Genomic DNA, 57,671 nt, shown 5'->3' with positions numbered 1-57,671 from the left:
ATACTGAAACGCCAATTACTGCCTATGTAACAGCTCAAGCTTTGTCTGCAGGTGCTTATATTGCTTTAAATGCCGATCAAATTGTCATGGCACCGGGTACGACAATGGGTTCTGCGGCTGTCATCGATGGAGCTGGGAATGCAGCTGAGGAAAAAACGCAGTCAATGTGGTTAGCGACGTTAGAAGCTGCTGCAGGGGATCGCGATCCTATCTATGCTAGAGCTATGGCAGATAGTAGTATCGATTTACCAGAGTATCGAGCAGGTGTAGGTGAACTTTTAACATTAACTTCAAGTGAAGCACTGGAAGTTGGTTATGCCGAGGCCATTGCAAGTGATCGAGATGAGTTATTAGCCTTTTTAGGGCTTGAAAATGCTATTCAAGAAGGGTTAGAGGTAAGTTTTGCAGAGCAAATTGCAAGATTTGTCACACATCCAGTAATTATTCCTATTTTACTTTCGATTGGTAGCTTGGGATTAGTACTTGAATTATATTCTCCTGGTTTCGGCATTCCGGGCATTATGGGGATTTCTGCATTATTATTATTTTTCTTTGGTCATTTGTTTGCAGGGTTTGCAGGGTTTGAAACATTAATTTTATTTGGCGCAGGAATAATATTAATTATTATTGAAGTGTTCTTCCCTGGCTTTGGAATTTTCGGTATACTAGGGGTTATTGCGATCATTGGTAGTATGGTTCTTGCTTCATATTCAACGGTTAATATCCTTTTATCAATTCTTATAGCCGTAGTTATTACTGTGATTGTTTCGATCATTTTCTTTAAATATTTTGGTTATAGGGGACCTTTAAAAAGAATGATTTTGACCGATGCCACAAAATCGGAACTGGGCTATGTCTCAAATGAAACTCGTAAAGAGTTAATCGGACGAGAAGGTATTGCAATGACGACATTAAGACCGTCTGGCACAGCGAATTTTGAAGGTGAAAGGCTTGACGTTGTTTCTGAAGGAGGGTATATTGAGCAAGGGAAGAAAGTAGTGATTGTTGCTACACAAGGATCAAGAATTGTTGTTCGTGAATTGAATGAATAACGATAATTAAAGGAGGAAATAAAAATGCCAGAAGAAATCTTTTTACTCATTATTGTAGGATTAATTGTTATCGGTTTTGCTGTATTATTTACATTTGTACCGGTAATGCTTTGGATTTCTGCATTAGCTGCAGGGGTTCGTGTTGGAATATTCCAATTAGTAGGGATGAGACTACGTCGAGTTATCCCAGCACGTGTTGTAAATCCGTTAATTAAAGCTGTAAAAGCAGGGCTTGAGTTAAGTACAAATCAGCTTGAGGGACATTACTTAGCAGGTGGTAACGTTGACCGAGTTGTTAATGCCCTTATTGCTGCACAACGAGCTAATATCGAACTTTCATTCGAACGTGCTGCTGCGATTGACCTTGCTGGTCGTGACGTGTTAGAAGCAGTTCAAATGAGTGTTAACCCGAAAGTTATTGAAACACCATTTATTGCCGGTGTGGCAATGGATGGAATTGAAGTAAAAGCAAAAGCGCGTATTACCGTTCGTGCTAATATTGATCGCCTTGTCGGTGGTGCTGGTGAAGATACAGTTATCGCTCGTGTTGGTGAAGGTATCGTATCAACGATCGGTTCTGCTGAGAACCATAAGAAAGTATTAGAAAATCCAGATTTAATTTCGCAAACTGTTCTTGCTAAAGGGTTAGATGCTGGAACTGCTTTTGAGATTTTATCGATTGATATTGCAGATATTGATATCGGGAAAAATATCGGGGCAGAACTTCAAACAGATCAAGCGGAAGCTGATAAGAAGATTGCCCAAGCGAAAGCCGAAGAGCGTCGTGCGATGGCTGTAGCGAAAGAACAAGAGATGAAAGCGAAAGTTGAAGAAATGCGTGCAAAAGTTGTTGAAGCAGAAGCAGAAGTACCTCTTGCAATGAGTGAAGCATTACGTTCTGGAAACATGGGTGTTATGGATTATATGAACATTCAAAACATCATGGCAGATACAGATATGAGAGATTCAATCGGTAAAGCTACTGATGATAACAAGAAGGATGGAAATAAATATTAATAATTTCCCTATGAAGAGGAGGCCGTAAAAAATGGAGGATCTCCTAAGAGCAATAACTTCCAACCCAATCTTGCTTTTCTTAATCATCGGTGCGATTTTAAGCTTTTTACAAAAAGGTAAAGAGGAACAAGCGAAAAGAGAAACGCAAAATCGTGGTGGCTCTACTGGTGAAGGAAAGCAAGTTGAAATTGATTGGCAAGAAATATTTCGCCAAGAAGAAAAGACCGAACCGAAGCCGAGTAGTCAAACTGATACTACGTATACTTATACTGAAGAACGAGCTACAGCTTCAATGGATGGTATTAATCGCAGTAATGAACTTTTAGAGAAATATGAAAAAGCAAAGCAAAATAAAAAAGCTGCGAAAAATATTGGTGCAAATTTAAAAGACTCACCGATATATAAGGATGACCTCACTGCTAGTCAAGAGGTGAAGTTAGACTTCTCCAATATATCTAAAGAAGAAGCTATTAAAGGTGTAGTATGGTCTGAAATATTGGGTAAGCCAAGGGCGAAAGGTTCTTACCGCCCTTCAATGAGTACAAGAAGAAGGCAAGGATAAGCGTGTGCTTAGCCTTGTCCAGACTGTAGACAAACGCTCGCATACGTTGTTGTTCACCCTTGAGGATATGCTCATTACCCTCTAAGGTAACTCCGCTAACCTCAAGGGTTCACGCCTCGTCTGACTAGCGTTTTCAATCAGTCTAAATTGACAAAAAAATAATATTTCTACAAGAAAAAGGTTAAGCATATGCTTAGCCTTTTTTTGTTGGTTAGTTGGTTAGATAGTTTGAAAGTCGAAAGTTGAAATTCGTAACCGAACTTTTACATTTTAGCTTGTGACGAGTTAATCGTAATGAACGTATTATATGAAAATGTCCGGCCGATTTCTCGAGTGAGCCTCTAAAACTCGTTAGAGGGTGCTCCTGCGGTTACTCGTCGCAAAGCTGCACGATGAATTCTCAAAGAAGTATTAGATGATGTGATTGAGGTCAGTAGCTTTACAGCGAAGCGAGAGAATTCGGCCGGCATTTATTTCTTAGCTGGTGCCGATATATCGTCATGAGCGTTTTGTATGAAAAAAGGCGGATGGTTTCGTGAACGAGCCTCTGAGATTCGTTAGAAGGTCACAGCAGTGAAGGAAATCATTCACCTTTTACATTTCAGATGGTGACGGTTACCGTCGTTTTGTATGGAAGTTCAGATTACATATTCAATAAAAAAAAGGTGATACCGATTCGTTTCTTAACATAAAAATGATATGAAAGGGGGTTCGTTACATTATGAGGAAGATAAATAAAATGGTTCGAAAATGGATGACTGATAAAATGGAACTTCCTGCCGATGTTACGATGGATCTTCCAAGAATTACGATGATTGGACAATTACATATTTATATCGAGAACCATCGCGGTGTTCTGAAATTTTCCAATCAAGAGTTAAGGCTTTTATTAGAGCAGGGTCAATTGTTAATTAAAGGAAATCATTTTGTCATAAAAACGATTTTACCTGAGGAATTACTGCTTGAAGGAGTTATTGACCAAGTGATTTACATAAATGAAGGAGAGCAGAAAAAACGCTAGGAGGGGAAACATGAAGAATTCATGGACAAACACATTTTCAGGGTTTACAAGGATTAAAGTGGTTGGAAAATATACAGAATTATTTTTAAATAGGTGTATTCATGAGAAAGTATCAATTTGGCACATTCGAAGAGTCGGTGAAGAAACGATTGTTTGCTACGTTGCCTTAGAGGATGTAAAAAGAATTCGTCCTATTGTTAAAGAGACAAAAGTAAAAGTTTATTTTATTGAACGAAAAGGTGTTCCTTTTTTATTTAAAAAAATGATTTCCCGTGCCGGATTTGTTGCAGGTATGGTCGCTTTTGTCGCTATTCTTTTTATATTATCTAATATGGTTTGGAATATTTCAATTGAGGGTGCCTCTCCTAAAATCGAACACGAATTAAAACAAGCAGTCGATGAATTAGGGATAAAACGAGGAAAGTTTCATTTTTTACTTCCGAGTGTAGAAGATATACAAATGAAAGTGTCTGAGAAAATTGATGAAGCGACATGGATTGGTGTAACATTAAATGGGACGACCTTCCACTTTAATGTCGTAGAACAAACCTTTCCAGAAAAACAAGAACCTATTTCACCGAGACACTTAGTATCTAAGAAAAAAGCAATTATCTATGATATTTTCGTGGAGCAAGGACAACCGAAAGTAACTCCTAATGATTTTGTTGAGAAAGGCGATATGCTTGTCAGCGGTTTTATTGGTAAAGAAGGTAAAATGGAGATTGCTCCTGCAAAAGGAAAAATCCTTGGTGAAATTTGGTACAAGTCAAACGTGTCCATTCCGCTTGTAACTGAATTTTCAACATTTACTGGAGAGAAAAAAACAAAGCATTCTTTTTCAATTTTCAATTTTTCTATTCCGTTCTGGGGCTTAGGGAAAATAGAATTTAATGAATATGAAACAAATGAAGAGCGTCACCGTTTAAATTTTCTGAACTGGAGCTTACCGATTGAATACCATCGAGAAGTTATATTAGAAAAGGAAACATTCGTCCGTGAATACAGCGAAGAAGAAGCAGTCGATACTGCTACATTAATGGCCAAGGAAGAATTAATGAAAAAATTAGATGAAGATGCAGTAATAAAAGGGGAAAATGTTTTGCACCAAACAAATGAGAATGGTAAAGTTACATTAATGATACACTACCAAGTAATAGAAGATATTGCAAAATCACAACCAATCATTCAAGGAGATTGAGGATATTGTCAGAAATACTTATTGATTTAAAACTAGAAAATGCAAACGAAGCGATGAGCTTATTTGGTCCAAACGATGTACACTTAAAAAGAATGGAAGAAAAATTATCAGTAACTATTGTAACTAGAGGAGAGAAAATTTTAGTTTCTGGGGAAGATGAAAAGATAACTCTCGTTCATGACGTTGTAGATACTCTTCTTAGCTTAATACGAAAAGGAACGCACATATCTGAGAGAGACGTGATCTATGCTGTTCAATTGGCAGAACGGGGTATGCTTGAACAATTACTTGAGCTTTATCAAGAAAAAATTACTGTTAATGTAAAAGGGAAACCGATATTAGTCAAAACGTTAGGACAACGACATTACGTATCAGCAATCCAAAAGCGGGATATTGTATTTGGAATTGGTCCAGCTGGTACTGGTAAAACGTATTTAGCTGTCGTTATGGCTGTGACCGCTTTAAAGGATGGCTTAATTAAACGGATCGTATTGACTAGGCCGGCTGTTGAAGCTGGAGAAAGTTTAGGCTTTTTACCTGGAGATCTTAAAGAAAAGGTTGACCCTTACTTAAGACCTCTATATGACGCTATGCACGATGTTCTTGGTGTAGAGCAAACTGAACGTCTTATGGAAAGGGGAACGATAGAAGTGGCTCCTCTAGCCTATATGAGGGGAAGAACTCTAGATGACTCATTTGTTATTTTAGATGAAGCTCAAAACACAACTTCAGAGCAAATAAAAATGTTTCTAACGAGATTAGGTTTCGGTTCGAAAATGGTTATTACAGGTGATTTAACTCAAATTGATTTACCGAAAGGAAAGAAATCTGGTTTGCGAACTGCTCTTGAAATATTAAAAGACGTTAATGGAATTGAGTTTATGTATTTGCAAGCGGCAGATGTTGTGCGCCATCCTTTAGTTCAAAAAGTAATTACTGCATATGACAATAGTGAAAATGAATAATAGTACTTAATTTTTTCTTAGTCCCTTTGTTTATCACGCATATTATAACAAGAGTAATCATCTTGTAACCTACTGGCGAAATTAATATTGTATAATAAATTGAGAATTAACATTTTAGTGTTAATTCTCGATTTATTACTGCAACTATGTGAAAATTTTATAAGTTTAATGAATTTCATCATTCAATATTATCGCAATTACGTATTGATATGGCTCAATTTAGGTAATTATGAAATTCACTCAGATAAGAAGAAATTAAGAGGTGAGAAACTTGGGGAAAAGTGCACCAATTGATCAACAAAAATGGTGGAAAAAATTAAAAGATCACCGTTACATAAGGGTTATTTTGTTTGTGATTTTAGGAATTATTATGTACTTATCTATGTTCAGTAACATTTACCCTGAAACGCTTAATGTAAATCCAGGATCTTTTGCTGAACAAGATATTCGTGCTCCTATTACTGTTGAAGATAAAGAAGCTACATTACAGAAGAAAAACCTTGCAGAAGGGGCGGTAACTCCTCAGTATACAAATAGTAAAGCTATTGCACAAAAACAAGTGCAAAAAATTAACGATATTTTTAAAATTATCGCCCAAATTAATGAAGAGGCCGAAAAGGATTTTAACGAAAGGTTAGATGAAATCCAAAATGAGGATTTTGATAGTGAAGAAGAGCAAGAGTTAAAAATAAGCGAAGTTGAAAAAATTCCACTCGATGAAAAGTTAGCTAATTTAAAACTTATCATTTCTAATCAAACAAGTGAGGATTTGTCTGATGAAACATTAACTACTTTACTTGAAGTGGACGAGCATGAGCTAGAAATTGCAAGAGAAACTACAACCAACGTCATTCATAATGTCATGAGTGAAGAAATTCGAATTGATGATGTTGATGAAGCCAAAGATTTAGTCGAAACGAAAATCAATATCTCTACAGTGACTCCAAAGTTACACCGTGCCATGGTAGAAATGGCTAGGTTTGGTATAACTGTGAATTATATTTATGATGATGAAGCGACGGAACTTGCTAGAAAAGATGCAATCGAAGCTGTTGAACCTGTGATGATTCGAGAAGGGCAATTAATCGTAGAAACAGGAGAGATCATTACGACGACTGTTTACAGTCAACTAGCTCTTTTAGGGCTATTGGATGATCAGTGGAATGTTTTTCCTTTTGTCGGGTTAGCAATTCTCGTTATATTACTAGTTTTAATGTTAGCTTATTATTTAAGTGATGCCAAAACATCTCTACAAAAAAATAATAGCCATTTACTCATGTACGTATTGATTTTTTTAGTTTCTGTAATTTTAATGAAGGTCACTAGTTTAACTTATAATTTGAATTTTCAAGGAATTACTCTTATCGTTCCTATTGCAGTAGGTTCAATGCTAATTACAATGTTAATTCATCAACGTGTAGCCCTCTTTACTAGTATGGTTTTTTCAATTATTGCTAGTATTATATTTAATGCTGAATCGATGGGGGTTGTAAACTATACATTAGGTATATATGTTTTCTTTAGTTCAGTTGCAGGAGTATTTTTCTTAGGTAAATCAAATCGGGTATCACGAATTTTACAAGCTGGATTATTTGTAGCAGTTATTAATATCATGACAATTGTGGCATTACTAATGTTAAGGAATGTCCAATACGGTTGGTTAGAAATTGGCTCGCATATAGGGTTTGCATTTCTTTCAGGGTTTTTAGCAGCAGTTTTAACGCTAGGGTTGTTACCGTTTTTTGAGGCTGGCTTTGGTATATTATCTACAATGAAATTAATCGAACTCTCTAATCCAAATCATCCTTTGTTAAGAAAGATATTAATTGAGACACCAGGGACATATCACCATAGCGTGATTGTCGCTAATTTGGCTGAGTCAGCATGTGAGGCGATCGGAGCAAATGGATTATTAGCACGAGTCGGATCTTACTATCACGATCTCGGGAAAACGAAGCGACCACATTTCTTTATAGAGAACCAGATGAAAATGGAAAATCCACATGATAAGTTGTCACCACAACTAAGTAAAACGATTATCATTTCTCACCCTTACGATGGAGCGGAAATGTTAAAAAATCATAAGATGCCAAAGGAAATTATAGATATTGCTGAACAACATCATGGAACAAGTTTATTAAAGTTTTTTTACCATAAAGCTAACCAAGAAGTAGAACAAACGATCCCAGAGGAAGAGTTCCGGTATCCAGGACCGAAGGCGCAAAGCTCTGAGTCAGCAATTGTTGGGATTTGTGATTGTGTTGAAGCTGCAGTACGTTCGATGGCGAAACCAACACCTGAAAAAATTGAATCTTTAGTTAAAAAAATTATTACCGACCGTCTTGAGGATGGTCAGTTTGATGAATGTGATTTAACATTAAAGCAGCTAAATACAGTCGCTACGTCTATTTGTGAGACGCTTAAAGGTACGTTCCATTCTAGGATTGAATATCCGGAAGATGTAAAAGAGAAGGGTGAGGGCAAAAGTGATCATTGATATTGATATTCATGATGAAACAGGTAATGTGACGGGAGAACAAATGAGCTTAGTAGAAAATCTTTTAAATGAAGCAGCTAAAATAGAGGATGTAACTAATGGTTCTGAAGTATCAATTACTTTTGTAGATGATGAACAAATTAAAGAAATTAATCGCGACTACCGTAATAAAGATGCTGCAACGGATGTTATTTCCTTTGCATTAAATGACGATGATACAGATATGCTGATCGAAGGGGCACCTAATCTTTTAGGGGATATTATCGTTTCATATCCGAAGACGATCGAACAAGCGAAGGAATACGGTCATTCAGTTGAAAGGGAGTTAGGATTTCTCGTAGTACATGGATTTCTTCATCTTTTAGGCTATGATCATCTAAATGAAAGCGATGAAAAAGTGATGTTTAAAAGACAAGAGGATATTTTAGAGGCCTATGGACTTCAAAAATAGTTATGATAAAGTTTGGAAGAGGTTTGTTTGGAGTTTTCGATATGCAGCTTCAGGTTTAAAACAAGCAATAACTCATGAACAAAATTTGAAAATTCATCTTCTAATAGCATTTGTAGTAATCACTTTGTCGTTTGTTTTACAAATTTCACTATATGAACGGTTAATCTTATTACTCGTTATTGGTGTTGTGATCGCTTTAGAAGTAGTTAACACTGCTATTGAAAGGGTAGTAGACCTCGTAACAAAAGAGTTTCACCCGATGGCGCAGGTTGCTAAGGATGTTTCCGCTGGTGCTGTGTTGATCTTTAGTATATTTGCTGTAGTCATCGGCATATTAATCTTTTATGAGCCGATGGTTAGTTGGCTTGTTGGTTAGTTGGAAAGGAAAGCCCTGCAACTTTTTCAACATACTCCTTTGACTAAATAGTCATAATAAATAATGAGAGGGGACACTTCTCATGTGGTGGAAAGCGTTTCAAAAAAATATCATTGTTGGTTTTATTACACTATTACCTGCAATTGTTACTCTTTATGTCGTACAATTTTTGTTTTCGGTGATCGATCGCTTTTTAGGACAATTTTTAACAGACATTTTAAAAGCGTTAAGAATTTTGAAGGTCGATGAGAGAACAATTTATTTTTTAGGTGTGTACACTCCCTTTTCGGAACGAATTTTAGGCATTGGGTTTATTTTAACGATCGTAATTATTTCTGTTATCGGTTCGATGAGGAGGAAAGGAAAAAAACAATATCTTTTCGATAATGTTGATTATTTTTTTCGAAAAATTCCTTTTGTCAGTTATATATACTCGTCGGTGGAGCAAATGATTAATGCCTTTACTCAAGAACGTTCTTCTTTTAAAAAAGTAGTCATGATAGAATACCCTCGAAAAGGTGTATATACTCTCGGTTTTTTAACTGGAGAATCGAAGGGGGAAGTACAAAGAAGAACTGAAAAAGATTGTATTAACGTTTTTTTGCCAACAACACCTAATCCTACTTCTGGATGGCTTGTTTTAGTTCCAGAAAAAGAGGTAATTGTTTTAAATATGACGGTGGAGCAAGGGTTGAAATTTATCATATCAGGTGGTGTCGTGGTCCCCCCAGATAAAGCGGCATTTCTTCAAGATGAGCACGGAAAAACGGTAGAACATAATTTAGAAAGTAATCAAATAGTTATAAATGTAAACAAACGAAAGGACGATTAACTAATGGAAATCAATCGTTTAGTAGAAGAAGCGAAAAAAGCTAGGGAGTTGGCCTATGTTCCTTATTCAAAATTTAAAGTAGGTGCAGCTTTACTTAGTAAAGATGGAAAAGTTTATCATGGTTGCAATATAGAGAACGCAGCTTATAGTATGTGTAACTGCGCAGAGCGCACAGCGCTTTTTAAGGCGTATTCTGAAGGTGATAAAGAATTTGATGTATTATGTGTTGTCGCCGACACGAAACGCCCAGTGCCTCCTTGTGGCGCATGTAGGCAAGTGATTGCTGAACTTTGTTCACAAGATATGAAAGTAGTTTTAACAAATTTACAAGGCGACGTTGAAGAAACAACAGTAGAGAAGTTGTTGCCAGGCGCTTTTTCACCGGAGGATTTAAATGACTAAGACAAGCTATAAATCGGGATTTGTATCCATTATTGGAAGACCAAACGTCGGAAAGTCGACATTATTAAACAATGTCATCGGACAAAAAATTGCAATTATGAGTGATAAACCACAAACAACAAGGAATAAAGTTCAAGGTGTTTACACCGATAACGATTCACAAATTGTTTTTATTGATACACCCGGAATACATAAACCGAAGCATAAATTAGGCGATTTTATGATGAAAGTTGCTTATCAAACGTTTAAGGAAGTTGACTTAATATTATTTGTTGTAGATGCAAAAGAAGGTTTTGGTGGTGGAGACCAAGCCATTATCGAACAGTTAAAAACGGTTCGAACACCAGTCTTTTTAGTGATTAATAAAATAGATTTAATTCACCCGGACGAGCTATTTGGGTTTATTGACCAATATCGAGTTAAATTAGATTTTGCAGAAATCATTCCTATCTCTGCTCTTCAAGGAAATAATGTCGGTACTCTTAAAGAACAAATTGTTGAGTATTTAGAAGAAGGTCCACAATATTATCCAGCAGACCAAGTGACTGATCACCCTGAACGTTTCATCGTTTCAGAACTTATTCGTGAAAAAGTATTACATTTGACAAGGGAAGAAATTCCGCATTCTATTGCTGTAGGGATAGAACAAATGAAAGAACGAGAAGGTAGTAACACTGTTTATATAGGTGCGACAATAGTCGTAGAAAGAAGTTCACAAAAAGGAATAATCATCGGCAAACAAGGTGCAATGCTTAAAGAAATCGGTAAACGAGCGCGAGGGGATATTGAAGCGCTACTCGGTTCAAAAATATTTCTAGAACTTTGGGTGAAGGTTCAAAAAGATTGGAGAAACAAAGGAGGATTTTTAAGGGATTTCGGCTTTAGTGAAGATGAATATTAATATTGTTAAAAAATGGCAAACGACGCTTATTTATGAGCGTTGTTTTTTATTTGTAAATTATTTAAAATAAATATAAGGCGCTTGTGTTGGCTTGTAAGAGTTTTCTTTTATTCATAAAAAAATTAGTAATATTTCCTTAACATGTTTTTTGCAAATAAGGTCATTCTAATTGTTATAGCGAGGTCTAGAATAGCTTTTAAATAAAACGGTGATTAATTAAAGTAAATCAAGTTTCTCGAAAAAGAAAGGTGGATTCTCTTATGTTAGATTTTTCCTGGAAGGTATTTTCGATGACAGGTAGCGTCGACACGTACTTAATTATGAAGGAAATTGAAAGAGACACTGTGGATGCAGGAGAGGAGTTAAGAGAGAAGCTAGATGAAGTAGACACTCCTACAAGTTGATCTTGTTTGCCATTAATTTAATGGCGCGGTGATAATAATGTTACAAAAGGTAGAGGGAATAGTTATTCGAACCACCGATTACGGAGAGTCGAATAAAATTTTAACATTGTATACACGGGAATTAGGTAAAATTGGTGTGATGGCTCGCGGGGCTAAACGTCCTAAGAGCCGTCTTTCTTCTATTTCACAGCTATTTACTCATGGCCAGTACGTCTTTCAAAAGACGTCAGGGCTAGGGGTGTTAAATCAAGGAGAAATTATTAGCTCATTTCGAGATTTAAGAGCTGATATATTTTTAACGGCCTATTCCGCTTATATTGTAGAGTTATTAGATAAATTAACAGAGCAAAACGAAAAAAATCCTTATCTATTTGAATTTCTTTATCAAACATTTCACTTCATAGATGAAGGTTATGATTACGAAATTTTAACAAGAATTTTTGAAATTAAAATGTTGAGAGTAGCAGGAGTTGGCCTACATGTAGATGGGTGTACCCATTGTGGAGCAAATGAAGGGGAGTTTTCGTTTTCTGTAAAAGAAGGTGGCTTTCTATGTCATTGCTGTTTACATGTTGACAATAAAACATTAAAAATTAGCGCTGCTACGGCGAAGTTGCTTCGATTATTTTATTATTTTGAGTTAAACCGCTTAGGGTCTATTTCAGTTAAACAAGAAACAAAAATTCAATTAAAACAAATTGTAGAAGAATATTATGACGAATATTCTGGCCTACATTTAAAAAGTAAACGGTTCTTAAATCAATTAGATAAGATGAACATTGATTAAATTTTTCATAAAAAATCTGAAGGTGCATCATCAACATCTAGAATGTAAATGCCGGCCGAACTCTTTCGCTTCGCTGTAAAATTCTAACGAATTTTAGAGGCTCACTCAAGAGTTCGGCCGAACATTTTCTATACAATATTTTCATGACGATGCAATGTCACACTTAACATGTAAAAACTTTGGGTTTTACTTTCCAACAAACCAACAAACCAACTATCCAACTTTTAGAAGGTAATTCGTATAAGATACAGGATCATTAAGTTGTATCTTACCGAGTTATCTTCTTTTTGTTTTTTGAAATAGAATTTATTGATCATTTAGTATATAATTATCGAAAAAGCATAACACATTTAGACAGGAGCATGCGCTTTTCTAAAAAGATAAGGACGTATATATATTTGTACTTGGAAAGCTGTCTAGCTTCAGCGCCTACGAGCTCGGTCACTTCAGTCCTTTTCGGAAGCCCAAAAGCGGCTTCTGTCAAAGGCCTTCCAGTGCCTTTCGCTCGTGACCAAGTCGCTTGCGCTTTTCTAATGTTATGGAGGCGGTGAGGAAAATAGAACTAAATAATAGGCAAGAACGAATACTTGAAATTGTAAAGGATAACGGTCCTATTACAGGAGAACAGATAGCAGAAAAGCTATCACTTACTAGGGCAACGTTAAGGCCAGATTTAGCAATTTTGACAATGGCAGGTTACTTAGATGCCCGCCCTAGAGTTGGTTATTTTTATACTGGAAAAAGCGGAAAACAGTTATTGGCCGAAAAAGTGATGAAATTAACGGTTAAACAATATCAATCGATCCCTGTAGTCGTGAAAGAGTCCTCGTCTGTTTACGATGCTATATGTACAATGTTCTTAGAAGACGTTGGGACATTGTTCGTCGTAGATGAGTCATCATCTCTTGTAGGGATATTATCAAGGAAGGACTTATTAAGGGCAAGCCTTGGAAAACAAGTCCTTGAAACAGTACCTGTTAATATAATTATGACAAGAATGCCTAATTTAACGATTTGTTATAAAGACGATTTAATTATTGATGTTGCAAAAAAACTGATCGAAAAGCAAATTGATGCTCTTCCGGTAGTCAAATCGAGTGACGGTACTAGTTATGAAGTGGTAGGTCGTATCACGAAAACAAACATAACTAAGGCACTTGTTGATCTTGCAAATGACGAATAATTTAGTAGGGCAAAAATATTAGTTTATTTAATCAATTACGTAATTTTTTATTCTCGCCACTAAGATCAATATATAGTTGCGTGATGTGGCTCATTTTTGGTAAATTATGAAAATTAATAAATTTAAAGTGGAGGTAGAAATGCAAGTAATTAATAACCACCCCATTGTTTATGTAGTTTCAGATTCTGTAGGGGAAACTGCAGAGTTAGTAGTAAAAGCTGCAGCAAGTCAATTTAATCACTCGAACATAGATATTCGACGAATTCCTTATGTAGAAGATGAGGAAACGATCGAAGAAGTTATTACGTTAGCTAAGGAAGTAAATGCAATTATTGCTTTCACTTTAGTAATTCCTGATAAAAAACAATATTTAATTGATCAAGCAAATAAGGCAGGAGTAACTACGGTTGATATAATTGGACCAATGATTGGTAAAATCCAAGATTTAACAAATAAACAACCACGTTACGAACCAGGACTTGTCCATAAATTAGATGAGGATTACTTTAGAAAAGTTGAAGCAATTGAATTTGCAGTTAAATATGATGATGGAAGAGACCCGAGAGGGATTATGAGAGCTGATGTTATATTAGTGGGCGTATCAAGAACATCGAAAACCCCGCTTTCTCAATATCTGGCCCATAAACGTTTGAAAGTTGCTAACGTCCCTTTAGTTCCTGAGGTTGAACCACCTGCAGAACTATTCAGTGTATCACCAAAGAAGTGTGTCGGTCTTACGATTAGTCCTGAAAAGTTAAACGATATAAGAGCTGAACGCCTAAAAGCTTTGGGCCTAAAAGCAGAAGCTACATATGCCAATGTTGAAAGAATAAAAGTTGAGCTTGAGTATGCTGAAAAGATCATGTCTAAAATAGGTTGCCCTGTTATTGATGTATCTAATAAAGCGGTAGAAGAAACTGCAAATCTGATTTGGAATATGTTTAGTGGTAAATAAACAAAAAATAGTTTATAAAAAAGGTATATTCTCTAGATTTATAAAAAAACTCACCAACCCGGTGAGTTTTTTTATGGCTAGAATTAAAAAAATAGCTTATAATGAAATATTGTGATCAAAAATTATGCATAATCTTGAACTAGAACAAATAAATTAAAAAAGTCAAGACTTATTCTATAGTTTTTGGTAATGATAGTAGATGAAGTATTATATAGATAAAAAACTGTTCATACATTTAATTAGTTTAAAAAGGTGGTAATTTCTACTTAAAACATTAAAAAGAAGGATTCCTATAGGAGATGTAGAATAATCAATTATGCGAAATGATGTTCTGACGGTTTATGTCGATGCTGATTCTTGTCCTGTAAAAGAAGAGATCGGTCATCTATGCAAAAAGTATAACAAAAAACTTGTCTTTGTTGCTTCCTACGCACATGAAATAAATCCGTCGTTAGGAGCAGAGTTAGTGACAGTAGACTCGCGAGCGGAAGAAGCAGATCTGTATATAGTTAACCATTGTCGTCGTGGTGATGTCGTTGTTACCCAAGATCATGGGTTAGCAGGTCTGCTGCTCCCTAAAGGGGTTAACGTAATTTCACCTCGGGGGAAAATTTTTCTTGAAGAGGATATGAATGAACTTTTGTTTACTAGACATTTAGGGAAAATTCAAAGAAGGGCAGGGATGAAAACGAAAGGCCCAAAAAAAATAAAGAATGAAGATATTTTGATGTTTTATGAGGAATTTGAAAAAATTTTGTCAAAACTAGAAGGAGTTTAGCAAAAAAACTCGAAATTATATACTCCAACCTTTTATACAATGATGAGTAAGAATGGTGTGAAAAAAATGGGAAATAGAATTTCTGAAGAAAAGGTCGAGAAAATAAGAAATTCTGTAGACATTGTAGATGTTATTGGTGAATACGTTCAATTAAAGAAGCAAGGCCGTAATTTAACAGGCTTATGTCCGTTTCATGGGGAAAAAACGCCAAGCTTTTCTGTATCACCAGATAAACAACTTTATCATTGTTTTGGTTGTGGCGCAGGTGGTAACGTTTTTTCGTTTGTTATGGCTATAGAAGGCTATGAGTTTTTAGAGTCAGTGAAACATTTAGCTGAGCGAACAAACATCGATCTACCGGAATTACAACAAAATGAAGCAGCAAAAATGTCGACCGAAAATAATACAATGATTTCTGGAAGTGAATTAGCTGCAAAGCTATATCACCATCTGTTAATGAATACAGAACAAGGGAAAGATGCCTTTCATTATTTAACAGAAAGAGGTTTTACAACAGAAATGATCAACACGTTTTCCCTTGGCTTTGCACCTAATGCGTGGGATACGTTAGCTCACTTTTTTGATAAACGTAAAGTTTCTTTAAACATAATGGAACAAATTGGTCTTCTTGCTAAACGTGATTTTGATGGCAAATTTTTTGACCGTTTTCGCGATCGAGTGATGTTTCCAATTTGGAACAAAGATGGAAAGGTGATTGGTTTTGGAGGAAGAGTTATCGGGAATGATCACCCTAAATACTTAAATAGTCCAGAATCGAAGATTTTTAATAAAAGTAAAATCTTATATGGCTTTCATATTGCAAGATCTGAAATGAGAAAAAATAATGAAGCGGTCCTTTTTGAAGGCTATGTAGATGTTATTACTGCATGGCAAGCTGGAGTTCGAAACGGGGTTGCGACATTAGGAACTGCGATTACAGATGAGCAAGCAAAGCTTATTAGAAGAAATGCAGAATCTGTTATTATTTGTTATGACTCAGATAATGCTGGTTTAAAAGCGACGTACCGAGCGATTGAAATATTAGAAGCTAATAATTGTAATGTGAAGGTTGCTAACCTCCCAGAAGGTTATGATCCTGATGATTATATACAAAAATACGGTTCAGAAAAGTTCCGTAAAGAAGTCATTAATGCTAATCAAACAACGATGGCATTTAAAATGAATTTTCTTAGAAAAGGGAAGAATCTTCAAAATGAAGCTGAAAGAATCGCATACATTGAAAATGTTCTTTCTGAAATAACTTCCCTCACTAACGCGATTGAAAGAGACCATTATTTAAGGCAGTTATCTCAAGAATTTTCTCTTTCTTTGAATGCACTAAAACAAGAGTTGTACCGCTTATACAAACAAAAAAAGCAAAACAACCCACAAAATGAACACCAAAGCGTACCAAGTGTAAGAAATAAGTTTGTCACAGAAAAGAAACTTTTACCTGCATTTCACAATGCGGAACGAATGCTTTTAGCCTATATGATGAAAGATATTAACATTGCTTGTACCGTTCAAGAAAAAATAGGTGGTAACTTTAATATTGATGAGTACCATGCGATTGTTGCCCATTTATATGCCTATTATGGAGAAGGGAATGAGCCGAATTCAAGTCAATTTATTCAAAGGCTTAATGATGAAAAATTAACAAGAATAGCCACTGAAGTAGCGATGATGACAATTAGTGAAGAATTGTCGGAGCAAGAGTTGAATGATTACATAAGGCAAATCACAAACTATCCTAAGGTCATCGAGATCGAGAATAAGGAAAGAGCGAGAAAAGAGGCTGAAAGTAAAGGTGATTATAAATCGGCGGCAAATATCGCCATGGAGATCATTCAAATGAAGAAGGAATTAAAGCATTAGTGCTTATAAATTATAAATTATAAATTTTAAAAGTATACCTGCTCTAATAATAGCAACTCATCGTTGCTTTGGATGTATAAGGTTGAACAATCGGAAGGAGGGGTCGTAATGGCAGAAAAACCGCTTCGCCCTGTGGCTGAAGGAGAAATGTCAATCGATCAAGTAAAAGAACAATTAGTAGAACTCGGAAAAAAACGGGGTGTTTTATCATATGCGGACATCACAGAAAAGCTAGCTAGCTTTGATCAAGATTCAGATCAGATCGACGAGTTTTTTGAATATTTAGGTGAACAAGGAATTGAAGTTTTAAACGAAACTGAGGATGTACCTAATTTGCAAGAAGTTGCGAAAGAAGAAGAATTTGATTTAAATGATTTGAGTGTTCCGCCAGGGATTAAAATCAATGATCCAGTTCGTATGTATTTAAAAGAAATCGGTCGTGTTCCTCTACTATCTGCAGAGGATGAAATTCAATTAGCAAAACAAATAGAAACTGGTGACGAAGAGGCAAAACGAAGGCTCGCAGAAGCAAATTTAAGGCTTGTAGTTAGTATTGCTAAACGTTACGTCGGCCGAGGAATGCTATTCCTTGATCTAATACAAGAAGGCAACATGGGATTAATTAAGGCTGTAGAAAAATTCGACTATGAAAAAGGATATAAATTCAGTACGTACGCAACTTGGTGGATACGTCAGGCAATCACTAGAGCAATTGCTGACCAAGCTAGAACAATCCGTATCCCTGTTCATATGGTGGAAACGATTAATAAGCTTATTCGTGTTCAGCGTCAATTATTGCAAGACTTAGGGCGTGAACCAACACCTGAAGAAGTTTCAGAAGAAATGGACTTAACACCTGAAAAGGTTAGAGAAATCTTAAAGATTGCTCAAGAACCAGTTTCTTTAGAAACACCTATTGGTGAAGAGGACGATTCTCACCTCGGTGATTTTATCGAGGATCAAGAAGCGTTAGCTCCATCAGATGCCGCTGCTTACGAGCTGTTAAAAGAGCAACTAGAAGACGTTTTAGATACTTTAACTGATCGAGAAGAAAATGTACTCAGACTCCGTTTTGGACTCGATGACGGTCGAACTAGAACACTTGAGGAGGTAGGTAAAGTTTTTGGTGTAACTAGAGAAAGAATTCGACAAATTGAAGCAAAGGCGTTACGTAAGCTTCGCCACCCTAGTAGAAGCAAGCGTTTAAAAGATTTCCTTGAATAAAAGTTATTAAAAGGTTTATTCCAATCGGGATAAGCCTTTTATTTTGGAATTGAACACCACTTTTAGGAGGACGGAGATGGATCGAAAAAAAATTATTATAAATGAAATAAAATATTGGAAAAAAAATCGTCTTTTACCTGAACAATATTGCAACTTTTTATTAACTTTATATACAGAAGGAGAAGAAACAGGCAAAAATGAACAGAAATTAAACTCTAGCGTGTCTAACCAACTATTGATGTTACTGTTTATGGTTATTGGAATGACTTTATTAGGATTAACATTTCTTGTCATTTATTTTACTGACTTTTCTCCCCTTTTGCAAACTGCTTTAGTAATTATTTTTAGTGGTTTAATGTTTTTCTTAGCTTTTTTTGTGAAAAAGTATGAACAGCGGTTTGCTCATTTTTTTATATTGTTAGGAGCGCTTATTGTTTTTTTAGCTTCGATTGATGTCATTGACTACCTTTTCCCTAATCAACCATTAGCAATTATGCTCACGGTTTTTTTTACATGTATTGTATGGCTATTTATTGGAAAAAAATATAAACTGAAGTACTTTACAATTTCTGGTGCTATTGGTTTTATCATCGTCTTTTATTTTTTACTTATTTAGTCAATGATAGAGATATAATACTGTATTTATTGTGGAAATATAAGATTTATTTGATAAATTTATGCATTTCTCTTTTCTCGGCCTTTGTTTTCAAGTAAAATAACATTAGTTTGTTATTAATAGTGATTATATTGAATAATTTTGAGGGAGTGGCAATATGAAAGGAAAACCTTTATTTCCATTTGCTGCAATTGCAGTAGTAGGTTTAATACTTATGATTAGTTTATCTTTTATCGGTGTGACCCAAAAAGAAGAGAGGTTAGCTCTTGAGGGTGAAGATGCGGTGGAAGAACAGCAGACACAAGAAACCGTCGATACATCGGATCCTATGGCTCTAGGTGAACAAGCTTATCAAGCGTCGTGTATCGGCTGTCATGGGGGAAGCTTTGATGGTCCAATGGGTAACTTAATTGGCATTGGTGATCGTCGTTCTAAAGAAGAAATTATGACAATCATTCATGAAGGTGGAGAAGATTATGGCATACCAGGAATGCCAGCTTTCCCAGAATCTGATGCCGAAGCGATCGCTGAATACTTAATAGAAGTTGCAAATTAAAGAAAAGGGCTGGGACAAAACAAAGTGTCAGACACCGCTAGACACCGAATATTGACATATGATAAATCTTTACGTCTATATTTAGTAGGATCCGCGTGGTGTCAGACACTTTTGTCCCAGCCTTTTTTTGTTTGCATATAACAAATAGAACGATTAAGATTAAATAGATAATACATAAATTAGTAAAGGTGATTTTGAGATGAATGAAACAAATTTATCAAAACGATTAACATTAGTAGCTGAGCAAATTCCACCTGGGAGTACGATCGCTGACATTGGTTCAGATCATGCATATTTACCATGTTACGCATTAAAGCACGGTTTAATTACGTCGGCCATTGCTGGAGAAGTGAATGAGGGACCGTTTCAGTCTGCGGTTGAACAAGTTCGGAAATTAAATTACACAGATGAAATTTCTGTAAGAAAAGGAAATGGGTTACAAGTCCTCAATAAAGGTGAAGTAGATGTTATTACTATTGCTGGAATGGGAGGTCCTTTAATAGTATCAATTTTAGAGCACGGGAGAGAAAAACTTCCAGGTATAAAACGGTTAATTTTACAACCGAATGTTGCAGCTAACCAAATAAGGGTATGGCTTGAAGAAAACAATTGGATACTTATAAACGAAGAGATCATTGAAGAAGATGGAGTTATTTATGAAATTTTAACAGCCGATAGAGAAGGAAATTCACCTTATAGTGAAGAAAAACGTAATTTAGAATTATTGCTAGGTCCTTTTTTAATGGAAAAAAGAAGCGATATATTTTTGAAAAAGTGGAAAAGTGAGCTAACTTCATGGAAGGAAATTGTCCAACAGTTTGAAAAAGCAAAACAAACAAATGAAGTAGTCGAAAAGAAAAAGCAATTATTAGAGAAAATAAACGAGGTAGAGGAGGTTTTAAAGTGGCAAAATTAGCAAACGGTCAAGCAATTATTCAAGCGTTTGAATCGTGGTCACCGAAATCATTAGCTGTTGAAGGAGATAAAATTGGCTTGCAAGTTGGTACTTTGAATAAGCCCATTAATAAAGTGATGGTAGTTCTAGATTTGTTAGAAGCCGTAGTGGACGAAGCGATTGAAGAAGGGGTAGACTTAATCATCGCTCACCACCCGATTATATTTCGTCCGTTAAAATCGATCCCTACAGATCGCCCATATGGAAGAATTGTCGAAAAGTTAATTAAACACAATATCGCAGTTTATGCTGCCCATACTAATCTTGATGTCGCCAAAGGTGGGGTAAATGATTTAATGGCAGAAAAACTCGGTTTACAAAATGTTGATGTTTTAGCACCAACGACAGAAATAACTTTGAAAAAACTAGTCGTATTTGTTCCTAGTGAACATGCTGAACAAGTTAGAGAAGCGCTAGGAAGGGTTGGTGCAGGGTATATTGGGAATTATAGTCATTGTTCGTTTAATTCAGAAGGAACAGGGATGTTTAAACCAGAAGCTGGGACCGATCCGTTTATTGGTGAACAAGGAAAGTTAGAAAGAGTGAATGAAATAAAAATAGAAACGATCTTTCCTGCTCCATTGCAAAACAAAGTGATATCGGCAATGATCAAAGCTCACCCATATGAAGAGGTTGCCTACGATATTTATCCATTACATAATAAAGGTGAACAACTTGGATTAGGAAGAATCGGTTACCTTGAAAATGAAATGCCTTTAAAAGAGTTTGCTTTGTTCGTTAAAACAGCCTTTAAAGTAGACGGTTTAAGAGTGGTAGGCGATATGAACACTAAGATTAGTAAAGTTGCGGTCTTAGGCGGTGATGGAAACAAATATGTATCACAGGCATTATTTAAAGGTGCAGATGTATTCGTGACTGGAGATATGTACTACCATGTGGCTCATGATGCAATGATGGATGGCTTAAATATCGTTGATCCAGGTCATAATGTCGAGAAGGTTATGAAAGAAGCAGTAAGCTCCTTTTTAGAAAACTTCGTTCGTGATAATAAATATGACACGAAGATTATAGTTTCTAAAATCAACACTGATCCATTTACTTTTATGTGAGTGAATTTCATAATTACCAAAAATGAGCCATATCACGCAACTATATTGATCTTAGTGGCGAGAATCATGAATTATGAAATTCATTGATGTAAAGAAACGGGCTTAAGCCCGTTTTTTAATATTATCTTAGCTTATACTGTTTTTTGGCGAGTCTTCATTAATGTTTTACTTTAGGTAAGATTTTATTTAGAGGAACCTTCTTTTCAAGTTTCCATGTTGCTGGATCATTTTCCTCAAACTGTTCTAAATAATGAATGACTTCTTTCGTAATCGGAGTTGGTGTTGATGCGCCACTAGTAACTGCGACTTTTTTTATGCCTTTTAACCATTCAATGTCTAGCTCAGATACATCAGAAATACGATAAGCTGGTGTTCCGGCAATTTCTTGTGAAACTTGTGCTAAGCGGTTTGAATTATTGCTTTTAGGGTCACCTACGACAATAAGTAAATCAGCATTTTTAGCTTGCTCTGCGACGGCTTCTTGACGAACTTGAGTAGCAAGGCAAATTTCGTTATGAATTTCTGACTTTGGGTATTTATCAATAGCCGCCTTCATAATATGAGATACATCCCACTGACTCATTGTCGTTTGGTTAGTGATGATGACTTTATCACTAGTAATCTTTAGTTGATCGACATCGTCTTCATTTTGAACTAAATGAACATGGTTAGGAGCAACTCCGATTGCTCCTTCTGGTTCAGGGTGTCCTTTTTTACCGATATAGATGATTTCATAGCCGTCGTTTGCTTTCTCTTTAATTAAGTCGTGAGTTTTGGTTACATCTGGACACGTTGCGTCTACGGTTGTCAGTCCTTTTTCTTTTGCTATTTTTCGAACTTCTGGAGAAATACCGTGAGCAGTAAAAATAACGGTTCCTTTATCAACCTTTTTTAATATTTCTAGACGGTTAGCACCATCAAGTGTAATAATCCCATCTTCAGAAAATGCATCAGTTACGTGTTTATTATGAACGATCATTCCTAAAATATATATAGGTCTAGGTAAATCTAGGTTCTTGGCAGCTTGTCTTGCTAAAACCATAGCATCAACAACCCCGTAACAATATCCACGGGGAGAGATTTTTAAAACTTCCACTGTAGGAAAACCTCCTTGTTTAAATTCAAATGAATATCTTCCTCTCATTATAAATTAAACTTTTATTTTTATGCAATCAAAGAGAAGTTATATAGAGAGATGTAAGTGAATGGAGAAACTGCGTAGAAAACAGAGATGGATGTGAATAAATGTAAGTGCATGGAGAAGTTAAGTGTGTCAAAGTGATGGTTTGATGCAGAGAGATGTATGTAAGTGGAAAGAAGCTACACCAATGCAGTGGATTAATACCGATTGTTGATAGTATATGAAAAATCCCTGCATCAAAGTGATAAATTGATGCAGGGAAATGTAATGGAAGGTTCCAGTTTTTGTCGGACCTTTCAAGTCCCCTCCGCTTTTCTATGTCTAGCTCCACTGCCTAGCTTCTCGAGCGTTTCGGTCCATCAAGATTTGCCTATTCAAGACTATGCTCCTTGGGAGATTTGGACGTATTTATCAATGAATTCGTAAGCTTCTTCTTCTGTCATATCGTTAGCAAGCATAAGTTCACTTACGAGAAACTGTTTTGCTTTATCTAAGTTTTTACGATCTTGAATATGAAGTCCATTTGTACGTTCATGTTCTTTTAAACTTAAGTTAGCTACTACGTGAGCAGCGTCGATAATATTTCCTGATTTTAATAAATTCTCATTTTCTCTTGAATATTGTTTTGGATTTTCATTCTTCGTCTGTATTCCGTTTTGAAGAGCATAAATTAGTTCATCTAGTTGATTTTCTTCAATAACCTTTCTTAAACCAGAACTATCGATTCTATCCTCTGGAAGCATTAGTGTGACATCATTAAGAGGAAAGTACAATACGTAATATAATAACTTTTCTCCTAAAACTTCCTTTTCTTCAATATCTCGAATTGTTCCAGCACCGTGGTATGGATAGACTACGTGATCACCTACATTGAACATGAGCATACCTCCAAACGTTTTATTAAACATAAACAGCAAACAGTATTCTCCAAAAAAATAAACTTATGTTTATGAAGTTCACTTTAAATTGTATTGTGGGAGAATAGTTAAAATGAAGCGAAGCATAATATGTAAATATATAAGGTTTTACTATGCAGATCTTTTTTGAGGGTGTAAATATTATAACACATTTATGCGAAAAAGAAAAATTTTACAACAATTCACTGTCTCCTGTCTACTACTATAATATGTCCTAATATAACTATAATATGTATAAAAAATTTGTCGGTCGATTTCTTAAACAAGCCTCTTATGTTGTAAGATTAACAGCTCTCTAATGGAGATCGACCGACATTTTCATGGAACTATGATAGGACTCTCATAAATGATCTTTTTTAAATATAAAGTTTAGGTGCTGGTATACCATTGCCTATTTCAGTTGAATTAGTTTTTTGGGTGCTCATTTTTTTAGCTTGGGATTTTTTTTGTTTCCCTTTCTTTTTAGTCGTTTTTTTCTTTTTTACTTGCTCTGTCTTTAACTTTGTTTCACTATTACTTTCATTTGGAGTTGATGCTTCAGTTTTTTGTTCATCATCTTCATTTCCATTGCTTCTCATTATGTTAATAAGTGCAGGCAAAGATTTAACTAACGGTCCGTATTGTTGAACTAAAGGACTAACTTGTTGAAAAATTCCAATTGCTTTTTGAGCATTTTGTAGCATTCCGACTATATTTGTTAAACCACCGCCTCCAGCTCCAGCTTGTGCTCCCCCTAGTAACTTCCCAAGTAATCCACCGGATTGTCCTCCGATGGCGGCGCCTTGTTGAAGAGGCATTCTGCTCAAGTGTTGAGCTCCTTGCATCATCCCTTGAGAAGCAAATGGTGTTGTTGGAGTAATTGGTGGCATTTGTGGTGTTGGCATTGGATACATAGGCTCCATCCTTTCATAAACAATATTCCTCTACAATTAGGTATATGCATGTATATAGACGGTGGTGCTACTAACAATAATTGATAAGGGTGTAATTCGTAGTTGATTTTGATTTTACGAAAAGAATGGTATAGTATTATGTCTAGGATAATTTGATTATGTGTTCCTAAAATTAGTTTCACAATACATAAAACTTTAAGCAATTAATTGAATTTCATAATTACCAAAAAGAGTCACATGAAACAATATATAGTTGCAAGTGTTTTGGTGCAACTATATATTGGTCTTAGGGACGAAAATAATGAATGATGAAATTCATTAAATTAGAGTATTTAAAGGTAGGAGAATTTAAATGATGAAGAAATCCAATTTTGAAAGGTTTCAATTAAAGCCATTTATAATTGAAGGGTTAAATGAACAACGCTTTTTTATGCCAACTGAAATTCAAGAAAGGTTAATTCCTGCAATTGTTTCAGGAAAAGATGTCATAGGTCAATCGCAAACCGGTTCAGGGAAGACATTAGCGTTTTTGATTCCAATTATAGAAAGAATAGATGTAACAAAAGATGAAGTACAAGCTGTGATAACGGCCCCAACAAGAGAGTTAGCAACGCAAATTTATACTGAGTTAGAAAAGCTTCTTCAGTTTTCAGATGAAATGACGGCTAAATTAATTGTTGGTGGGACTGACCGGTTAAGAACGATTGTAAAGTTAAAAACTCAACCACAAATTGTCGTAGGAACACCTGGAAGAATTTATGACTTGGTCGAAGCACAGGCGTTAAAAGTGTATACTTCTGAAATATTAGTTGTTGATGAAGCTGACCAAATGCTCGACATGGGTTTTATTGAGGAAGTAGATAAAATTGCTTCGCGTATGGGCGAAGAGCTTCAAATGCTCGTCTTCTCTGCAACAATACCAGAAAAACTACAACCATTTTTAAAGAAATATATGAATAATCCAAGGCATGTTCAAGTAGATCCAGCACAAACAACGGCTGAAAAAATTGACCATTATCTACTACCTGCAAAACACAGAGATAAAATTAAACTCGTTATTGATGTTGCTCGGAAATATAACCCCTACTTTGCGATTATTTTTGCTAATAAAAAAGAGCAAGTTGATGAAATTGCAGATGCGATGTTACAGGCTGGATTAAATGTTGATCGAATTCATGGTGGACTTAATCCTCGCCATAGAAAGCAAGTGATGAAAGAAGTAAACGCTGCAAAAGTTCAATATTTAGTTGCTACCGATTTAGCTGCAAGAGGAATTGACATCAAAGGGGTTACTCATATTATTAATTATGAACTCCCGAAAAATGACCTCGACTGGTATGTGCATCGTGTTGGGCGTTCGGCACGTGCGGGTGAATCAGGAATTGCGCTATCTATTTTTGAAGAAAAAGATGAAGAAGCTATTCAAAAGTTGATGGATCGTAAAATTCAATTTTCTTTTGTAGACCTGAAAAACGGTGAATGGGTTGAGCTTGAAAATAAGTTTAAGCGTAAAGTTAGAAAGAATACTACAAGCTCTGTTATAGTTAAAAAGGGGAAGACTACTCCTGTTACGGGTGGGAAAGCAAAAGCAAAACCGAAAAGTGTCAAACCCGGATATAAGAAAAAGGCAAAATGGCAACAAGAAAAACAAGAGAAGAGAAATAGGCGTATAAACAAAAAGAAATAGTTGATAACAAAGGAGAAATCTAGAGGATGAAACTAGGATCACACGTATCAATGAGTGGTAAAAAAATGCTTCTAGCTGCTAGTGAAGAAGCAGTGTCATATGGTGCAAATACGTTTATGATTTATACTGGTGCACCACAAAATACACGTAGGAAACCGATCGAAGAGTTAAATATTCCTGCTGGTTTAGCACATATGCTAGAGCACGGGATTGATGAGATTATCGTTCATGCCCCTTATATCATAAATATCGGAAATTCAATTAAGCCAGAAACGTTTGAATTAGGGGTAAATTTCTTGAAGTCAGAAATTGCAAGAACTCATGAAATCGGGGCAAGACAAATTGTTTTACACCCTGGGGCTCATGTTAAAGAAGGTGCGGAAGCTGGCATCAAGCAAATTATTACAGGTTTAAATGAAGTTCTAGAAAAAGATCAAGAAGTCCAGATTGCATTAGAAACAATGGCAGGCAAAGGTTCCGAATGTGGTAGAAGCTTTGAAGAATTAGCTGAAATTATTAGTGGCGTTCAATTAAACGAGAAGTTATCAATTTGTTTGGATACTTGTCACGTTCACGATGCCGGGTATAATATTGTTGAAGATTTTGATGGAGTTCTTAATGACTTTGATAAGATCATTGGATTAGATCGTTTAAAAGTGTTGCATATTAATGACAGTAAAAATGAGTGTGGTGCAAAAAAAGACCGCCATGAAAACATTGGCTTCGGTCATATTGGCTTTGAAGCATTAAATTATATTGTACATCATCCACAATTAACGAATATACCGAAAATATTAGAAACTCCTTATGTAGGTGAGGATAAGAAAGATAAAAAACCACCTTATAAGCACGAGATCGAAATGTTAAAAAATAAAAAATTCGATCCAGAACTTCAACAAAAAATAATGGCCTAAACAAAGAGGCTGGGACAAAAGTGTCTGACACCACGCGGATCCTACTAAATATAGACGTAAAGATTTATCATATGTCTATATTCGGTGTCTAGCGGTGTCTGACACTTTGTTTTGTCCCAGCCTCTTTTTTCCTATCGTAAAAGAAATGCTCGAGCATGTACCATAGCTTATAAATAAACATAACGTCAAAAGCCAACAACCTCCGAAGCATAACCTACAAAAACTAAAAGCCAAAATTCAAAACTCCAAACTCCGAACTCCAAGTCACTACCTACACAATTCTAAATTGTAAATTTCACATTATAAATATTGATCATACTGGCTAAGCATTTCGTTTACTTGTTTTGCAGTTTTTGCGTCGACTTGTCTTTTTAGTTTTGCTAATAGTCGGTCTCGTTGTTTTTGGTTTGTTACATCTATCGTTTCAGAACGTAAAATAGTAATGATACTTTTAGCTTGGTTTTCGGTTATGTTAAATTGGTGCTGTTGAGCTAATTGCAGTAATTCATTTTTATTAATTGTATTAAGCTTATGGTTTACCATTTGTATAATAAAAGGGTTCATGTTTGTACCGCTCCTATCTAATAAATTAGTCAAATTTATATTATGTTTATTAGACGGGAACGTGAAAATATCCGAAGAATTATCGTTGAAATTTAATGGGTTATTTCTAAAAAAATAATAATTGCAATTGTTTAGAGTAACTAATATAATTTACTATAAGTTAAAAAGTTTCCTTTAGGAAACTTTTTAACTTATAGGCAATATGATATGCACAAATGAATATTATTAATCATATATTGAATTTGATTATAAAAAAATGGGTGAAGTTAAAAAAAGTAACGAGTTATGTTTACGAAAAAAGTTGCCATTAAGCAAAAGAAGTTTCTTAAACAAACTTTTTAAATTCTAAAGGAGGAACAATCGATGACGGCTAACCAACCTGAAATAAGTGTTGAGCGTCTCTCTGTAAACTATGGTGGTCATCATGCATTAAAAAATATAAGCTTCGGCTTTCAGCGTGGTCAACTTATAGGAATTATTGGTCCTAATGGGGCGGGGAAATCAACGTTAATTAAAGCAATTATGGGATTGGAAAAATTTGCTGGCAAAGTTGAGATTTTTGGCAAATCAATAAAACAAATGCGCAAAAAAATATCCTATGTACCACAAAGAAGCTCAATTGACTTTGACTTCCCTGTAATAGTAGAAGATGTAGTGCTAATGGGAAGGTATGCATTTATTCCTTGGTATAAAAAAGCTAGTTTTAAAGATAAACAAATTGCAAAAGACGCTCTTGAACAAGTTGGTATGACAGAGTTTGCTAAAAGGCAAATTGGTCAACTGTCAGGCGGACAACAACAAAGAGTTTTTATTGCCAGAGCATTAGCTCAACAAGCAGATGTGTTTTTCTTAGATGAACCTTTCGTCGGAATTGATGCTACGTCGGAAAATATTATTGTTGACTTGTTACGACAGCTCCAAAGTGAAGGAAAAACGATCTTTGTTGTTCACCATGATTTAAGTAAGGTAGAGAAATACTTTGACCATCTCTTAATATTAAACCAAGAATTAGTAGGTGCAGGAAAAGTCGCCGACGTTTATAAGCCAGAAATACTTTCAAAAGCGTATAAAGGAAGTATCACATTATTCGATAGTAATGACAACATGATGGTGGTGAGCAATTAATGCAACAAATCATGACTTTTATTGATCAAGTTTCAAGGTATCAATATTTACAAAATGCTTTAATTGCAGCTATTTTAGTAGGTATTATTTGTGGAGTAATCGGTTGTTTTATCATTTTAAGAGGAATGGCTCTTATGGGGGATGCGATATCCCATGCGGTTTTACCAGGTATAGTCATCGCTTATATGATCGGTGCGAGCTTTTTTATAGGAGCAGTAATCACTGGTGTTTTAACCGCATTAGGAATAGGCTATATATCGCAAAATAGTAGGATAAAGGATGACTCCGCGATCGGGATATTATTCACAGCAGCTTTTGCATTAGGGGTTGTACTTAATTCAACTTTAAAAGGAACGAGTGTAAATTTATGGAATATTTTATTCGGTAATGTACTCGGTGTATCAAGAACCGATTTATGGATTACGTTCGGCATGGGCATTTTTGTGATAGTGATGATTATTTTATTTTATCGCCCATTATTATTAAGTACGTTTGATCCAACCATGGCTAAAGCGACAGGGCTTCCTGTGAAATTTATTCATTATATGCTTATGTTATTGTTATCGTTAGTTACAGTAGCATCCTTACAAACGGTTGGAATTATTCTTGTCGTTGCAATGCTTATTACACCGGGGGCAACAGCGTATTTACTAACGGATCGTTTATCGATTATGCTCGTTTTGGCGGCAATTTTCGGTGTGATTTCCGGAGTGGTTGGTCTATACTATTCGGTACTTTTTGATGTCAGTTCAGGATCAACTATTGTGCTCGTTGCTTCGATTTTATTCGGTTTAGCCTTCTTTTTTTCGCCGAAACAAGGGGTTATTTGGAAAGCGTTAAGGTCGAGAGTATCCGCAAGTTGAAAATATTAACTGTCTTAAAAGTGGTGTCCCTTATTAATGTATCAGTTATCTCTTGAGTGAGCTGACGTTAAGGGACACCTTTTTATATGCTTTTTTGTTCAGCTCATTTAGAAGCCATATTGTAAAAAACTAATTGACTTTGGATATCTAGATCTGTTTCCTTCTTTTTTACATAACTATAATTGCCTTCTTTATCTTGCTCACGTGCTTTTACATTATCTTGCAACGTAATATCTAAAATATGTTTTACACGCTTTTTTAAAGTTTCATCTACAATAGGAAATAAGATTTCAATTCGTTTTTCCATGTTACGGGTCATCCAGTCAGCCGAAGATAAATAAAGGGCACCTTTTCCACCGTGATGAAAATAAAAGATACGACTATGTTCTAAAAAGCGGTCAACAATACTGCGAACATTGATATTTTCGCTTACCCCTTTAATACCAGGTCTTAAGCAACAAATCCCTCTAATTATTAAATCAATTTTCACTCCAGCTTGGCTTGCTTCATATAGCTTTATAATTATTGGTTTATCAGTTAATGAGTTCATTTTGGCGATAATTTTTCCGTTTCCAGTTTGTTCATGATAAGCAATTTCAGCTTCGATTAATTGTAAGAACGTGTCCCTAATTTCAAATGGCGCTGTTGATAAGTAGTTCCATTTTGGTTTGTCACTAAACCCACTTAAATAGTTGAAGAAATTAGTTGCATCGATTCCGAACTTTTCATTACATGTTAAAAGCCCCATATCAGTATAAAGCTTTGCGGTAGAATCGTTATAATTTCCAGTTCCTAAATGCACGAACCGTTGAACACAGTCTTTGTCGTGACGAACGACTAAAGTGATTTTGCTATGTGTTTTTAATCCAGTAATTCCATATATTACATGAACTCCAGATTTCTCTAATTTTTTGGCCCATTGAATATTATTTTCTTCATCAAAACGTGCTTTTAATTCAACAAGAACAGTGACTTGTTTTCCATTTTCGGCAGCTTGAGCTAATGCATGGATAATCGGTGAATCGCCACTAACCCGATATAATGTTTGTTTAATGGCTAAAACATGAGGGTCATTTGCCGCAATAGAAATGAGATCGATAATCGGTTGAAAAGATTCATATGGGTGATGTAAAAAAATATCTTTTTTTGAAATTGCTTCAAAAATATTTTCATCAATCGATAAATCTTTAGGACGTTGTGGTATTAAAGTTTCATTCATTAAATAATCATGTTCTTTTCCGATCGTTGAATAAAACTTAAATAAAAAGGTTAAATCGATAGGGCTATTAAATGAGTAAACATCGTGCTGTTTCAGGTCTAAAACGTCTAATAAAAATGCTAATACTTTATTTGACATCTTATTCCCTTGCATTTCAAGACGAACCGCAGCACCCCATTTCCGTCTTTTTAATTCTTTTTCAATTTCCCTTAATAAATCTCTTGCGCCTTCTTCGTGTAAAGTTAAATCAGCATTTCTCGTTATTCGAAATGGAGAAACATTCAATACGGTAAAACCACTAAACAATTTATAAATAAAATGGCTTATCACATCTTCGAGCAAGATAAACTGACTTTTTCCATTGGCAGATGGAAGGGGAATAAATCGGTTTAGAACACTAGGGACTTGAACGATCGCTAACTTTTCTTTTTGATCATCTTGCTGCTTTACTAAAACCGCTAAGTTCAAGCTTTTATTTAAAAGCATCGGAAAAGGGCGATATGCATCAATCGCCATCGGTGTCAGCACGGGTAATATATAAGTTTCAAACCGTCCCTGTAAATATTGAAGTTGTTCACTATTACATTCTTCAATCGATAAAAATTGAAAGCCTTCATGATAAAGCTTCGGAAGCAGTGTTTTTGTATATAAGTTGTCTTGTCGTTCGACAATTTTATGAGTTAGATTTGATATTTTTTCGATTTGCTGTTTAGGGGTTAATCCTGCTTTATTTTCTGGTTTGTTAAAGCCTGCCTTTACTTGATCTTTTAAGCCTGCCACTCTAACCATAAAAAATTCATCGAGATTGGAGCTGAAAATTGCAACAAATTTAAGGCGTTCTAATAATGGATTCCGTTCATCAACGGCTTCTTCTAATACTCTTTCGTTAAACTTAAGCCAACTCAGCTCTCGATTATTGTAAAAATTAGGGTTATTGATATCGATGTAATTGTTTAAAGATTTACTTCGCTTTTTCATAAATATCAACCTTTCCAAAAATAAACTGGCAAAAAAGAACCAATCTTAAAATGAAACTATTGGAGACCACGGAACATGAGGTCGACCCGTTTCTTTAAGACCCTTTCAAGATGCTTTTTATATTTTTGAGCTTTGGCTTGTTCAAAGTATGGCTCAGAATTATAGGTGAGAGACAACTTAAGTTCATCTTTGGGAGCAAATTCGAATACGTTAACCTTTGTAATAAGCTCCCGTCTCGTTAAATTTAGGGCATATGAAAATTTTAGCATTGCACCTAATAACTCCAACTTTATAACTTCCTCTTCTGTAAACCAATTTTTAAAATTTTCAATGTAAGAAAGTAGCACGTTTTTGGATTTAAACGAAGCAATTAAGGAAATCTTTAATCGTTCATGATGTGTTAAACCTTCAATCGTTTTATTTGTTAAAAGATAAAAAGTATTTTCACTACTCGTTTCATGATTTATAAATTCTCCGATATATAGAACTCGACAGCTTAATAACAGTAAACGTAAATCATCTTCAGTTAACGTAAGGTAAAAGTAATCTTTAAGTTCATGGTAAAGCTGATTTACGATATTCGATAAGTATTTTACATGATTAATGTTGATTTCGTATTCTTGATTTAATTGATAAAAGCTTTCTTCAACAACGCTAGGAAAGTTTTCGATATTTAATTGCAGGAAAAGCTCTTCGTAAAACAATCCATCTCTTAACCCTTTATTACTCATAATAAATTGAGGTGCTTTTGTAACTTCCATTAACGTACAGATCGCTTCTGCTGCAGGAATGATAATATCAGCACGGTCTTTAGAAAGCCCTTCAACCATTTGACGCTCTTTAAAAGACATGTTTTTTAATTCATGAGCTATACCGTTCATTGATTTAAAACTCATTTCATATTGATGGAGCCCACGAAGTTGATAATTATATTTACGTTGATGAACTAAGGAAAGGTTTCTCGCACTTCCACCAATTCCGATGAGAGGCATATTGCTATTGTAAAGCCAGTTTAATGATTGAAACTGTTCTCGTAAAAATGTTTTTAGTCGTTCTTTTTCTTCCTGTGTCGGGATTTCATTTTCAATAAACCGTTGCTTTAATGTAATAGCCCCGAAAGGAAAACTATGAAAGTGAATAAGTTTCCTGTCTTTAAATAAAGTTACTTCAGTACTCCCGCCACCGATGTCGATCGTCACACCATTTTTGATGTTTGTAGAATTGGTGACTGCTAAATAGCCGAAAAATGCCTCTTCATATTCTGATAAAATTCGAATAGAGAAGTCAGTCATTGCATTTACTTTATTTAAAATTTTATCTTGGTTTTTAGCTTGCCTAATCGCCGCTGTTGCAACACATTTTATTTTCGATATTTCATATGTACGTGTTACCTCTTGAAAATATTTTAATGATTGTAATAGCTTAGAAATACCATCGTTTGTTAAATAACCATTTTCATCGATATAGCTACTGAGTCTGGCTACTACTTTTAAATTTTGTATTTCTTTATAATAGCCGCGTTCATCTATTTTAAAGATAACGAGGCGAATTGAGTTTGAACCTATATCAATTAGCGCAATATTTTTCTTATTCATACATCCTCCTAATAATTAAAGGTGATTATTTTTATTTAATCATACTATAATGAAAATGGTAGTTTGTTTTACAAAAAAAATATAGTCGTGTATACTACCAATTATCAAATCGGAATCGTTCTTAAAATTAAGGTGGGGCGCCTTGCGCTTTTTATGTCTAACTTCAGGCGCCATCGGCTCGACCACTTCAGTCCTCCCCTTGCGGTCTAAAACCTAACCGCCGCGGGGTAGGCCTTCCACTGGTTTTCGCCGATAAGCAGGTGCCTTGCGCTTTTCTTAGTATCTTTCAATGGGGGATCATTATTATGGGAAATGAAGAAGAAAATTATGTCATTAATATTGAAAATTTATCTTTTCAATACGGGACTCGAGCGGTATTAGAAAATATTAATTTAAAAGTGAAAGAAGGGTCCTTTTTAGGTTTAGTTGGTCCTAATGGTTCGGGAAAGTCAACGTTAATAAAGTGTATTTTAGGTTTGCTTCATCCTGCCCAAGGGGGGGTAAAGTTATTTGGTCAACCTGTAAATAAGTTTAAAAATTGGGATAAAATTGGCTTTGTTTCTCAAAAAGCAAATAGTTTTAACAGTGGTTTTCCAGCTTCAGTATTTGAAGTCGTTTCAATGGGTTTGTTTGGAAAGGTCGGTCTTTTTCGCTTTCTTACGAAAAAACATAAAGAAAAGGTGAGAGAAGCAATTGAAATGGTTGGAATGACAGAATATTCAAAGCAAAATATTGGTCAACTTTCCGGTGGACAGCAACAACGTGTATTTATAGCGAGGGCTTTAGTTAGTGATCCACAATTGTTGATCTTAGATGAACCAACAGTTGGTGTAGATATTCAATCTGTTAGTAATTTTTACTCAATGTTAACCGAATTAAATAAAACAGGTATTACTTTACTGCTAGTTACTCATGATGTAAGTGGCATGACGGATCATGTTAATGCTGTAGCGTGTTTAAATAAACACCTACATTTCCATGGAAATACGAATGAATTTGAAAAAAACCACGGTCTTTCGGCTTTTCATGGTCACGGCGTTCATATACTTTCTCATAACCATGAAGAGAAAGGAGAATAACATGGAAATAATTTCTGTTTTTCTTCAGTATGAGTTTTTACAAAATGCATTTTTTTCGGGAATAATGGTCGGCTTTCTAGCCCCAATTTTAGGTGTGTTTTTAGTTGTTAGACGCTTATCACTTATTGCGGACGCGTTAAGTCATGTGACGTTATCGGGGATCGCTTTTAGTCTTTTATTAAGTAAACATTTTTTGTTTTTTGCTACCCTTAACCCACTATATCTTGGGATTGCCTTTTCTGTAGCAGGTGCTTTGCTTATTGAACAATTAAGAACTGTATATAAAACGTATCAAGAATTATCGATACCAATTATTCTTTCTGGTGGTATCGGATTAGGGGTCGTTTTTATTTCTTTAGCAGATGGATTTAATACGGATTTATTTAATTATTTATTCGGTAGTGTAATTGCAGTTACACGTTCAGATTTATGGACAATTGGTATCATAACGATTGTCGTTATTTCGTTATTAATAATATTTTATAAAGAACTTTTCTTTTTGTCTTTCGATGAAGAGCAAGCCGTAGTATCAGGTATTAATAAAAGGTTAGTACACCTCATTTTTATCATTATGGTTGCGCTTGTGATTGCATCATCAATGCGCATCGTAGGGATATTACTAGTAAGTTCATTAATGACATTGCCTGTTGCCGCTAGTATGCGGATCGCTAAAGGGTTTAAGCAAATGTTTTTGTTTGCTATTTTATTTGGTCAAATATCTGTAATCGTGGGCTTAGTAAGTGCTTATCATTTAAATTTAGCTCCTGGTGGTACAATTGTAATGACTGCTGTTATAATATTACTTATAACGATTATAATTAAGAGGAAAAGTTAATATGTAAACTTTTCTTTGAAACATGGGGGAGTTACTTTATGGATGTCACAAAAGCATTGCTAATACTTAAAGAAAAAGGGTACAAGCATACTGGGAAACGTGAACAGATGCTTCAGCTCTTTTCTGAAGAAAAAAGATATATTGCTGCCAAAGATGTTTTGGAAGCAATGCAAAATGAATATCCGGGCTTGAGCTTTGATACAATATATCGTAATTTATCTACATTCGTTGAATTAGGTATATTAGAAATGACGGAGTTAGAAGGAGAAAAGAAATTTCGTTTTAGTTGTTCTACCGATGAACATCACCACCATATTATTTGCTTAACATGTGGAAAAACGAAACATATTCATTTATGTCCGATGGATCAATTAAGTGGAGATTCGAACGATTTTAAAATTGTCGGCCATAAATTTGAAGTATATGGTTATTGTAAGGAATGTATGTAAGTTCCCATTATTTCAGTTTAAATTAAGAGGCTGTCCCAAAAGTAAGTATCTGACACTTACTTTTGGGACAGCCTTTTTCTATTTCCATTGGTTAACCCAATCAGCAGCTTCCTTCCAGTCTTTAACCCTGATTACTTGACCTGGGATTGGATCACGGTTATAAGGCGTATCCATTAGAATAACAGGGATGTTACATTCTTCTGCTATGTCACAAGCATTATCGTGTTTGTCTTCAAAAAATATATCGATTTTATTTTTTTTTATTGCTTCTAACTTATTGTGCTGACCTAAAAGCTCGATATGGTGATAAGGGATCGCGTTGCTATGGAACCAGTTCTTTGTCACATCTAGTAAATGATTTCCGCGAGCACTAATATACGTGAAGTGGTGTAAATCTTTCCAGCGTTTTAGGGCATCTGTGAAGTAGCTAGCCATTTTTGCATTTGCATAAATAATCGGTTCGTGTTCGTTCATCCATTCCCAAAATTGATCGGTACTAATATCCAATAAAACGGTAAAGTCATATTGAGTAATATCATTTAATGTAATGTTTTTATTAAAGTGCTTGTTTAAATAAGGAATAAATGTTGTTGGACATGTAACCGTTCCGTCAATATCAAGTCCTAAGCGTATTTGTTTTTCCATTTTTGTTGTCACCTACCAAATGTTGTTTAATTATGAACCTAAATCAATGTCTTGCTTTAGTTTAACATAACATAAAAAGACGTTCCTTAATTTGAAATCATTAACATCTATAATGCGGCTCATCAGTGTAATACTAAAACTGCTCCTGAAAAAGAAAGCGAGGGATGACAATGACTGACATAAACAATAGGAACCAGGATAATCGTTCTCTTCATTTAGAAAATGAAGAGAGAGATGAAAACCCAAATGGTGTTACTTCTGCAGATTACCCTAATGGTGATCATAGGGAAGAAACGGCTGCTGAGTTTGCACCAACACGTGGCTTTGTTGGGGAGCGTCCATTTGCTGAAGATGTAGACGAGGAAAATGAAGTCGAAACTGCAGACGGTCATGCAGCTGAAGGTAGAGGGGTAGGAGCATTTGCCATCGTCCTCTCGATCATTTCATTGTTCTTTTTACCTGTGATTTTAGGAGCAGCAGGTATAATTGTTGGCTTTATTGCTCGTCGAAATGGAGCAACTGGACTTGGAAACTGGGCAATTGGTATCGGTGCAGTTTCAATCATCTTAACGTTGTTTTTTTCACCATTTTTCTAGGTTAGCTTAGAAAAATAATCACGTAAAAAAGAGGCTAGATTAACTGTCGGCTGTCCCATAAGTGTCAGACACTTATAGGACAGCTCCAAGTTAGTTATAAGCCTCTTTTTAATGAGAAAAAGTTAATTTTTTTGCATTTTTTCTAATGCGATTTTATCAATTTCTTTTTTAAGCTCTTCAACCATAATATCCTCAGGAACTTTACGCACAATTTCACCGTGTCTAAATAACAACCCTTCGCCTCTAGCCCCTGCAATACCAATATCCGCTTCTTTGGCTTCACCAGGTCCATTAACAGCACATCCTAGTACCGCAACTTTAATTGGTGCTTTAATGGTTGAAATATAGTCTTCAATTTCATTGGCAATGCTTATTAAGTCAATTTCTATTCGACCACAAGTCGGGCAAGAAATAAGCGTAGCGGCATTGGCTGCAAGTCCGAAGGATTTTAGGAGTTCTCTAGCGACTTTAATCTCTTCTACAGGATCTGCACTTAATGAAATACGCACTGTATTGCCAATACCTTTATGCAATAATACACCGAGTCCCGCAGAACTCTTTATTGTACCAGCAAATAATGTTCCTGATTCGGTAATCCCTAAATGAAGTGGATAATCAAAAGCTTGAGCAGCTTTTTCATAAGCTTCAACCGCTAAATTAACGTCAGAAGCTTTCATTGAAACGATAATATCGTAAAAATCTAAGTCTTCCAGAATTTTTATATGATGTAGTGCGCTTTCCACCATGCCTTCAGCTGTTGGATAACCGTATTTATCTAAAATTCGCTTTTCTAATGATCCAGCATTTACACCGATTCGTATCGGGATTCCTTTTTCCTTCGCAGCGCTAACGACCGCTTCAACTTTTTCTTTTTTACCGATATTACCAGGGTTAATTCTAATTTTATCTGCTCCGCCTTCAATCGCCTTTAAGGCCAGCTTATAGTCAAAATGAATGTCAACAACGAGTGGAATGTTTATTCTTTTTTTAATTTCACTAATCGCTTCAGCTGCTCTCATATCTGGGCACGCTACACGAACGACTTGGCAGCCTGCTTCTTCTAACCGTAAAATTTCTGCGACAGTGGCTTCGATATCGTGTGTTTTAGTGGTTGTCATACTTTGAATAACAACCTCATTATTACCACCAATGGTAAGATCTTTGCCAACTTTTACAGGTCTTGTTTTAGTTCTATGGACAATCTGGGTCATAAAATATTTTCGCCCCTTTTATAGTCATTAAAAATAATTTCAAGAATTACTTAAATGAGTACCTTTTGTTGAAAGCCCCATTTATAATTCAAAATTACTCTTATTTTATCAATGAGCGACGTCTTTTGGCAAGGCGGAAGCAAAATAATATCATTTCACAAGTTACCTACTGATATAACGGAAATAAATAGCTTTTACCTACTTGGATATTGCTAGCACTCGCTCCTGGGTTTAGTTGTTCAAAGTCAGAAACGATTTGTTGGATAGAAGCTTTCACTGGGCCTATATGAAGTTCTTCTACAATGGTTAACACCGTGTAACCGGGTTGTACTTCAATTAATTCGCTCTTGCTTTTACTTTCACCTGTATGTTGTTCTGTTATATAATTGGCAGCCTCAGTCATTTGGGGTAATGTTCCCATATTCAGGTCATAATAAATGCTATATATTGTGATGATCGTAAGTAGAGTAATAAAAAGTTTTTTCATAAAGTTACCTCCATTTGTAAGTTGGTTGGTTAGTGGTTAGTTGGTTTGTTGGATAGGTCACGTCTCAAGTTTTTACATGTTAAAAAGCTAGATATTGCTTCGTCATGAGCGCATGTATGAAAAAAGAACGAGTGATATCCTGAACGAGCCTCTAAAATTCGTTAGAAGTTTACAGCGAAGAGAAGGAAATCGCTCGTTCTTTTAAATATTAGATGGTGATGGTTAATCGTCATGAAGGTTTTGTATGTAAAATTTGATAGCTTGTACTTAATCGTATGCTTGTCCACATTCAAAAAGAACTAAAAATGAGGGTCTAATTATGAAGTTAAAAACATCATTTTTAATTATAATCATAGGATTATTGCCTCTAGTGATGGTTTTAGGTAATTCTATGCTGATACCTATTTTGCCGTTAATGGAAGAAGAGCTCAATATTACTCCAGTACAGGTAGGTTTTCTTTTATCGGTTTTCTCGATTTTAGCAGCTGTCGTTATCCCTATTGTTGGGTTTTTGTCGGATCGTTTTGGTCGAAAAAAACTAGTTTTAATTTCTTTAGGTTTTGTAATGGTAGGAAGCATTATAACCATTATTGCAGGAAGAGGTGTGGCAAATCCCTATGAGTGGGTTCTTGTAGGGAGAGTTATCCAAGGGATTGGCGCAGGTGGTACAGCGCCATTAGCAATGGCATTAGTTGGTGACCTCTTTGAAGGTAGTGAACGTAGTAAAAGTTTAGGGGCTCTAGAAGTATTTAATGGCATAGGGAAAGTTTTTAGTCCATTTATCGGGGCGATTGCAGCATTATTCTTTTGGTACTCTGCTTTTTATGTTTATTTTATCATTTCACTTGTCGCTTTTTTAGGGATATATTTTTCAATAAAAACAGTTGATCAACAAAGGAGCAATGATTCGCTAACAAAGTATCGAAAAATGTTACTGAAAGTAATGAAAAAAGAGGCATGGTGGCTTTTTCCGCTTTCGTTTTTGGGAGCGATCGGTTTGTTTATATTATTTGGTTTACTCGTCTTTTTATCATTTGAAATTGAGAGGATCTATCAAATAAACGGAATTTTTAAAGGGATTGTTTTTATGATACCGTTAGGCGCATTAACGGTCGTTTCGTACTGGACAGGAAAAAATATTGATAGTGACCATGTTTACATGAAGCAATTACTATTACTTGGGGCAATGTTACAAACAGGTGCACTAGTATTTTTTATATTTTTTCATACCCTCGAAGCGTTGATATTCGGCTTAACGTTGGCAGCTGCTGGTTTAGGGTTTGTACTTCCGTGTATTAATACATTAATAACATCGTCAGTCGGTGGAAAAGAAAGAGGTCTCATCGTGTCTTTATATGCAATGGTTCGTTTTTTAGGGGTGGCATTTGGGCCGATCTTTTTCTCTTTATGGATGGAAGAAGTTGTCGATATGTTTGTAAAAGCAGTTATTTTAATTACAATTTGTAGCTTGTGGATGATTGCTGCCTTGAAATTAAAGCCGATGATAAAAAAATTGCCGAGTGTTATCATTGGAAAATAATAGATGGGGGAATTGAAAAATAGGTAAAAGGGCACTTTTTAATTTTTTTAAAAAAGTGTTTGATTAATTTGTATAATTGTTGGTTAGTTGTTAGTTGTTAGTTGTTAGTTGTTAGTTGGTTTGGGGAAAGTTCGAAAGTGGAAAGTTGGATATAATCAAAAAGATAAAAGAAGAAATTAGCCTAAAAAGGAGTAACTTTATGAAAAAACTATTATTAATTTTATTACTTTCAATGTTTGCACTCTTATTTCCTAATTCTGTATTAGGAGATGCGGTTGTTGGTGATGTAATTGTTACTTTAGGAAAAGATTTAAGTGAAGAACAAAAGGAGCAACTCTTACTTGAAATGGGTGTACCAAAAGGTGTTGAAGTAATTTATGTTTCTAATGAAGAGGAACATCAATATTTAGGTGAATATATTAGTAAACAACAAATTGGTACACGCGCAATATCATCAGCAAAAATTACATTATTAGATAGTGGTTCAGGGATTAATGTAACAACGAACAATATCAATTGGGTTGCTGAAGGGATGTATGCCAATGCCTTAGTGACGGCTGGGGTTACAGATGCTGAAATATATGTAACGGCGCCTTTTAACGTATCCGGAACAGGTGCTTTAACTGGGATTATTAAGGCGTATGAAATTACAACTGAGATTGAAATCCCAGAAGAACAAAAGCAAGTAGCGAATGAAGAAATGGTTCGAACCGCGGAACTTGGTGATCGTCTTGGGTTCGAAAAAGCTACGGAGTTAATGGCTAGAATTAAAGAAGAGTTAGCAAAAAATCCAGTGACAACAGATGAAGAACTTCGTGACCTTATTCAAAGAGTAGCAAATGAGCTAGGGATTACTTTGACAGATGAGGAGTTAGCTGGTTTGTTTTCACTCTTTAACCGCATGAAAGATTTGAATATTGATTGGAATCAAGTTCAAAATCAAATAAGTAAAATTCGTGATAATTTAGGAGAAATTTTAAGCAGGGAAGAAACACAATCGTTTATAGCTAATTTACTTGACATCATTAATGAATTGATTGATGCCATTAAAGGGTGGTTTACGAAAGGCTAAGAAAGAGGTTTAAAACATAACTCAAGCGAAACGACAGATCGCCGTTGCCAATATATTGTTGGTACGGCGATTGCTTTTCGTTGTCCAGCTGCGGTGACTAGGTCTTCGAAAACTGGAACCATCCATCTAAAAGGCAAAAAAGCGCCTTTCAGATGGATGGTTCCAGTTTTTATCACACCTATCGAGTCACCTCCGCTTTTCTGTTTATGTATGTTTTTAAACAGATAGTTTTTTGGTTTCTAATTGTTTGAAAGAGAATGTCGTTTTGTTATCTTTCTTTTTAACAACAGATTTCTTTTTGTTTTTTTTCATGATGATCACCTCATTTTATTGTTCCCAAATTATATTAAAGAAAACTCTCCGTATGGCACTTTTGAACATATCGTGTTTTTGCATTAACATTCATACTTTAATATTTTACCTACACTAAGTTATACTTAGTTATATAATGAAGATTAAATTGACTTTTTTAACGCAAAAAATTTGAAACATTGTACTGTTCTATTCGTAAGTTAAGATAAGTCGATTATGTGATGAGGAGTGGTGAGATGGAAGTATTAAATATAGCGAGCGTCGGTTTTTTTGTCGTTTTATTAGGAAGTCTATTTTTATTTGGGGAACTTTTAGTTAAGGTGAAAGGGATATTTGCAATCATTGGCATTGGAATTATGGCAACATATTTTTCTTTTCATATTACACCTGGTTCTGGCATGGGAGTTTGGGTTGCGCTCCTTTATATTATTGGTATAGTTCTATTGGTGATTGATGGTAAGTTTGTTTCAGATGGGACTTTAGCAGCACTGGGAATATTAATGATGATATTAGGTATTGCCATTCCAACTCCGAACATCATATACGGTTTTCTTGTTTCAATGGCGTTACTACTTGGTGCTGGTGCTTCTACTTTATTTATTAAAGTTTTTCCGCCAAGAAATTTGTGGAGTAAGATGACATTAAAGGACCGATTAACCGGAGATTTAGGTTACAATTCTTTAAATGAATCGTATAAAGAGCTAATCGGAAAAGAAGTTGTAACAACGACACCATTCCGACCGATTGGAACGATCAAATATGAAGGTAAATATTATTCTGCTACGAGTGATAGTCAATGGTTAGATGCTGGAACAAAGGTGAAGGTTGTTGCTGTTGATGGTACACGAATTGTTGTGAAAAAAGAGGAAGAAGGATAAAAACGTATTAATTTAGATTGGTCTAGAAATAAAAAGAAGCTGTCCCATGAGTGTTAGGCACTTACGGGACAGCTTTTCTTATGTAACTTAAAAATCATATTTAAAATTTAGTTCATTGTATCATCATCTTTAGGCTTTGGTATCTCTCTAAAGATTAAAAAGAGCATAATAATTGCCACTAGCCAATACAGCGTGAAAGAAAATGGAATATAAATGTATAGGGAATCTGTAATCGCAAAAAATACAGTAGGTAAAGTAACTGCATAGGCTGATAAAATCCAAACCTGTTTATATGGTATAGTAATTCCGGCATTTTTCTTAAGGATTAAACCTATGAAAGAAAGAACAAAAATACCGATGTATTTTAGAGCAGTTAATACAACATACAAAATAAGGACTATGATACTGATAATAAGTGGTAATAAGCTAACGATTGATTCAGTCAGTTCTTCTAGTTGGCCTTTTGTTAAGTTAATGTTACCAAATTCCCGATAACGAAATGATTCGCTAACTCCATCAGTAATTAATATTGCTTCTGTTTCTAATAAAGCAATGGCTTGTCTGTACTGTTGTTCCACATCGTAAGCAGTTAATGTGCCTGTCGTATCGAAAACAAAATTATCCCCATCGATTTGAATGTGCATTGGCTCATCTAAATCTGACGTTAAAATACTATTATTAAGCTCGAAATATGGTAGTTCGTTTTCAAGTACTTCTTGAAACTGGTTAACTGTAGTTGAAACCGTAGACCCTAAGTGAAAGGCAGCTACCGAAAATGTTATTAACATTAAGAGGAATACATATAAAATCGTTTTTCCAATCCCTTGAAAGCGAAACTTAGCGATCGTCTCTGGGGAATATAGACTTTTAATAAATTGTTGAAATATATTCATATTTATCTCCTTTGTGTTAAGTTTCTCTAACTAATTGACTAGTGTATATTTTAACGAATCCTATGCTAATGAACAAGTTAACATTTTAGGATTGTTAATTAATTTTCATATAAAATGTTCATGAAGATTTTTCGTCATATCTACAATGTGAATGCCGGCCAACCTCTTTCGCTTCGCTTAATAAGGCAAGCTTGTTTAATTAATAAGTGCAACATGTATTTAAAATCTTTACAAAATCTTTACAAAAGGTTAATAATCAATCAACATTTGAACAGTACGATTGTAGAGGATTGTCGAAACACATATAAACATTTGAAGGGGCGAGCGTTTTGGACGTACAATCAATTATTTTTATGTTTTTAGGTGGACTAGGAATATTTTTGTTTGGTATTAAGTTCATGGGAGATGGGCTACAAAAAGTAGCCGGAGATCGACTAAGAGATATTTTAGATAAGTTCACTTCAAACCCTATAATGGGTGTTATTGCAGGCCTTATTGTGACAGTTGCCTTACAAACAAGTACGGGGACAACAGTATTAACAATTGGTCTTGTAAATGCAGGGTTTATGACATTGCACCAAGCGATTGGAGTTATTATGGGGGCGAACATCGGAACAACCGTTACGGCTTTCATTATCGGATTTAAAATTCAAGCCTACGCATTACCAATTATATTTATAGGGACTTTTTTCATTTTCTTTATTAAAAATAAAAAAGCTCATAACTATGGACAAGTTATTTTCGGGTTTGGAGCTCTATTTTTCGGTTTAAGCTTAATGGGTGATGCGATGAGACCTTTAAGAGACTTGCAAGCTTTCACTGATTTAACGCTTAGTATGAGTGAAAATCCGATATTAGGTGTTTTTATCGGAGCTTTTTTCACGGTCGCAGTTCAAAGCTCGACAGCATCGATTGGTTTATTACAAACTTTATACGATCAAGGTGCCATGGATTTGTGGGCGGCACTTCCAGTCCTTTTTGGGGATAATATAGGTACGACGATTACGGCGATTTTAGCTTCAATCGGAGCTTCTATTGCAGCGAGGCGTGCCGCGTTAACACATGTTATTTTTAATTTAATTGGAACTTTTATTATTTTATTATTACTAGTACCGTACACACACTTTATTATATATATTAGTGAAAAATTATACTTGAATCCAGCGATGCAAATTGCCTTTGCTCACGGGATTTTTAATACAGCTAACGTCTTAATTCAGTTACCATTTGTTGCGATACTCGCAATCATTGTAACAAAATTAATTCCTGGTAAAGATTCGGCAATAGAATATAAAGCTCAACATTTAGACCCATTGTTCATTCAGCAATCTCCAGTTATTGCTTTAGGGCAAGCGAAAAAAGAAGTACTAAGAATGTCTGAATTTGCGGAACAAGGTTTGCAAGAAGCAAACCAATATTTGAAAACAAAACAAAAGAAACATGCAGAATTAACCGTTCAGTTTGAAGATGCAATTAATAACTTAGATAGAAAAATTACCGACTATTTAGTTTTAATATCAGCAAAATCATTATCAGCTCAAGATTCTGAAATGCACTCGATGCTTATGGATACAATAAGAGATATTGAGCGTGTCGGTGACCATATGGAAAATATCGTTGAACTTATTGACTATCAAATTACAAATAAAGTAACAATGTCAAATAAAGCAATTCAAGATTTAGATGAAATGTTTAATTTAACGATTTCTACGTTACAACAAGCAATTAAAGCATTAGAAAATAATGATATCGTTGAAGCTCGTTCGGTAGTATTAAAAGAAGAAAAAATTGATAAAATGGAACGCAAGCTTCGTAAAAATCATATTTTAAGAATTAATGAAGGAAATTGTACTGGTTCTGCCGGGATTGTCTTTGTTGATATGGTAAGTAATTTAGAGAGAATTGGTGACCATGCAGTGAATATTGCAGAGGCTGTTATCGGAGAAGAAGATTTTTAGGATAGTTGGTTTGTTGGTTAGGCGCCGCCACCTCCTAGTATTTCTATATTAGAAGGTGACGGAGATTATCATGAAGATTTTGTATGAAAATAAAGACGGTCGACTTTTCCGAACAAGCCTCTAAAGCTGGAACGGAGTGCTCCTGCGGTTACTCGTCGCAAAGCAGCACGATGAATTTGCTAAGAAGTATCACAAGGTGTGATTGAGGTCAGTAACTTTACAGCGCAGTGAGGGAAATCGACCGGAATTTTCATGTTAGATGGTGATGATTAATCGTCATGCGGGTTTTGTATGAAAAAAGTGGATGATATTATTTTATATAAAATTTCTTAAATTCTCTTGTTATACAAAAAAAATTATGTTATATTTTTTCTTGTCTTACAAAAAACGTTCCATTCAGTGGAAATAAAAAAGTGTTGACAATTATAACAACTACATGTTACTATAAATCTTGTCCTTAAAAATATTCCACAGTAGCTCAGTGGTAGAGCAATCGGCTGTTAACCGATCGGTCGTAGGTTCGAGTCCTACCTGTGGAGCCAAATTTGGCGGTGTAGCTCAGCTGGCTAGAGCGTACGGTTCATACCCGTGAGGTCGGGGGTTCGATCCCCTCCGCCGCTACCATTATTTTGGCGATTGTGGCGAAGTGGTTAACGCACCGGATTGTGGCTCCGGCATTCGTGGGTTCGATTCCCATCAGTCGCCCCATAAAAAAATAAGAGAAGGACCCTTAGCTCAGTTGGTTAGAGCAACCGGCTCATAACCGGTTGGTCGTAGGTTCGAGTCCTACAGGGTCCACCATTTAAACGGAGGAATACCCAAGTCCGGCTGAAGGGATCGGTCTTGAAAACCGACAGGCGGGTTAAACCGCGCGGGGGTTCGAATCCCTCTTCCTCCGCCATTAACTTATTAATTGAAACCAACGATTTATGTGTTTATTATTTATATAAGCATATAGGTCGTTTTTTAATTTAGTGTAAAACTTGGAAAGGTGTTTAAAGAATGGAAATATTGTTTACTGAAGCGGCGCATAATTACATAAATGAATACTTAAAATGCGAAGGTGCTCTTCTATTATTTTATGATACTGATGGATGTGGTTGTGCTGTGAATGGAGTTCCTGTTTTATTTATTACTTCGCAAAAAGATGTTGAAATGCTAGAGCAAATAAAAACAAACGGTATACCTATATACATGTATAAAAAGCATACCGTCTTTTTCGATGATCAATTAAATATTGATTATGTGAATGGACGACTTAAACTGTTCAGCAAAAATCAAGTTTTTGTCCATAAAATGGCGTTTAAAAAACTTGAGAATCATGAATAAATAACCAGACGATAATTCCTAAGCAAATACAATAAACGGCAAAGTATGAAAGTTTCGTTTTGTTTACCATAGTAATTAGCCATTTTATACCAATAATTGCAAAAAGGAAACTTGCCACAAACGCAATTAATGTTTCATAAAAATATAATTCGAAGTATAGTGGGGACATTTCTGGAATTTCCACAATAGATATTCCTAAAATAAGTGGTATCGAAAGTAAAAATGAATAACGGATTGCCGTTTGTTTTTCAAGACCACACCATAAGGCTGTTACTAATGTACTTCCTGCCCTCGATATTCCTGGTAACACAGCTAGTGCTTGGCCGAAACCGACGATTAACCCGTCTCTCCACGTCATTTCTTTTACAGTCCGATGCCCAGGCTTTACACCATGCTCAATGAGTATGAGAAAAAGTCCTGTTATTATTAATGAAACTCCAATGGTTGCAGGACTTGTTATATTTCTCCCAAGTACATCTTGAAATAGCTTCCCTAAAATTGCTGTAATCAGCGTAGCAAATATGATTAACCATCCGAAGCGATATTCTGTCCTATATTTTTTATCCTTTTTAAGTAAATAAGTAAAAAAGCCTTTTAAAATATTGAATATATCTTTTCGGAAATAAATCGTCACAGCTAGTAAGGATGCAAAATGTAATAATACTTCAAATTCTAATTGATTCCCCTCTACTTGGATATTGAGTAGCTTTTGAACAATGACAAGGTGGGCAGAGCTAGAAATAGGAAGAAATTCAGATAACCCTTGAACGATGCCTAAAATTAGTGCTTCAACCCAGTTCATTCATAGTTTCCTCCTTTCGTTTTTTAATATAAATAGCAGTTCATAATTTGAAAAAAGCATGTCTATATATTTATAAAAGTCAAACACCGAAAAAATGCTAAAAATCTTTCATATTTAAACTAATTTTTGGGTATAGTAAAAGAGGGTTTAAAAACTAGAAAAACATTGGCGGTAGTTACATAAACCAAAATATAAAAGTCGAGGTTTATTGTTTGAAAGGAAAGGGTAAATCTGCTAATGTAGGAATTAACAGTATAATACTTGTGGTAAGAGTAGTAATTAAAACATGTATTTACTTAAATGAAATTCATTTACAAAAATTAATTTTTGGAACTCGAGGAGGAATTTATAATGGCAAAGTTTACATTACCTGAATTACCTTACGCATTTGATGCATTAGCACCTCATATTGATGAAGAAACTATGAAAATTCACCATGGAAGACACCATAACACGTATGTAACGAACTTAAATAACGCATTAGAAGGGCATGCTGACTTAGCTGATAAAAGTCTTGAAGAATTAATCAGCAACTTAGATGCTTTACCTGAAGGCATTCGTACTGCAGTACGTAATAACGGTGGTGGCCATGCTAACCATACATTATTCTGGGAAGTAATGTCTCCGAATGGTGGAGGCGAGCCAACGGGTGAACTTCTAGATGCAATTAATTCTACTTTCGGAAGTTTCGATGCATTTAAAGAAGAATTTGCAAAAGCGGGAGCAACTAGATTTGGTTCTGGTTGGGCTTGGTTAATTGTCGATAATGGTAAGCTTGCGGTAACTAGTACACCAAACCAAGACACTCCAGTAATGGAAGGCAAAACACCTATTTTAGGTTTAGACGTATGGGAACATGCTTATTATTTAAACTATCAAAACAAACGTCCTGATTACATTTCTGCTTTTTGGAATGTTGTTAATTGGGATGAAGTTGCAAAACGTTACAACAGTGCAAAATAATTTTTTTAAAAAAGGCTGCTCAATTTTTTGAGTAGTCTTTTTGTGTGGAATAAGGCGTTGCTTTTAAATTTATCATTTATTTCGTATAACGGTGCAAATATGAGCCAAACTACGAGTGAGATGGTAAAGGGGCGTCGGAAATGAAACTAATTTTTAAAAAGTTTTTAGGAGAGGTAGAGGTTAATCGTGATTTAACCCTACTTTTAATCATTGGTGGATTATATGCATTAAGTATTGCTTTATCAAACACATTTGTTAATGTTTATTTATGGAAGCAATCTGGAGAATTTACTCATATTGCGCTTTATAATTTAGCATCTGTCGTTATGCAACCGATCACTTTTATATTAGCCGGTAGATGGGCGAAAAAAATTGACAGAGTTATTGTTTTACGGCTAGGAGTATCCTTCCTATCCGTTTTCTTTTTCACAGTGTTATTTCTTGGAGAAAAAGCTAATAGTTACTTATTACTTTTAGGTGCATTGATTGGTATTGGTTTCGGTTTTTACTGGCTTGCTTTCAATGTATTAACGTTTGAAATAACAGAGCCTGAAACGAGAGATTTCTTTAATGGATTTTTAGGATTGGTAACATCGTTTGCAGGAATGATTGGACCAATTTTAGCAGGATTTTTAATAACGAGTATGGAGAAGTTAACCGGATATAAAGTTATTTTCGGAATATCACTTACTCTTTTTGTAGGAGCTGTCATTTTAAGCTTCTTTTTAAAGCGCCGTCCTGCTACTGGAACCTTTGACTTTAAAAGAATTCTGAAGGAGCGTAAAAATAGCCCGAACTGGAGACATATATTGCATGCTCACTTTTTCCAAGGATTGCGTGAAGGGACCTTTGTTTTTGTAATCGTAGTCTGGGTATATATTGCAACGAATAGTGAGTTAGCGATTGGTACATATGGCCTTGTAGCTTCAGCCGTTTCTTTTGTTACTTATTATATAGTTGGCCGATTTATAAAACCTCATTTCCGAAAAAAAGCTATATTATTAGGTGGGATCGGTTTATATTTAGCTATATTTTTAATCGTGTTTGAACTTAACTTTACAAGGTTAATTATGTACGGGGTAGCTATTTCTATTTCTTATCCAATTTTACTCGTTCCTTATATCTCTTTAACTTATGATGTAATCGGAAAAGGCTGGAAGGCAGCGGAAATGCGGGTCGAATATATTGTGGTTAGAGAGCTGTTTTTAAATAGTGGCCGAATATTTTCGATTTTATTGTTCCTTTTGACAGTGACATTATTTAACGAAGAGAAAGGCATTCCGATGCTACTATTAGTACTCGGAGCCGGTCATTTAATCCTTTATTTATTCATTAGAAAAGTGGATATTGAAAAGCCGGACGAGGGTGGAGAGGAATATTCACTGCCTAGAAATAAAAAGCTAGGTGAGGGAGATAATGATGGTTCAACTGTTTAATTGAATGTACAATTTACAATTCAAAATTAAAAATTACAAATTTTGTGGGATAAATCGATGATGCTTCTATAGTTTTGAGTGTTGAATGTTGAATGTTGAATGTTGAGTTTTGAGTTTTGAGTTGGCGGGGGCGAGGGCTTCGAAGTTTTTTATGGTAAAAATTCATAATTGTATATTCAATAAAGGCACCTATTTAGTAGGTGTCTATTCTTATATTTTTTAGTATAATAAAAAGATGAATCATTTTGTCTGAAAAAGAATGCTCGGTCGCTTTTCTTGAGTGAGCCTCTAAAATTCGTTAGAAGGTGCTCCTGCGGTTACTCGTCGCAAAGCCGCATGTTGCTTTCTCGGTGAAGCGTAACATGATGTGATTGAGGTCAGTTGCTTTACAGCGAAGCGAAAGAAAAGCGACCGACATTTTACAAACTAAATAGTGATAATGGTTTTATGATTCAATTTTAATTACGAAAGGGAAGGTTTTAAATGAGCAAAAAAAAGAAAAAAACTCATATACCTATCCGTTTAAATATTCTTTTCTTTGTCGTTTTTTTGTTATTTTCTGCTCTTATTTTACGTTTAGGAGTTGTTCAAATTGTACAAGGAGAACAATACCAACAAAAACTTGAACGTACTGTTAATGTCATAGCAAAAAATGAAGCACCGAGAGGAATTATGTATGATCGGAACGGCCATGCCATTGTTGAAAATAGGCTTGTCTTGATGTTGACTTATACGAATAGGAATGTTTCAAATGATGAAAAACTTCGCGTTGCAAGGCGTTTAAATGAATTAATTGAAGTTGACACGAGTAAAGTTACTGAACGCGATATGAAAGACTACTGGATATTGACTTACCCTGAAGAGGCAGTTAACCTTGTCAGTCAGGAAGAAATTGCTGAATTAGATAATGACCATATGGCTGTTTATCGTTTGCAACTGGATCGAATTTCAGAGGAGCATTTAGAGCAGTTATCAACAGAAGATATGGAAATAATTTCTATAAAAAGGGAGTTTGATAGGGGCTTTGCTCATACACCTCAACGGGTCACCGATGTAACTTACGTGGAAGCGGCTAGAGTTCTAGAACATTTATCTGAGTTGCCTGGAGTAGATATTATAAGGGACGCAGAACGGAACTATGTATATGGGAATAGTTTTAGACAGATATTTGGTAATGTCGGTTCGATACAAAGAGATAATGTAGATTATTATTTATCAAGAGGATATTATCGCAGTGACCAAGTTGGAACAAGTCAATTAGAGCAACAGTATGAAGATGTATTAAGGGGCGAAAAAGAAGTTTTAGAACATGTCCTTGATGGATCTGGACGTTTGATAGATCAACCTATTGAAACGCCTGGGCAGCGAGGCAATGATTTAGTTTTAACCTTGGATATGGAGCTTCAGCAATCTGTCGAACAAATTGTAATAGAAGAAATTGACCGACTAAGATCTATTGATGGTTATGTCGGAGTCCCTGCAGCTTATGCACTAATGCTTGAACCGCATACAGGGGAAATTTTAGCAATGTCAGGCTTTAGAGAAAATAATACTACTGGAGAGTTAACTTCCTATGAATTAGGGAACGTTTATAATAGTTTTGAAATGGGTTCCGCAGTAAAGGGAGCTACTATTTTAACTGGATTTGAAGCAGGGGTTGTATCTCCAGGGCAAATCATCAACGATCGAACGATAGATATTCGTGGTACTAGAATAAGTTCTCATACGACAATGGGGAGAATCAATGATTTAACAGCACTTGAACGTTCTTCAAACGTTTATATGGCAGAAATTGCTTTGGCGTTAGGAGGAACTTATAACCGCGCTACTAATAGTTGGTCAGGTAATATTCCAAAAGGCTATAATATTATGAGGTACTATTTTAATCAACTTGGCTTAGGGATTAGAACGGGTATTGATCTTCCATCCGAAGGCTCTGGTTTTAACGGTGGAATTCAAGAAATTGGTAACCTTGCCCATTTATCTTATGGACAGTTTGACACTTATACACCTTTACAAACTGCTCAGTATACAGCGACGATTGCCAATGGAGGCTATCGAATTCAACCTCGTTTAGTTAGAGAAATTCGAGAACCGAGTACTGTAGAAGGGGAGCTTGGAAATGTAGTAAAACAATTTTCCCCGAACGTTTTAAATCGAGTAGACATGAATGATGATTACATTGAAAGAGTTCAAGAAGGCTTTAGACTTGTCGTGCATGGTTCTCAAGGGACAGCAAGAGCACTTGCAAATAATTCTTTTAAAGTCGCAGGAAAAACAGGTACTTCGCAGTTGACCTTTGTTAGAGATGCACATAATAATGTAATTAGGGATCGGAATGGGCAGGCAATAAGGGGGAATAATCAAATCTTTGTTGGTTATGCACCGTACGACAATCCAGAGGTCGCTTTTGTAGTCATTGTACCCGATTTGAAAATCGATGACAGTAGAGGGAGTATCGGCATTGGAAGACCAGCAAACACAATTTCAGGCAACATTTTAGATGCATATTTTGGTTTAGAAAATGACAGAAATGGTCCGAGACTTCCGAATCTAGAGGAAGAAATTGAATTTATTGAAATAGAAACAGAGGAAGACTCATTCTAAGGATTATATACAAAGGGAATCCAAAGTGTAGTCGCCAATAGCTACTTAATATAGACCAATGTATAAACGGTATACTATATTAAATAGTTATTTTTGGCGATAATACTTATGGATACCCTTGTTTTTTATTCCTTACTTTCATTGTACCCTGCTGTGAAAATTGCAATGAGAAAGGCAATGGCAACTAATAAAATTAAAGGTGTTTTTGGATAATCAACAGCATGCGTAAACTTAACAAACACTAAATAGTGAACCGGAAGAATTAGAAACGCAAAAATGGCAACGGTTATAATTGCAAAGACTTTCATGTTAAACTCCTTTTTTGTGATTTTATCATTAGAGTGAATTTCATAATTACCAAAAATGAGCCACATCACGCAATATATAGTTTGCGAATAAACTAGCCACATTCATCTACATCTAGTGGCGCTTAATCAGCATTATGAATTACATTATAGTGTTTACTAATGAAGTGAATTTCATAATAACCATAAATTGGGGGTGTCTTCAAATAAAGAATTAGATCTTTATTTAGAGACACCCCCACTGATTAGTATTATGAAATTTAAATGATAAGAAGTTTTGAGTTGATAAAATCAGGTGAGGTTTTCAATGATTTCTTCTAACGACATACCGGTTGACAGATAGTACTCTCCCGCTCTAATTTGTGTTTCTAGTCCAGCGTCACTTAAATAGTTTTCGAATTGCTGCCTATCATCAATCAACCCTTCTTCTTCAAGCATTATGCCAACAGTCCCACTACTAGTGCCAGGTTCAACCACAAATAAAACTTCTTTAATGCTATCGTCTTCAACTACTTCTTCTTGACGGCCATCTTCGTCGTTTTTTTCAACTTCTTCCTTTTCGACTTTTTTCAAATTTAATAGCTCTTCATATTCAAGTTTATCCACCGCCACCAAATTATGCGATTTTAAGTATTGCTCAATATCCTCTTCTGAAACTTCACCAATTACGTTATCTGGCTGATCTTTTATGACGGTAAAATTGTTCGTAAAATAAAAATTGTATGCAAAGATTAAGGTAGTTAGCATGATTCCAGCCGCAATACCTTGTAACATTTTTTTGGTCATCTGTAATCTCCCTTCATAAAGAATAACGAGCTTTAAGCTTCACTTAAAAGTTGATCTATTTGTTCACGACTTAAATTGGTTAAGTCTTCAATTTCATCAAGTGAATAGCCTTCTTCGTATAGAGATAAAACTTTATCTCTGTCAATTGTTTGTGAAGATGAAGTTTGATCAACTGTAAAGTAGCGCTCATCTTGTCCAATTAAAATTTCTTCTTCAAGTACTTTAACTTTCTTTTTTAATTGGTAAATTTCTTGCATTAGTGTAATTGAAAAATTTTCTATTTGCTTTTCAACTTCTTTATTTCGATCTTTTTTAAAAAAAGAAATAATGAATAAAATAATCGCTAAAGAAAATAAAGTAATAATTGTGTATTCCATTACATTCCCTCCTCGTACAATCTATTCTTTTATATCATAACTATATAAAATAACAACCTTACTTTGAAATATGGAACAAATTACATGATGATGGCTGAAAAAGTTGTCGGAGTAAATATATAAAAAAAGTTCTTTTTGTCGTTTCTTCGCTATCTGAGGTATTATTTTCTCTTATAACGATAAAATTAAGCGAGTTTTAAAAAATTTTGCCTGTTTAGTTGTTACGTAGTATAGGATAGACAATTTTCAACAAAATAGGCTTCTTGTTGGCTTTTTATAACAATTGTAAGATGTTATTATAAACTGAAAAAAGATTCATATAAAATATTTACACCGCATATTATTATAGCTTAATCGTCAATACGGCGACAATGTGCAGAAAGGCCGAAAAAAGTTGAAGTCATTGAAAGAAACAAAAGTAGATAAATGCGTGTTAATGACGCAATCACCATATATACTTTATTGCTATTGGGAGATTTCTAATAGGAAAAAGATCTTATTAGAACAGCATTTAAATGGAAAATGGAATAACCTTCAGAAAGTTTTAAGACTATATGACATTACGGCGATACATTTCAATGGACATAACGCTCATCGCTATGTTGATTATCCCTTATTTGAACATTGTCTTGAATATTTCTTGAAGGAAGTAACTCCTCATCGAACATACTGTGTAGATGTTGGTGTTGAAACGAAGAGTGGAGTTTTTTTTTCAATTGTTAGATCTAATTCAGCTGCAACTCCAAAGTCATTGCAAGCAGAAGTAGCGTCTGAGAACCACTCTTATTCAAAATGGATTGAAGGACAACAAAAAGCACCACAATGGCTGGAAGGTTATAGCAGTTACACTTATTATGAAAAATAAAATAGAAGGGGGCATATTTACATGAATAGCGGTTATTTTTCATTAATATTACATGCCCATTTGCCTTATGTTAGACACAAAGACGCTGAAAGAATAGAAGAGCGTTGGCTTTTTGAAGCAATATCAGAAACTTATATACCTTTATTATGGAATTTAGAGAAACAAAGAAAAGAAAAAATGTTTACTATCTCATTTTCGGCACCATTGTTAGAAATGTTAGCTGATCCATTAATGCAAAGGAGGTATTTGCTCTACCTAGAAAAAGTTGAGTCCTTACTTAAAAAAGAAAACAACCACGTTAAAGCTAACGAAGAAAAGTTATTAGTAGACTTTTATACGAAACGATTTAAACAACTAAAGCATACCTTTTTATTATGGGATCAAAATCTTTTAAAAGGATTTCGTCACTTCAATGAAGTAGGGAAGATTGAATGCATTTGTAGCTCTGCAACTCACGCTTTTTTTCCGTACTTACTGACAAAGGAAGCAGTAAGAGCACAAGCTATTCATGGAATTCAAATATTTAAGAAGCATTTTGGTTATAAACCAAGGGGGTTTTGGTTACCTGAGTGCGCATTTTCTCCTGGAATAGACCGAATTTTATTTGAAGAAGGGGTTCGCTATACGTTTGTTGATGAACATGCATTAAGATTAGCAGACCCTTCACTAGGTGAGCGATCTCGTAATCCTATCTATTCTCCACATGGATTAATATTATTTCCACGTAATAGTGAGCTGACGAATAAAGTTTGGAGTTCGATAGATGGCTACCCTGGAGATGTAGAGTATCGAGAATTTTATCGAGACATTGCCTATGAAAGAGAGTGGGAATATGTAAAGCCGTTTATGCATTCTAAAGGATTTCGCATAGACACAGGTTTAAAATACAACCGTGTAACAGGGAAAACAGAGGAAAAGCATTTTTATAACCGAAAAAACGCTTTAAAAAAAGTAAAGCAACATAGTGAACATTTTATTGCGATGATTAAAAGTGAGCTCGAAAAACATAAAGATCAATGTTTCCCACCTTATATGGTGGTTACTTCTTTCGATGCTGAGTTATTTGGCCACTGGTGGTTTGAAGGACCAGAATGGTTAACGCAAGTAATAGAAACTGGAAGTGAAAAGTTTAGTTTTGTTACACCAGAACAATTTATAGAACATCATTATAAAGACCTAAAAACGGTCAATGTTTCATTTAATACTTGGGGGAGGAACGGCTACGGGGAAGTTTGGTTAAATGAGAAAAATAGTTGGCTGTACCGTGACCTTCACCAAACAGAAACGGAAATAATTCATTGTGTCACTAAATACAAAGATAAGAGTATTGAAGTAAATCGGTGTTTAAAGCAAATGGCTCGGGAATGGATGTTGGCTTCTAGTAGTGACTGGTCGTTTATGATTGATGCAGAAACTACATCAAAATATGCAGTAAATCGTATTAAAGAACATTTATCACGCTTTGAGAAGTTGAAGTTACTACTTTTGAAAGAACAATTAAGCGATGAAATGTTAACAGAATTTGAGAATGAATATCCGTTTCTAGAAGAAATCCAACTAGAAGTTTTTATATCGAAAAACGATCTAATTTGTTCGAAATTTCAAAGGCATCCCCAATTAAAAGAAAATAAAAAAACAATTTTAATGTTGGCTTGGGAATACCCACCATTAATCGTTGGCGGGCTTTCACGACATGTCTACGACTTATCGAGGACACTTGTCAATCAAGGACACGAAGTACATGTGATTACTACAGCAGCAAAAGAAAGTAGAAATTACGAAGTACTAGAAGGAGTCCATGTTCATCGCGTCCAGAGTCTACAACCGTATGCTGATGAATTTTACCATTGGGTAGGCAGTTTAAATGTAGCTTTTAGTGATTATGTTGTAAAGTTGGCAGATGTAATTAATTTTGACATCATCCATGCTCATGATTGGCTCGTCTGTGTCGCAGCTAAGTCAATAAAAAAGGAACTGAATATTCCATTGGTTGCAACGATTCATGCGACAGAGCATGGTAGAAATGGAGGTATTTACACACAACTGCAGCGAGATATTAGTCATAAGGAATGGGAATTATGTTACGTGGCAAATAAAGTCATTGTTTGTAGTGATTACATGAAAACAGAAATAAAAAAAGTGTTTCAGCTTCCTGAGGAAAAAATTGAAATGATACCTAACGGGGTCGACATCGAGATGGTTTCTGGGGAAGGTGTAAACTGGAAACAAAAATATGGTAAAGAAACGGATATATATGTATTTTCAGTTGGAAGAATTGTTAAAGAAAAAGGTTTCCAAACAATTATAGACGCTACACCTTTAATATTAGCAAAGTATCCTAATGTTAAATTTATCATTGCTGGAAAAGGTCCTATGTTAGAAAGTTATCAACTCCAAATTAAAAAAAGAAAATTAGAGCATTCAGTTCATTTTATCGGCTTTATTTCTGATGAATTAAGAAATCAAATCTTAAATGGCTGTGACATATGCTTATTCCCAAGCTTATATGAACCGTTTGGTATTGTTGCTCTAGAAGGGATGATTGCTAGTAAGCCAACGGTCGTTTCTGACACTGGGGGGTTAGGAGAAATTGTTACCCATCAAGTAACGGGGTTGAAAATTTATCCTAACGATGTGCAAAGCTTAGCTACCCAAATCATTACTTGTATAGAA

Annotated in this window: 55 protein-coding genes and 5 tRNA genes (2 of these 60 cut by a window edge); 46 read left to right on the top strand and 14 right to left on the bottom strand. The window is 35.2% G+C overall.

The genetic code is table 11. The annotated features are described in order from the left end of the window. The 23 genes from BKP35_RS04015 to BKP35_RS03905 form a co-directional block, all read left to right on the top strand. Positions 1 to 1,052, top strand: partial view of an NfeD family protein gene (locus tag BKP35_RS04015; protein WP_071312076.1) — the 3' portion only. The gene continues 274 nt to the left of window position 1, outside the view; only the last 1,052 of its 1,326 coding nucleotides appear in the window; its start codon lies off the left edge, out of view; it ends in the stop codon at positions 1,050 to 1,052. A gap of 24 nt (positions 1,053 to 1,076) precedes the next feature. Further along, entirely contained in the window at positions 1,077 to 2,069 is a 993-nt protein-coding gene (gene floA / locus BKP35_RS04010; protein ID WP_071312075.1) for a flotillin-like protein FloA, read from the top strand. Between the two features lie 31 nt (positions 2,070 to 2,100). Then, positions 2,101 to 2,631 (top strand): hypothetical protein, encoded by a 531-nt coding sequence (locus BKP35_RS04005; protein WP_071312074.1) that lies wholly within the window; start codon positions 2,101 to 2,103, stop codon positions 2,629 to 2,631. A 721-nt stretch (positions 2,632 to 3,352) separates the two neighbouring features. Next, positions 3,353 to 3,652, top strand: coding sequence for a sporulation protein YqfC (gene yqfC, locus BKP35_RS04000; protein ID WP_211274583.1), 300 nt, complete (start codon positions 3,353 to 3,355; stop codon positions 3,650 to 3,652). Between the two features lie 10 nt (positions 3,653 to 3,662). Then, a complete protein-coding gene (gene yqfD, locus BKP35_RS03995; RefSeq protein ID WP_071312072.1) occupies positions 3,663 to 4,850 on the top strand; it encodes a sporulation protein YqfD in 1,188 nt (395 codons plus the stop codon). Positions 4,851 to 4,903: 53 nt separating this feature from the next. After that, complete coding sequence (locus BKP35_RS03990) at positions 4,904 to 5,815, top strand: PhoH family protein (RefSeq protein ID WP_084031453.1); 912 nt, start codon at positions 4,904 to 4,906, stop codon at positions 5,813 to 5,815. Positions 5,816 to 6,077: 262 nt separating this feature from the next. Beyond that, complete coding sequence (locus tag BKP35_RS03985) at positions 6,078 to 8,312, top strand: HD family phosphohydrolase (RefSeq protein WP_420534793.1); 2,235 nt, start codon at positions 6,078 to 6,080, stop codon at positions 8,310 to 8,312. Next, on the top strand, positions 8,302 to 8,763 hold the full coding sequence (ybeY, locus tag BKP35_RS03980) for an rRNA maturation RNase YbeY (protein ID WP_071312069.1): 462 nt from the start codon (positions 8,302 to 8,304) through the stop codon (positions 8,761 to 8,763). Before BKP35_RS03985 ends, ybeY begins: the two co-directional genes overlap by 11 nt. Further along, positions 8,747 to 9,139 carry a diacylglycerol kinase family protein gene (locus BKP35_RS03975; RefSeq protein ID WP_071312068.1) on the top strand — a complete coding sequence of 131 codons (393 nt, stop codon included), beginning with the start codon at positions 8,747 to 8,749 and terminating at the stop codon, positions 9,137 to 9,139. Before ybeY ends, BKP35_RS03975 begins: the two co-directional genes overlap by 17 nt. A gap of 82 nt (positions 9,140 to 9,221) precedes the next feature. Further along, positions 9,222 to 9,971, top strand: a complete 750-nt coding sequence (locus BKP35_RS03970) for a DUF502 domain-containing protein (RefSeq protein WP_071312067.1) — start codon at positions 9,222 to 9,224, stop codon at positions 9,969 to 9,971. 3 nt (positions 9,972 to 9,974) lie between these two features. After that, positions 9,975 to 10,373, top strand: a complete 399-nt coding sequence (locus BKP35_RS03965; protein ID WP_071312066.1) for a cytidine deaminase — start codon at positions 9,975 to 9,977, stop codon at positions 10,371 to 10,373. Then, the gene (gene era, locus BKP35_RS03960; RefSeq protein ID WP_071312065.1) at positions 10,366 to 11,274 is read left to right on the top strand and encodes a GTPase Era; all 909 of its coding nucleotides are present in this window, start codon (positions 10,366 to 10,368) and stop codon (positions 11,272 to 11,274) included. The genes BKP35_RS03965 and era overlap by 8 nt, the downstream gene beginning before the upstream one ends. 260 nt (positions 11,275 to 11,534) lie before the next feature. After that, a complete protein-coding gene (locus BKP35_RS03955) occupies positions 11,535 to 11,678 on the top strand; it encodes a YqzL family protein (protein ID WP_071312064.1) in 144 nt (47 codons plus the stop codon). Positions 11,679 to 11,715: 37 nt separating this feature from the next. Then, complete coding sequence (gene recO, locus BKP35_RS03950) at positions 11,716 to 12,465, top strand: DNA repair protein RecO (RefSeq protein ID WP_071312063.1); 750 nt, start codon at positions 11,716 to 11,718, stop codon at positions 12,463 to 12,465. 538 nt (positions 12,466 to 13,003) lie between these two features. Beyond that, positions 13,004 to 13,648 (top strand): transcriptional regulator CcpN, encoded by a 645-nt coding sequence (gene ccpN, locus BKP35_RS03945; protein ID WP_071312240.1) that lies wholly within the window; start codon positions 13,004 to 13,006, stop codon positions 13,646 to 13,648. A gap of 139 nt (positions 13,649 to 13,787) precedes the next feature. Further along, a complete protein-coding gene (locus BKP35_RS03940; protein WP_071312062.1) occupies positions 13,788 to 14,603 on the top strand; it encodes a pyruvate, water dikinase regulatory protein in 816 nt (271 codons plus the stop codon). A 316-nt stretch (positions 14,604 to 14,919) separates the two neighbouring features. Beyond that, the gene (locus BKP35_RS03935) at positions 14,920 to 15,381 is read left to right on the top strand and encodes a YaiI/YqxD family protein (RefSeq protein WP_071312061.1); all 462 of its coding nucleotides are present in this window, start codon (positions 14,920 to 14,922) and stop codon (positions 15,379 to 15,381) included. Positions 15,382 to 15,447: 66 nt separating this feature from the next. Continuing rightward, positions 15,448 to 17,256 (top strand): DNA primase, encoded by a 1,809-nt coding sequence (gene dnaG, locus BKP35_RS03930; RefSeq protein ID WP_071312060.1) that lies wholly within the window; start codon positions 15,448 to 15,450, stop codon positions 17,254 to 17,256. A gap of 108 nt (positions 17,257 to 17,364) precedes the next feature. Continuing rightward, positions 17,365 to 18,480, top strand: coding sequence for an RNA polymerase sigma factor RpoD (rpoD, locus tag BKP35_RS03925; protein ID WP_071312059.1), 1,116 nt, complete (start codon positions 17,365 to 17,367; stop codon positions 18,478 to 18,480). A 76-nt stretch (positions 18,481 to 18,556) separates the two neighbouring features. Continuing rightward, a complete protein-coding gene (locus BKP35_RS03920; protein ID WP_071312058.1) occupies positions 18,557 to 19,096 on the top strand; it encodes a hypothetical protein in 540 nt (179 codons plus the stop codon). 157 nt (positions 19,097 to 19,253) lie between these two features. Continuing rightward, positions 19,254 to 19,652: a c-type cytochrome gene (locus BKP35_RS03915; RefSeq protein WP_071312057.1), complete on the top strand. Its 399-nt coding sequence runs from the start codon at positions 19,254 to 19,256 to the stop codon at positions 19,650 to 19,652. Positions 19,653 to 19,851: 199 nt separating this feature from the next. Further along, positions 19,852 to 20,568: a tRNA (adenine(22)-N(1))-methyltransferase gene (locus tag BKP35_RS03910; protein ID WP_071312056.1), complete on the top strand. Its 717-nt coding sequence runs from the start codon at positions 19,852 to 19,854 to the stop codon at positions 20,566 to 20,568. Beyond that, positions 20,556 to 21,677 carry a Nif3-like dinuclear metal center hexameric protein gene (locus BKP35_RS03905; RefSeq protein ID WP_071312055.1) on the top strand — a complete coding sequence of 374 codons (1,122 nt, stop codon included), beginning with the start codon at positions 20,556 to 20,558 and terminating at the stop codon, positions 21,675 to 21,677. Before BKP35_RS03910 ends, BKP35_RS03905 begins: the two co-directional genes overlap by 13 nt. A 157-nt stretch (positions 21,678 to 21,834) precedes the next feature. Here the strand turns inward: BKP35_RS03905 and BKP35_RS03900 are convergent, their stop codons facing one another. The 3 genes from BKP35_RS03900 to vrrA form a co-directional block, all read right to left on the bottom strand. After that, complete coding sequence (locus BKP35_RS03900; RefSeq protein WP_071312054.1) at positions 21,835 to 22,773, bottom strand: 4-hydroxy-3-methylbut-2-enyl diphosphate reductase; 939 nt, start codon at positions 22,771 to 22,773, stop codon at positions 21,835 to 21,837. Positions 22,774 to 23,198: 425 nt separating this feature from the next. Then, entirely contained in the window at positions 23,199 to 23,696 is a 498-nt protein-coding gene (locus tag BKP35_RS03895) for a CarD family transcriptional regulator (RefSeq protein WP_071312053.1), read from the bottom strand. A 395-nt stretch (positions 23,697 to 24,091) separates the two neighbouring features. Beyond that, positions 24,092 to 24,637 (bottom strand): VrrA/YqfQ family protein, encoded by a 546-nt coding sequence (gene vrrA, locus BKP35_RS03890; protein WP_084031425.1) that lies wholly within the window; start codon positions 24,635 to 24,637, stop codon positions 24,092 to 24,094. Between the two features lie 346 nt (positions 24,638 to 24,983). Here vrrA and BKP35_RS03885 point away from each other — a divergent pair, with 346 nt between their 5' ends. Beyond that, a complete protein-coding gene (locus BKP35_RS03885; RefSeq protein ID WP_071312239.1) occupies positions 24,984 to 26,315 on the top strand; it encodes a DEAD/DEAH box helicase in 1,332 nt (443 codons plus the stop codon). A gap of 26 nt (positions 26,316 to 26,341) precedes the next feature. After that, positions 26,342 to 27,229: a deoxyribonuclease IV gene (locus BKP35_RS03880; protein ID WP_071312051.1), complete on the top strand. Its 888-nt coding sequence runs from the start codon at positions 26,342 to 26,344 to the stop codon at positions 27,227 to 27,229. A 300-nt stretch (positions 27,230 to 27,529) separates the two neighbouring features. Here BKP35_RS03880 and BKP35_RS03875 read toward each other — a convergent pair whose 3' ends face one another. Then, the gene (locus BKP35_RS03875; RefSeq protein WP_071312050.1) at positions 27,530 to 27,793 is read right to left on the bottom strand and encodes a DUF2624 family protein; all 264 of its coding nucleotides are present in this window, start codon (positions 27,791 to 27,793) and stop codon (positions 27,530 to 27,532) included. A gap of 363 nt (positions 27,794 to 28,156) precedes the next feature. Here BKP35_RS03875 and BKP35_RS03870 point away from each other — a divergent pair, with 363 nt between their 5' ends. Both BKP35_RS03870 and BKP35_RS03865 read left to right on the top strand, forming a co-directional pair. Next, positions 28,157 to 28,918 carry a metal ABC transporter ATP-binding protein gene (locus BKP35_RS03870; RefSeq protein ID WP_071312049.1) on the top strand — a complete coding sequence of 254 codons (762 nt, stop codon included), beginning with the start codon at positions 28,157 to 28,159 and terminating at the stop codon, positions 28,916 to 28,918. Then, positions 28,918 to 29,781: a metal ABC transporter permease gene (locus tag BKP35_RS03865; protein ID WP_071312048.1), complete on the top strand. Its 864-nt coding sequence runs from the start codon at positions 28,918 to 28,920 to the stop codon at positions 29,779 to 29,781. The genes BKP35_RS03870 and BKP35_RS03865 overlap by 1 nt, the downstream gene beginning before the upstream one ends. A gap of 103 nt (positions 29,782 to 29,884) precedes the next feature. Here the strand turns inward: BKP35_RS03865 and BKP35_RS03860 are convergent, their stop codons facing one another. Both BKP35_RS03860 and ppx read right to left on the bottom strand, forming a co-directional pair. Further along, a complete protein-coding gene (locus BKP35_RS03860; RefSeq protein WP_071312047.1) occupies positions 29,885 to 31,978 on the bottom strand; it encodes an RNA degradosome polyphosphate kinase in 2,094 nt (697 codons plus the stop codon). Between the two features lie 56 nt (positions 31,979 to 32,034). Beyond that, positions 32,035 to 33,573, bottom strand: coding sequence for an exopolyphosphatase (gene ppx, locus BKP35_RS03855; protein WP_071312046.1), 1,539 nt, complete (start codon positions 33,571 to 33,573; stop codon positions 32,035 to 32,037). A 305-nt stretch (positions 33,574 to 33,878) separates the two neighbouring features. Here ppx and BKP35_RS03850 point away from each other — a divergent pair, with 305 nt between their 5' ends. The 3 genes from BKP35_RS03850 to BKP35_RS03840 are packed head-to-tail and all read left to right on the top strand — an operon-like array spanning position 33,879 to position 35,936. Continuing rightward, positions 33,879 to 34,652, top strand: a complete 774-nt coding sequence (locus tag BKP35_RS03850; protein ID WP_071312045.1) for a metal ABC transporter ATP-binding protein — start codon at positions 33,879 to 33,881, stop codon at positions 34,650 to 34,652. A gap of 7 nt (positions 34,653 to 34,659) precedes the next feature. Continuing rightward, entirely contained in the window at positions 34,660 to 35,487 is an 828-nt protein-coding gene (locus tag BKP35_RS03845) for a metal ABC transporter permease (protein WP_071312238.1), read from the top strand. A gap of 38 nt (positions 35,488 to 35,525) precedes the next feature. Continuing rightward, the gene (locus BKP35_RS03840) at positions 35,526 to 35,936 is read left to right on the top strand and encodes a Fur family transcriptional regulator (RefSeq protein WP_071312044.1); all 411 of its coding nucleotides are present in this window, start codon (positions 35,526 to 35,528) and stop codon (positions 35,934 to 35,936) included. A gap of 78 nt (positions 35,937 to 36,014) precedes the next feature. On the opposite strand, the gene BKP35_RS03835 is transcribed toward BKP35_RS03840, so the two are convergent. Next, positions 36,015 to 36,581, bottom strand: coding sequence for a hypothetical protein (locus BKP35_RS03835; RefSeq protein ID WP_071312043.1), 567 nt, complete (start codon positions 36,579 to 36,581; stop codon positions 36,015 to 36,017). A 170-nt stretch (positions 36,582 to 36,751) separates the two neighbouring features. On the opposite strand from BKP35_RS03835, the gene BKP35_RS03830 reads away from it, so the two are divergent. Then, positions 36,752 to 37,177 carry a DUF4190 domain-containing protein gene (locus BKP35_RS03830; RefSeq protein ID WP_084031424.1) on the top strand — a complete coding sequence of 142 codons (426 nt, stop codon included), beginning with the start codon at positions 36,752 to 36,754 and terminating at the stop codon, positions 37,175 to 37,177. 122 nt (positions 37,178 to 37,299) lie between these two features. Here the strand turns inward: BKP35_RS03830 and ispG are convergent, their stop codons facing one another. Both ispG and BKP35_RS03820 read right to left on the bottom strand, forming a co-directional pair. After that, the gene (gene ispG, locus BKP35_RS03825) at positions 37,300 to 38,379 is read right to left on the bottom strand and encodes a flavodoxin-dependent (E)-4-hydroxy-3-methylbut-2-enyl-diphosphate synthase (protein ID WP_211274593.1); all 1,080 of its coding nucleotides are present in this window, start codon (positions 38,377 to 38,379) and stop codon (positions 37,300 to 37,302) included. A 175-nt stretch (positions 38,380 to 38,554) separates the two neighbouring features. Then, positions 38,555 to 38,875 (bottom strand): hypothetical protein, encoded by a 321-nt coding sequence (locus BKP35_RS03820; protein ID WP_071312040.1) that lies wholly within the window; start codon positions 38,873 to 38,875, stop codon positions 38,555 to 38,557. 319 nt (positions 38,876 to 39,194) lie between these two features. Here BKP35_RS03820 and BKP35_RS03815 point away from each other — a divergent pair, with 319 nt between their 5' ends. From BKP35_RS03815 to BKP35_RS03800, 3 genes are all read left to right on the top strand, one after another. Further along, positions 39,195 to 40,415, top strand: a complete 1,221-nt coding sequence (locus BKP35_RS03815) for an MFS transporter (protein ID WP_071312039.1) — start codon at positions 39,195 to 39,197, stop codon at positions 40,413 to 40,415. Positions 40,416 to 40,614: 199 nt separating this feature from the next. Beyond that, complete coding sequence (locus BKP35_RS03810) at positions 40,615 to 41,487, top strand: DUF1002 domain-containing protein (RefSeq protein ID WP_071312038.1); 873 nt, start codon at positions 40,615 to 40,617, stop codon at positions 41,485 to 41,487. Between the two features lie 548 nt (positions 41,488 to 42,035). Continuing rightward, complete coding sequence (locus BKP35_RS03800; RefSeq protein WP_071312036.1) at positions 42,036 to 42,677, top strand: NfeD family protein; 642 nt, start codon at positions 42,036 to 42,038, stop codon at positions 42,675 to 42,677. A gap of 107 nt (positions 42,678 to 42,784) precedes the next feature. Here the strand turns inward: BKP35_RS03800 and BKP35_RS03795 are convergent, their stop codons facing one another. Further along, the gene (locus BKP35_RS03795; RefSeq protein WP_071312035.1) at positions 42,785 to 43,570 is read right to left on the bottom strand and encodes a DUF1189 domain-containing protein; all 786 of its coding nucleotides are present in this window, start codon (positions 43,568 to 43,570) and stop codon (positions 42,785 to 42,787) included. 353 nt (positions 43,571 to 43,923) lie between these two features. On the opposite strand from BKP35_RS03795, the gene BKP35_RS03790 reads away from it, so the two are divergent. From BKP35_RS03790 to BKP35_RS03760, 7 genes are all read left to right on the top strand, one after another. Beyond that, positions 43,924 to 45,528: a Na/Pi cotransporter family protein gene (locus tag BKP35_RS03790; RefSeq protein ID WP_420534799.1), complete on the top strand. Its 1,605-nt coding sequence runs from the start codon at positions 43,924 to 43,926 to the stop codon at positions 45,526 to 45,528. A gap of 467 nt (positions 45,529 to 45,995) precedes the next feature. After that, positions 45,996 to 46,070, top strand: a tRNA-Asn gene (locus BKP35_RS03785). A gap of 5 nt (positions 46,071 to 46,075) precedes the next feature. After that, positions 46,076 to 46,152 (top strand) — tRNA-Met (locus tag BKP35_RS03780). A gap of 8 nt (positions 46,153 to 46,160) precedes the next feature. Then, a tRNA-His gene (locus BKP35_RS03775) sits at positions 46,161 to 46,236 on the top strand. 16 nt (positions 46,237 to 46,252) lie between these two features. After that, positions 46,253 to 46,329 (top strand) — tRNA-Ile (locus tag BKP35_RS03770). Between the two features lie 7 nt (positions 46,330 to 46,336). Beyond that, a tRNA-Ser gene (locus BKP35_RS03765) sits at positions 46,337 to 46,429 on the top strand. A 101-nt stretch (positions 46,430 to 46,530) separates the two neighbouring features. After that, positions 46,531 to 46,857 carry an iron-sulfur cluster biosynthesis family protein gene (locus tag BKP35_RS03760; RefSeq protein ID WP_071312033.1) on the top strand — a complete coding sequence of 109 codons (327 nt, stop codon included), beginning with the start codon at positions 46,531 to 46,533 and terminating at the stop codon, positions 46,855 to 46,857. Here BKP35_RS03760 and uppP read toward each other — a convergent pair. Beyond that, positions 46,832 to 47,659, bottom strand: coding sequence for an undecaprenyl-diphosphatase UppP (gene uppP / locus BKP35_RS03755; protein ID WP_071312032.1), 828 nt, complete (start codon positions 47,657 to 47,659; stop codon positions 46,832 to 46,834). The two genes, BKP35_RS03760 and uppP, sit on opposite strands and share 26 nt — an antisense overlap. A gap of 351 nt (positions 47,660 to 48,010) precedes the next feature. On the opposite strand from uppP, the gene BKP35_RS03750 reads away from it, so the two are divergent. The 3 genes from BKP35_RS03750 to BKP35_RS03740 all read left to right on the top strand — a co-directional run bounded on the left by BKP35_RS03750 (position 48,011) and on the right by BKP35_RS03740 (position 52,665). Continuing rightward, positions 48,011 to 48,622 (top strand): superoxide dismutase, encoded by a 612-nt coding sequence (locus tag BKP35_RS03750; protein ID WP_071312031.1) that lies wholly within the window; start codon positions 48,011 to 48,013, stop codon positions 48,620 to 48,622. 140 nt (positions 48,623 to 48,762) lie between these two features. Beyond that, on the top strand, positions 48,763 to 50,058 hold the full coding sequence (locus BKP35_RS03745) for an MFS transporter (protein WP_071312030.1): 1,296 nt from the start codon (positions 48,763 to 48,765) through the stop codon (positions 50,056 to 50,058). Between the two features lie 483 nt (positions 50,059 to 50,541). Continuing rightward, the gene (locus BKP35_RS03740) at positions 50,542 to 52,665 is read left to right on the top strand and encodes a peptidoglycan D,D-transpeptidase FtsI family protein (protein WP_071312029.1); all 2,124 of its coding nucleotides are present in this window, start codon (positions 50,542 to 50,544) and stop codon (positions 52,663 to 52,665) included. 125 nt (positions 52,666 to 52,790) lie between these two features. On the opposite strand, the gene BKP35_RS03735 is transcribed toward BKP35_RS03740, so the two are convergent. The 3 genes from BKP35_RS03735 to BKP35_RS03725 all read right to left on the bottom strand — a co-directional run bounded on the left by BKP35_RS03735 (position 52,791) and on the right by BKP35_RS03725 (position 54,133). After that, complete coding sequence (locus tag BKP35_RS03735) at positions 52,791 to 52,973, bottom strand: hypothetical protein (protein WP_071312028.1); 183 nt, start codon at positions 52,971 to 52,973, stop codon at positions 52,791 to 52,793. Between the two features lie 288 nt (positions 52,974 to 53,261). After that, positions 53,262 to 53,756, bottom strand: coding sequence for an endolytic transglycosylase MltG (locus BKP35_RS03730; protein WP_071312027.1), 495 nt, complete (start codon positions 53,754 to 53,756; stop codon positions 53,262 to 53,264). 32 nt (positions 53,757 to 53,788) lie between these two features. Beyond that, the gene (locus tag BKP35_RS03725) at positions 53,789 to 54,133 is read right to left on the bottom strand and encodes a hypothetical protein (RefSeq protein WP_071312026.1); all 345 of its coding nucleotides are present in this window, start codon (positions 54,131 to 54,133) and stop codon (positions 53,789 to 53,791) included. Between the two features lie 403 nt (positions 54,134 to 54,536). On the opposite strand from BKP35_RS03725, the gene BKP35_RS03720 reads away from it, so the two are divergent. Together BKP35_RS03720 and BKP35_RS03715 are read left to right on the top strand one after the other, a co-directional pair. Then, on the top strand, positions 54,537 to 54,998 hold the full coding sequence (locus BKP35_RS03720; RefSeq protein WP_071312025.1) for a DUF4912 domain-containing protein: 462 nt from the start codon (positions 54,537 to 54,539) through the stop codon (positions 54,996 to 54,998). A 21-nt stretch (positions 54,999 to 55,019) separates the two neighbouring features. Continuing rightward, positions 55,020 to 57,671, top strand: partial view of a 1,4-alpha-glucan branching protein domain-containing protein gene (locus tag BKP35_RS03715; protein WP_071312024.1) — the 5' portion only. Its footprint extends 141 nt past the window's final position; the window shows 2,652 of its 2,793 coding nt (coding positions 1-2,652); it begins with the start codon at positions 55,020 to 55,022; its stop codon lies off the right edge, out of view.

The organism is Anaerobacillus arseniciselenatis, assembly GCF_001865995.1.
Lineage (GTDB): Bacteria > Bacillota > Bacilli > Bacillales > Anaerobacillaceae > Anaerobacillus > Anaerobacillus arseniciselenatis.
The sequence above is the reverse complement of the archived record's forward strand: the minus strand, read 5'-3'. Positions and strand labels throughout refer to the sequence as shown.

Excerpts from the sequence above, each read along its gene's own strand:
- floA (WP_071312075.1), top strand. The coding sequence starts at position 1,077 with ATGCCAGAAGAAATCTTTTTACTCATTATTGTAGGATTAATTGTTATC.
- BKP35_RS04005 (WP_071312074.1), top strand. The coding sequence starts at position 2,101 with ATGGAGGATCTCCTAAGAGCAATAACTTCCAACCCAATCTTGCTTTTC.
- yqfC (WP_211274583.1), top strand. The coding sequence starts at position 3,353 with ATGAGGAAGATAAATAAAATGGTTCGAAAATGGATGACTGATAAAATG.
- yqfD (WP_071312072.1), top strand. The coding sequence starts at position 3,663 with ATGAAGAATTCATGGACAAACACATTTTCAGGGTTTACAAGGATTAAA.
- BKP35_RS03990 (WP_084031453.1), top strand. The coding sequence starts at position 4,904 with ATGAGCTTATTTGGTCCAAACGATGTACACTTAAAAAGAATGGAAGAA.
- BKP35_RS03975 (WP_071312068.1), top strand. The coding sequence starts at position 8,747 with ATGGACTTCAAAAATAGTTATGATAAAGTTTGGAAGAGGTTTGTTTGG.
- BKP35_RS03970 (WP_071312067.1), top strand. The coding sequence starts at position 9,222 with ATGTGGTGGAAAGCGTTTCAAAAAAATATCATTGTTGGTTTTATTACA.
- BKP35_RS03965 (WP_071312066.1), top strand. The coding sequence starts at position 9,975 with ATGGAAATCAATCGTTTAGTAGAAGAAGCGAAAAAAGCTAGGGAGTTG.
- era (WP_071312065.1), top strand. The coding sequence starts at position 10,366 with ATGACTAAGACAAGCTATAAATCGGGATTTGTATCCATTATTGGAAGA.
- BKP35_RS03955 (WP_071312064.1), top strand. The coding sequence starts at position 11,535 with ATGTTAGATTTTTCCTGGAAGGTATTTTCGATGACAGGTAGCGTCGAC.
- recO (WP_071312063.1), top strand. The coding sequence starts at position 11,716 with ATGTTACAAAAGGTAGAGGGAATAGTTATTCGAACCACCGATTACGGA.
- ccpN (WP_071312240.1), top strand. The coding sequence starts at position 13,004 with ATGGAGGCGGTGAGGAAAATAGAACTAAATAATAGGCAAGAACGAATA.
- BKP35_RS03940 (WP_071312062.1), top strand. The coding sequence starts at position 13,788 with ATGCAAGTAATTAATAACCACCCCATTGTTTATGTAGTTTCAGATTCT.
- BKP35_RS03935 (WP_071312061.1), top strand. The coding sequence starts at position 14,920 with ATGCGAAATGATGTTCTGACGGTTTATGTCGATGCTGATTCTTGTCCT.
- dnaG (WP_071312060.1), top strand. The coding sequence starts at position 15,448 with ATGGGAAATAGAATTTCTGAAGAAAAGGTCGAGAAAATAAGAAATTCT.
- rpoD (WP_071312059.1), top strand. The coding sequence starts at position 17,365 with ATGGCAGAAAAACCGCTTCGCCCTGTGGCTGAAGGAGAAATGTCAATC.
- BKP35_RS03920 (WP_071312058.1), top strand. The coding sequence starts at position 18,557 with ATGGATCGAAAAAAAATTATTATAAATGAAATAAAATATTGGAAAAAA.
- BKP35_RS03915 (WP_071312057.1), top strand. The coding sequence starts at position 19,254 with ATGAAAGGAAAACCTTTATTTCCATTTGCTGCAATTGCAGTAGTAGGT.
- BKP35_RS03910 (WP_071312056.1), top strand. The coding sequence starts at position 19,852 with ATGAATGAAACAAATTTATCAAAACGATTAACATTAGTAGCTGAGCAA.
- BKP35_RS03895 (WP_071312053.1), bottom strand. The coding sequence starts at position 23,696 with ATGTTCAATGTAGGTGATCACGTAGTCTATCCATACCACGGTGCTGGA.
- vrrA (WP_084031425.1), bottom strand. The coding sequence starts at position 24,637 with ATGGAGCCTATGTATCCAATGCCAACACCACAAATGCCACCAATTACT.
- BKP35_RS03885 (WP_071312239.1), top strand. The coding sequence starts at position 24,984 with ATGAAGAAATCCAATTTTGAAAGGTTTCAATTAAAGCCATTTATAATT.
- BKP35_RS03880 (WP_071312051.1), top strand. The coding sequence starts at position 26,342 with ATGAAACTAGGATCACACGTATCAATGAGTGGTAAAAAAATGCTTCTA.
- BKP35_RS03875 (WP_071312050.1), bottom strand. The coding sequence starts at position 27,793 with ATGAACCCTTTTATTATACAAATGGTAAACCATAAGCTTAATACAATT.
- BKP35_RS03870 (WP_071312049.1), top strand. The coding sequence starts at position 28,157 with ATGACGGCTAACCAACCTGAAATAAGTGTTGAGCGTCTCTCTGTAAAC.
- BKP35_RS03865 (WP_071312048.1), top strand. The coding sequence starts at position 28,918 with ATGCAACAAATCATGACTTTTATTGATCAAGTTTCAAGGTATCAATAT.
- BKP35_RS03860 (WP_071312047.1), bottom strand. The coding sequence starts at position 31,978 with ATGAAAAAGCGAAGTAAATCTTTAAACAATTACATCGATATCAATAAC.
- ppx (WP_071312046.1), bottom strand. The coding sequence starts at position 33,573 with ATGAATAAGAAAAATATTGCGCTAATTGATATAGGTTCAAACTCAATT.
- BKP35_RS03850 (WP_071312045.1), top strand. The coding sequence starts at position 33,879 with ATGGGAAATGAAGAAGAAAATTATGTCATTAATATTGAAAATTTATCT.
- BKP35_RS03840 (WP_071312044.1), top strand. The coding sequence starts at position 35,526 with ATGGATGTCACAAAAGCATTGCTAATACTTAAAGAAAAAGGGTACAAG.
- BKP35_RS03835 (WP_071312043.1), bottom strand. The coding sequence starts at position 36,581 with ATGGAAAAACAAATACGCTTAGGACTTGATATTGACGGAACGGTTACA.
- BKP35_RS03830 (WP_084031424.1), top strand. The coding sequence starts at position 36,752 with ATGACTGACATAAACAATAGGAACCAGGATAATCGTTCTCTTCATTTA.
- BKP35_RS03820 (WP_071312040.1), bottom strand. The coding sequence starts at position 38,875 with ATGAAAAAACTTTTTATTACTCTACTTACGATCATCACAATATATAGC.
- BKP35_RS03815 (WP_071312039.1), top strand. The coding sequence starts at position 39,195 with ATGAAGTTAAAAACATCATTTTTAATTATAATCATAGGATTATTGCCT.
- BKP35_RS03810 (WP_071312038.1), top strand. The coding sequence starts at position 40,615 with ATGAAAAAACTATTATTAATTTTATTACTTTCAATGTTTGCACTCTTA.
- BKP35_RS03800 (WP_071312036.1), top strand. The coding sequence starts at position 42,036 with ATGGAAGTATTAAATATAGCGAGCGTCGGTTTTTTTGTCGTTTTATTA.
- BKP35_RS03795 (WP_071312035.1), bottom strand. The coding sequence starts at position 43,570 with ATGAATATATTTCAACAATTTATTAAAAGTCTATATTCCCCAGAGACG.
- BKP35_RS03790 (WP_420534799.1), top strand. The coding sequence starts at position 43,924 with ATGTTTTTAGGTGGACTAGGAATATTTTTGTTTGGTATTAAGTTCATG.
- BKP35_RS03760 (WP_071312033.1), top strand. The coding sequence starts at position 46,531 with ATGGAAATATTGTTTACTGAAGCGGCGCATAATTACATAAATGAATAC.
- uppP (WP_071312032.1), bottom strand. The coding sequence starts at position 47,659 with ATGAACTGGGTTGAAGCACTAATTTTAGGCATCGTTCAAGGGTTATCT.
- BKP35_RS03750 (WP_071312031.1), top strand. The coding sequence starts at position 48,011 with ATGGCAAAGTTTACATTACCTGAATTACCTTACGCATTTGATGCATTA.
- BKP35_RS03745 (WP_071312030.1), top strand. The coding sequence starts at position 48,763 with ATGAAACTAATTTTTAAAAAGTTTTTAGGAGAGGTAGAGGTTAATCGT.
- BKP35_RS03740 (WP_071312029.1), top strand. The coding sequence starts at position 50,542 with ATGAGCAAAAAAAAGAAAAAAACTCATATACCTATCCGTTTAAATATT.
- BKP35_RS03735 (WP_071312028.1), bottom strand. The coding sequence starts at position 52,973 with ATGAAAGTCTTTGCAATTATAACCGTTGCCATTTTTGCGTTTCTAATT.
- BKP35_RS03730 (WP_071312027.1), bottom strand. The coding sequence starts at position 53,756 with ATGACCAAAAAAATGTTACAAGGTATTGCGGCTGGAATCATGCTAACT.
- BKP35_RS03725 (WP_071312026.1), bottom strand. The coding sequence starts at position 54,133 with ATGGAATACACAATTATTACTTTATTTTCTTTAGCGATTATTTTATTC.